Origin of the sequence: Pectobacterium carotovorum (assembly GCA_016415585.1) — a bacterium.
GTDB lineage: Bacteria > Pseudomonadota > Gammaproteobacteria > Enterobacterales > Enterobacteriaceae > Pectobacterium > Pectobacterium carotovorum_K.
Genome location: CP066552.1, coordinates 2768225 through 2825895, shown reverse-complemented (window position 1 = coordinate 2825895; position 57671 = coordinate 2768225). Strand labels below are relative to the sequence as shown.

Below are 57671 nucleotides of genomic sequence, written 5' to 3'. Positions count from 1 at the left end.
TGAGCCAATTGAGTTCTCCTTCATGTTTGTTGCGCCGATCCTGTATGTGATCCATGCGATTCTGGCGGGTCTGGCGTTCCCAATCTGTATCCTGTTGGGCATGCGTGATGGTACAAGCTTCTCCCACGGTCTGATCGACTTCGTGGTACTGAGCGGCAACGGTAGCAACCTGTGGCTGTTCCCGATTGTAGGTCTGTGCTATGCGCTGATTTACTACACCATCTTCCGCGTTCTGATTGCCAAACTGAACCTGAAAACACCAGGCCGTGAAGATAGCGCATCTGAGCAAACCTCACAGGACAGCACAGAAATGGCTGCCGCTCTGGTTAGCGCGTTTGGTGGTAAAGAAAACATCACTAACCTGGATGCGTGCATCACCCGTCTGCGCGTTAGCGTAGGCGATGTGGCTAAAGTTGATCAGGCTGGCCTGAAAAAACTGGGCGCAGCTGGTGTGGTTGTGGCAGGTTCCGGTGTTCAGGCAATTTTCGGTACCAAATCCGACAACCTGAAAACCGATATGGACGACTACATCCGTAACCACTGATGTGTTGTTGGGGAGTGGTAAAAAGGGGCGAAAGCCCCTTTTTTTATGGTCAGCGCGACCTCATTCCTTTCCCTGAGATTGCCGGGCGTAAACCACCAGACGCAGATGGCGATCTTCATCGATGATCAGCGACGTATGCTCGAAGGCTTCAGCCTTGCCGTCGATCATTAGTTGCCGCACGCCGCTGCACGGGGCGTGTACCTCATGCTGCCGCCACCACGTTTTGAAGTCTGGCGATACCTGTTCCAATTCGTCCACCAGTTCATGAATATCGGCCTCCTGCGTCGCGCGTGCGAAATCGCGGCGAAAGCTCGATAGCATCTGTGGAGCCTGTTGGTCCCAGCCGATGAATCGCTCATGCAGTAACGGATCGGTGAACAGCAGCCAGAGCAGATTACGTCTTTCTGGAGGATGCGCGTCAAAGCCGAAAAGCTGGTTTGCTGGTTCATTGAAGGCCAGCACGTCCCAGCGCAGGTTGAGTATATAGGCAGGATGCGGAGCCAGATCGTGCATCAGACGCCGTACCAGCGGCGGCACCACGCACCACGTCTTACCCGGTTCGGCTGGTGGTCGCTCATGCGCCAGCAGGAACAGGTGGCGACGTTCTGCTGCATCGAGCTTGAGCACCCGTGCCAGACTGTCCAGAAATGCCGCCGACACGCCGATATCACGTCCCTGTTCGAGCCAGGTGTACCACGTCAGACCCACGCCAGCCAACGCAGCCACTTCCTCACGTCGCAATCCCGGCGTGCGCCGTCTTCCTCCGCTGGGCAAGCCCACGTCGGCGGGGGATACCCGTTCACGCCGCGCGCGCAAAAAAGCGGCCAGATCGTGGCGAGTTCTTTCCAATGTTCGCATCGTTTTACCGCATTGCTTTTAGTAATAGCATAAGTGGTTAAATTGTAATTGTTTAAAAAGGATTTGAGAATGACGGCGTCATCATTTTCGATACGCAACTTCTCGATATGCAAGGATACATAAGATGAACTCAAATTATCGCGCGTCGGCACTGCCTACGGCGGCTGTCAATAGTCCGCCGTGGCTCGGCCTCTCTGTGCTGTTGATGGCCGGTTTTGTCACGATCTTCGATCTGTTCGTGGTCAATGTCGCTATTCCCAGCATGCAGGCCGATCTGGGCGCTAGCTTCGCGCAGATCGGCTTTATTGTTGCGGGTTACGAACTGGCCTTCGGCGTATTGCTGATTACGGGGGGGCGACTGGGGGATGTATTTGGCCGACGTCGCCTGTTTGTGGTGGGTATGGCCGGATTTACGCTTGCCTCTGCGCTGTGTGGCTTAGCACCCAACGCGGGGTTTCTGATTGGTGCGCGTATCTTGCAGGGGCTTGCGGCCGCTTTACTGTTTCCACAGGTTTACGCCTCTATCCGCGTCAATTTCGACGGTGACGATAGCCGCCGTGCCTTCGGTTTGCTGGGCATGACGCTGGGGCTCGCCGCTATCGCGGGTCAGGTACTGGGGGGATGGCTGGTACATGCCAATCTGTTCGGGCTGGGCTGGCGGAGTATTTTTCTTATCAATGTACCCATTGGCCTGCTGGCTATCGCATCTGCACGATTTATTCCTGAGTCCCGCACACCGCAGCGCCCTTCGCTGGACTGGGCGGGTGTGGCGTTGGTCAGCGTTGGGCTGACGCTGCTCTTGGTGCCGCTGATCGAAGGCCCGGAGCAAGGCTGGCCAGCATGGAGCCTGTGGATGTTGGCCACAGCCACTATCTTGTTGACAGTTTTTCATCGCCAGCAGGAACGGCGACAGCTGATGGGGCATCTTCCGCTGGTGGATATGCGCCTGCTCGCACAGCGCCGCTTCCTACTGGGCGTGTTGCTGGTGTTGCTGGTGTATTCCACATCCAGCTCATTTTTCCTGTGTTTTGCTCTACTGGTGCAAACAGGGCTGGGGCTTGATCCTTTCCTCGCGGGCAGTATTTTCGCGCCGTGCAGCGTGGGCTTCGTTCTGGCATCGCTGGCTGCACCACGTCTGGTTGCCCGTTGGGGCACGCCTGCCATCGTCGCGGGGGCGTTGGTTTACGCTGTCTCGATCGGCCTGTTGATCATACAGGTGCAGATAGTGAGGGCGGATCTGGTGGCCGTTCGGCTGATCCCTGTGCTGGTGGTGGTCGGAGCGGGTCAAGGTTTCATCATGACGCCACTGTTGAATCTGGTGCTGGGTTTTGTCGATGAGGTTCAGGCTGGTATGGCATCGGGCGTGATCTCGACGGTTCAGCAGGTTGGGGCGGCGCTGGGTGTGGCCGTGGTGGGCATCCTGTTTGGTGCTGCGCTGGCGACAGGCGATGGTGCGGTGGCACAAGCAGGCCAATACGTTGCAGCCTTTGTGACGGGAATGCTCTACAACCTGATCGCGGCTCTGCTAGTCTGCATTCTGTTGCTGATGCTGGTAAGAACGCAGCGGTCATTCCGTTGATAGGACGGCGCACACACAAATTTTCGATGGACGGTGCGAAATCCTTACTACAGCAGTGATAGCATCACTGTTTTCGGGAGAAGGCAGGCATATTTCTGGTTTTTACTGGGAGTCGTATTTTGACCACCCGCACCAGAAATAGACGAAGAAGGTTGAAAGAAATGGAATATGTCACTCATACTGCCTACATGACGTCGTTCAACGCCAGCTTTAACAAGGAAATCAATCATGGCTGAAGAAACCATCTTTAGTAAAATCATCCGCCGGGAAATTCCTGCCGATATCGTGTATCAGGATGAACTGGTCACCGCCTTTCGTGACATCGCGCCTCGCACGCCAACCCATATCCTGATCATACCGAACGTACTGATCCCTACCGTTAACGACACGGCCCCCGAGCATGAAGCGGCGCTGGGACGTATGGTGACGGTCGCGGGTAAAATTGCGCAGCAGGAAGGGATTGCAGAGGACGGCTATCGCCTGATCATTAACTGCAACCGACACGGCGGGCAGGAGGTTTATCACATCCACATGCATCTGCTGGGTGGCCGCGCATTAGGGCCTTTGCTGGCGAACTAAGCTCGATGGTCATGGCTAGATTATTGTGTGAGAACATCATGCGTAACCCGATGCTTTTTCTGTCCGCATGTCTGATGGTTGGGCTGCTGGCGGGCTGTAGTGCGCCAAAGGTGCTGACCATCAATGAGCGGCAAACGCTGGTATTGGACGCTCCCGTGCTGTCGGCCAGTATTACTGCGGGGAACCCGTCACTGGATTCAGAGGATGGGCGATTGCGTGCTTCTTCTGTCGTCAGTAATGATGCTTCACATGCAGTGACCGTGCACTACCGTTTCTATTGGTATGATGAGAACGGACTGGACGTATTGCCTTTTGAGCAGGTGCAATCCCTTGAAATTCCTCCACAGACGGAAATGACGGTTTTTTCAACGCGCAGCAGTCCTAATGCGCGTCAGGTCCGTCTTCATCTGTTTTTGTAATGCTGTGCAGAGAGAGAAAATATGAAAAAGTATCTAGGGGTGATACTGGCGGCATTGGTCCTGACAGGCTGCCCCAGCCGTCCGCCGGAACCGACCGAACCACCTGCGACTATTGAGCCCGTTGAGCCTCAAGTGCCGACCACGCCAACGCCGCCGCCGGGAGAATCCGTACCACAACCGCCAAAAATCCAGACGTTGAACTGGGAAGCCAGCATTAATCCGCTGGTGGCGCAAATGCTGAAAGCCGATGGCGTCACGCCGGGCAGCATCCTGCTGGTGGATAGTGTGAAAAACAACACCAATGGCTCACTGACGATCGCGAAAGCGACGGGCGCATTGTACAGCGCGTTATCTTCCGGTAAGGCGTTTACGCTGGTGCCGCGTGAGCAACTGGCCGCTGCAAAACAAACGCTGGGTCTGTCGGTTGATGACAGCTTAGGATCGCGCAGCAAGGCGATTGGTCTGGCACGTTATGTCAGCGCGCAGTATGTGCTGTACAGCGATGTCAGTGGTGATGTGAAATCGCCGCAGCTCGACATGCAACTGATGCTGGTGCAGACCGGTGAAATTGTGTGGTCAGGCAATGGCGCCGTTCAGCATTAAGCAGGCAGGCATCCACCAGCAGCTGACTGCGACGATCCTGAAACATTTCCCGGCCGTGGAAATGGCGGATATTCGCTTTGAGCTGGTTGGTGGCTTGAGTAGTAAAAGCTGGCGTATCCGTGGTCCGGGCATCGAATGGCTTGCGCGTCGGCAATCGCCAACCGAGCGGAGAATGGGTGTCGATCGCCAGCGCGAGTTCGCTCTGCTGCGGCAGATGTCGGCGATAGGTCTCGCGCCACGGCCGCTGCTGTGGCGTGATGGCTGGCTGATTGTCGAGTGGGTGCCGGGGCGCATTGCCACCTCTGATGAGTTCCTGATGATGCTGGCTAATGGCGAAGTGGCGCGAATATTGTCTCAGCTTCATCGCCAGCCGCGTAGCGGCCATCCTCTCGATCTTAAAGTGCTATTCGCGCAGCACTGGCAGTTGATGGATCCGCGCCGCCGTTCGCCCGCGTTATTGCGCGCCCACCATTATTTTCAGCATGCAGCGCTACCCACGCCTTTGGCGTTGGCACCTCTCCACCTCGATGTGCATGCTGAAAACCTGCTGATTACTCCACAAGAAACGATGCTGATTGATTGGGAATATGCCTCAGATGGCGATATTGCCTTTGAACTGGCATTTATTGTGCGAGCCATCCAGATGGAAAGCCAGGCGCAAACGCATTTTCTACAGAGCTACCAGAGACATCGGCGAGGGCTTTCCGTGAGCCGCCTCCAGCAACAGATGATGCAGTGGTTCCCCTGGGTCGATTATCTGGTATTGATGTGGTTTGAGGTTCGCTGGCAGCAAACGAAGAACCCCGAGTTTTTAGCGGACATTCCCGCGCTATATCATCGGCTACAGTGAGGTCATCGGCTATAGTCAGGCTGACGGTGTGGCTTTTGTGGTAAAGATCATTTCATTAAGCAGTACACTCTAAAGAATGAGGTTTTTGTGGGTCCGGTAATGTTAGACGTTGCCAGCTATGAGCTGGATGCAGAAGATCGTGAAGTGCTGGAACATCCGCTGGTTGGTGGCGTGATTCTGTTTACCCGTAATTTTCATGACGCGGCGCAGTTGCGCGAACTGGTGCGTCAAATCCGCGCGGCGTCGCGCGAGCGCCTTGTAGTATCCGTGGATCAAGAAGGTGGGCGCGTTCAGCGTTTTCGTGACGGATTTACTCGTTTGCCTGCCGCGCAGGCGTTTGCGGCATTAAATAGCGAATCAGAAGCCCTGCGTTTGGCGGAAGAAGGCGGTTGGCTGATGGCGGCAGAAATGATCGCGATGGATATCGATATTAGCTTTGCGCCGGTGCTGGATATCGGCCACCAGAGCGCGGCGATTGGTGAGCGTTCATTTCATGCCAATCCAGAGACAGCGTTGGCGGTGGCGCAGCGCTTTATCCGCGGTATGCACAGCGCAGGCATGAAGGTCACGGGTAAGCACTTCCCCGGCCACGGAGTGGTCAGCGCCGACTCACATAAAGAAACGCCGCGCGATCCACGTCCGCTTGCGGAGATTCGTGCGCACGACATGCTGATTTTTAAAGAACTGATCCAGCGCCAGCAGTTGGATGCGATCATGCCTGCTCATGTGATCTACACAGAGGCCGATCCGCGTCCTGCCAGTGGTTCGTCCTATTGGCTCAAAACGGTGCTGCGTGAAGAGCTGGGTTTTGATGGCATCATTTTCTCTGACGATCTCTCGATGGAAGGTGCCGCTGTGATGGGTAGCTATCCCGAGCGGGCGCAGGCGGCATTGCAGGCTGGATGTGACATGATCCTGGTCTGTAACCATCGTGAAGGGGCGGTCAGCGTGCTGGATAACCTGTCCCCGGTCAAAGCGGAGCAACTGACGCGCTTATATCATCAGGGTTCGTTTTCTCGTCGGGAACTGCTGGATTCGCCACGCTGGAAGCAGGCTAATCAGGCGCTCACATTACTCAGCGAGCGCTGGCAGGCGCATAAAAATGGCGAGAAATAGGCAACCCAGTCTGCGGTGAGGATGAAAGATGATTATCTATTTACACGGTTTTGACTCGACCAGCCCCGGCAACCATGAAAAGGTCCTACAGCTTCAGTTTATTGATGAAGATGTTCGGCTGATTAGCTACAGCACGTTGCATCCGCGTCATGATATGCAACATCTGCTCAAGCAGGTGGATAAGACGATTCAGCAGTCTGATGACGATCGTCCGCTGATCTGTGGCGTGGGATTGGGGGGATTTTGGGCCGAACGTGTCGGTTTCCTGTGTGATATACGGCAAGTCATCGTTAATCCTAACCTTTTCCCGCAGGAAAACATGAGCGGGAAAATCGATCGCCCAGAAGAGTATCTGGATATCGCCACGAAGTGCGTGGCGAACTTTCGTGAAAAGAACCGCGATCGCTGCATGGTGATGCTCTCTCGTCAGGATGAAATGCTCGACAGCCAGCGTAGCGCGCAGACGTTGGGAACGTATTACGAGATCGTCTGGGACGATATTCAGACGCATAAATTCAAAAGCATCTCCCCCCATTTGCAGAGAATAAAAGCCTTCAAAACGCTCGGTTAACCCTGCGTTAGCGATGACTTGTTAACGGCTGCTGTCGTTCCTTCTGGTATCCTTTTTTGAGGGAGATCAGGAGGAATGACGCAATTTATTTACTTTCCTTAGTTCATCCAGCGGCGCAGACGCGCACGATTCAGCATTTTCTCTTCGCGCAGATTTCCTCTAATTCACTGAAATAAAGATGGAATTTTCTCGCTAAAAACCTGCTCGACAAAATAAATTGATATATATCAATTTTGGTATGACCAAATAACCTAGCGTGCTATTCTTGCAGCAGATATGAGGCTTAACTTACGCGAACCCTATGTTATATAAGGATATTATTTTTTACTCTTTATTAACGATTGGTTCACATTTTAGGGGGTCATTTTGACATCACCAACCAAAAAAATTGTCATTGTCGGCGGGGGAGCTGGCGGACTTGAACTCGCAACGAGTTTGGGCCACAAGTTAGGACGCAAGAAAAAAGCGGAGATCACGCTGGTGGATCGCAACCACAGCCACCTGTGGAAACCGCTGCTACATGAAGTGGCAACCGGCTCACTGGACGACGATATGGATGCGCTGAGCTATCTGGCGCACGCCCGCAATCACTATTTCCAGTTCCAACTGGGCATGTTGACGGATATCGATCGTGAACAGCAGCAGATTCAACTGGCTGAAGTGTGTGACGAGCAAGGCGATGTGCTGGTCGCGGCACGCCGTATTCCTTATGACATTTTGGTGGTGGCATTAGGCAGCGCCTCAAATGACTTCGGCACGCCGGGCGTGAAAGATCACTGTATTTTCCTGGATAACCCGAAACAAGCCCGTCGTTTCCATAATGAAATGCTGAATTTGTTCCTGAAATTCACGGCAAATCAGGAAGAAAAAGAGCGAGTGAACATCGCGATTGTGGGCGGTGGTGCGACAGGAGTCGAGTTGTCTGCGGAATTGCATAACGCGGTGAAACAGCTGCACAGCTACGGCTTTGACGGGCTGGATAACCAAACGCTGAATGTGACGCTGGTGGAAGCGGGCGAACGTATTCTGCCTGCGCTGCCGCCGCGTATTTCAGCGGCTGCACATCAGGAATTGAACAATATTGGCGTTCGCGTGTTGACAAAAACCATGGTGACCAGCGCAGAACGTGGCGGTCTGAATACCAAAGACGGTGAATTTATCGAAGCCGACCTGATGGTTTGGGCGGCGGGCATCAAAGCACCGGATGCGATGAAAGAGATTGCAGGTCTGGAAACGAACCGGATTAATCAGCTGGTAGTTGAACCGACGTTGCAGACGACGCGCGATCCCAACATTTTCGCCATTGGCGACTGTGCCTCCTGCCCGCAGGAAGGTGGCGGGTTTGTGCCACCGCGCGCACAGGCGGCTCACCAGATGGCATCACGTTGCCACAGCAATATCATCGCGTTGCTGAACGGGCAAACGCTGAAACCTTATGTCTATAAAGATCACGGTTCGCTGGTTTCGCTGTCTAAATTTAGTACGGTTGGCAGCCTGATGGGGAACCTGATGCGGGGCTCCGTCATGGTAGAAGGGCGGATTGCACGTTTCGTGTATATCTCTCTCTATCGTATGCATCAGGTTGCTCTGCATGGCTATGTTAAAACTGGCCTAATGATGTTGGTCGGTGGGATCAACCGGGTGATTCGCCCACGTCTGAAACTGCATTAATTCATCGCAGTTGACAGCTTTCTGATACGGGCGTGAACGCAATGTCATGCCCGTATTCTTTTCTGTCAGCGGCCATCTTTTTACTTACTCAGTAACCCTCTCTTTTCCGTCAATCTACTCCCCCTTGTTTCTGAGCTGTCGCACGATGGGCTACTTCTCTGATGTGGCAGTATAAAATGTCGTCCTATTACCAATTCCAGTTAAGATAATTCCCAAATGACGGTTTTATGTTACGAATCTGACAGTTTTGGTTAATTAGTCTTATTGCGAGAGTGTGAAACATTGTGCAGACTTTCCACTGTTTACAGATGGCGTAGCACGCACGCCGAAAATTCTGAATGCTGATATTCAGAAGGAACCATCGGATTCATCGCGTTAAACGCGAGCTGACGTAAAACAATGTTTCGTCAGGATTGCAGGTGGGGAATGCGTGAGAATAGATTCGGGAGGTATCCTGTGAACAAATCAATGTTAGCGGGTGTAGGTATTGGTGTGGCTGCTGCATTGGGTGTGGCGGCGGTGGCGAGTATGGATGTCTTTTCCTCTAAACCTCAGTTTGCACAGGTGCTAACAGCAACACCGATTAAAGAAACGGTCAAAACGCCTCGTCAGGAATGCCGCAATGTGAGCGTGACGCATCGTCGCCCAGTGCAGGATGAAAACCAGATCGCCGGGTCGGTACTGGGTGCCGTGGCTGGGGGCGTGTTGGGGCACCAGATTGGTGGCGGACGCGGTAAAGATATCGCGACGGTAGCGGGCGCGTTGGCCGGTGGTTATGCAGGTAACCGCGTACAAAGCGGCATGCAGGAAAATGATACGTATACGACGCAGCAACAGCGCTGTCAGACCGTGTACGACAAATCACAAAAAGTTCTGGGTTATGATGTCACCTATAAAATCGGCGACCAGCAGGGTAAAATCCGCATGGATCGCGATCCTGGTACACAAATTCCAGTAGATCGAAACGGGCAATTAGTCCTGAACCAACAGAGTTAATTGACTCCAACGTCTACGGTTTTGCGCTGACACCATCTCTAAAAACCGCGAGACACCTGAAGAAGGTGCTCGCGGTTTTTTCATTGTACGATCTTCCTGCTCTCAGCCAGTTTCATGCTCAACGATAACAATACGGCGACAGCTGCAAATCCAGCAGCCAGCCAAAGCGTCGTAATCAGGCCAGAGCTATCGACTATCTGGCCGCCTACCCATGACCCAAGCGCGATGCCAACATTAAAAACGCCAACATACAGCGCGGAGGCCATCTCCACGGCGCGCGGCGCGGCCTTCATCATCCAGGTCATCAAACCGACAGACACGCCGCCGTAGGCTAATCCCCAGACGAGCAGCGCTATACTGCCGCCGAAATGTGAACCACCGACGGTCAGGAACAAGATTGGGGTCAACAACAGTCCCAACGCGATTGCCATCAAGGTTAACGTCGTGCGCCGCGCTGCGATGATGCCCGCCAGAAAATTGCCGATGATGCCTGCCAGACCATAGGCGAACAGCAATGCGCCGATCCATCGCGCATCGAACCCTGACACCGATAGCAGCAGTGGTCGCACGAAGGTAAAAGCCATGAAGTGTCCGGCTACCAGTAACAGCGTCAGAATTAACCCGACTTGCAGTTTACGGTTGATCAACTGCTCGCCGAACTGGCGTAAGGTGACGGAATGGGCGACGGGCAAGGCAGGAATAACCGCGAGGTGAAGCACTAGCACCAGCCCGCTAAAGACAGCCATGCAGCCGAAGGCCCAGCGCCATCCGGCGAGATCGCCGATCAGTGCGCCGAACGGCACACCCAGCACCGATGCCGCCGCGACACCGCCAAAAATGATAGATGTCGCCAGACCGATGGCGTGATCGGGAACGAGTCGGGCCGCCAGACCACCGGCAATTGCCCAGATACCGCCCATGCAGAAACCAACCAGCACGCGTGCCGCCAGCATCCAACCGATGTCCGGTGCCAGTGCCGAGGCAATGTTGGCGATAACCAGCAGCGTCAGCAGTCCGCATAGGATCCTGCGTCTATCCATACCACCGGATGCGATGACCACGAGTGGGGCGAATAACGCGGCTAACAGTGCAGGCAGTGAAATCATCAGGCCAGCGGTTCCGGTAGAAGTCTGTAACGTATCGGCAATCGGCGTTAGCAAGCCGACCGGAAGCATTTCCGTCGTGACGACAGAGAAGGTCGCAAGACCGACGGCGACGACGGCCAGCCAGAGATGCTGTGAAGCTGCACCTATAGGGATAGAGGAAGACGTATTCATGGTTCAGTCCTTAATAGGGGGAACAAGCGGTTTAACCGTCAAGCGACATGGGGAAGAGAGGAGGCATGTGCCCGCAGGCGCTGGTACCCCCACAGCGCGACCAGCAGCACCAGTACGCCAGCGCACAGCGCCACGGCGAATCCGGCTCGAGCACCGTCATCATCGACAACGTGGCCTGATACCGCAGCGCCCAGCGCCACGCCGACATTCAACCCTGCCAGCAGCCAGGTCATGCCTTCGGTCAGGCGATGTTCGGGAACCAGACGTTCGATCAGCGACATTGCCACGATCATGGTGGGGGCGAAGAACAGCCCGGCGATCAGCACGGCCGCAGCCAGTGCCGGAATGCTGCCAACCAGCAGTAGAGGCAACGTGGTTGCTGCCGTTGCCAAGCCGCCCAGCAACAGCAACTGGTGCAATGCGGTTCGCAGCTTGAGAGCGCCAAACACCAGTCCGGCCAGACAGGAACCTACCGCATAAGCCGACAGCACCAGACTGGCCGCAGCAGGCTGACCATGCTGTTCGGCGAAGGCGACGCTGACGATATCCACGGTGCCCACGATGACGCCCATCGCGACCATCAACAGCGCCAGCAAACGCACGTTCGGCTGCTTGATCACCGACCCTGAACGATCCGTGCAGACATCCTGTGCTTCTACCGGCGGTTCGGTGCCGCGCTGTGTCACCAGAGCAAACACGCCAATAATCAGCAAGAGCGCCGCTGCCAGCGGGCCAGCCTGAGGAAACACCGCGACGGACAGCCCGACAGCCAGCGGTGGTCCGGCGATAAAAGTGACTTCATCGAGCACCGTCTCCAGCGAGTAAGCCGTCTGCAAGCGAGGCTGGCCGCGATAGATTGCTGTCCAGCGTGCTCTTACCATCGCGGACATGCTGGGCATGAAACCCGCCAGCAAGGCTCCAATGAATAAGCTCCAGTCAGGTGCTTGCCACCAGGTGCTGACGAGCAGAAGCAGTATGCCGATCACGCTGACGGTGGTTGCAAGCGGTAGCACGCGGCCTTGCCCGTGGCGATCGACCAGACGGGAGATCTGCGGTGACAGCAGCGCGTAGGTCAGCACAAAGGTGGCGGACACGGCACCCGCCAGCGCATAGCTGCCGCGCAGTTGCGACAACATAGTGATCATGCCAATGCCCGTCATGGGCAGCGGAATGCGCGCCAGCAGGCCAGCCAGTGCAAAGCCCTTGGTGCCGGGTGCGGTGAAAAGTTCTCGATAAGGATTGACCATCTCATTCTCCAAAGTGAATCCACTTGCCACCGCGCTGTGGCACAGCGACAATACATACATAGCGTATGAATAAAAGCATATATTCATACGGAATGAATGTAAATAATCATACGATCTGTATGTAAGGATGTATCGATGGTTCGTCGTACCCGTGCTGAAATGGAAGAAACCCGCGCTACGCTGCTGGCTACTGCCCGTAAGGTCTTTAGCGAACGCGGCTATGCTGACACCTCAATGGACGATCTCACTGCGCAGGCGAGCCTGACCCGTGGGGCGCTTTATCACCACTTCGGTGACAAGAAAGGACTATTGGCAGCCGTGGTGGAACAGATCGATGCCGAGATGGATGAACGACTGCAAGCCATCTCCGATACCGCTGAAGATGCCTGGGAAGGCTTTCGGCGCCGCTGCTGCGCCTATCTGGAAATGGCGCGGGAGCCGGAGATTCAGCGCATTGTGCTGCGCGATGCCCGGGCAGTTTTGGGCGGCGCGTCGCCGGATTCACAGCGCCATTGTGTTGAGTCGATGCAGCGGCTGATCGATAACCTTATCCGACAGGGCGCGGTAGCGGATGTCGATCCACAGGCGCTTGCATCGTTAATCTACGGCAGTCTGGCCGAAGCGGCGTTCTGGATTGCGGAGGGAGAGGAGGGTAATGCGCGGCTGACACAAGGCGTTGCCGCGCTGGAATTGCTGCTGCGTGGGCTGTTAATCAAGCCACGGTAGCGATCAAAAGAATAGCCTGACGAGACGCGTGGTTGGCGTCCCGTCTTTGGCTTAACGGCGGAAGATAATCTCTGCCCAGCGCGCCAATCCGGCGGTAACGGAGCCAAAATCGTTGCCGCTGGCGATAGGAATATCAGGAAGCAATTGCTGAATGGCCTGACGCAGTAGGGGAGAACGGGCGCTACCGCCGGTCAGGTAGATCACCTCCGGCCGGGTCTGACTGGTTTCTAGCGCCAACGTCACCTGCTGCTGAATACGCATGAGCGGATTCTCGATGGCGGCGTTGAGTTCATCAGCATGAATGCGCGTTGCCAGACCTGATTCGATAAAGTGCAAATCGGCCGCTGTTTCCGACTGGTTGGACAGTGCAATCTTGCTCTCTTCCGCCAGTTGAATCAGACGGTAGCTCAGGCGCTGTTGCCAGACGGTCAGCAGTCTTTTTACCAGCTCGGGCTGACGGGCATCGCGGATCATCTCGTTGATTAACGCGCGGCTGGCGGTGCTATGAAACTCTTTTTGCGCTGGGATATCGTTAATTGCGACCGCATTCCACCAGGTCATGATCGGCAGAGCGATGCCTTTTTCCGTCTCGCTATTCATGCCAAGCAGCGGCATCAGCTGTTTGAACGCCAGCATGATGTCCAGATCGTTACCGCCAACGCGGCAGCCGCTGTGTCCTAACAGACTTTGCGAACGTTCTTGCTGTTTGTGCCATTCTGGGCCCATCAGCAGCATGGAGCAGTCGGTGGTTCCGCCGCCGATATCCACAACCAGCACTCGCGTTTCTTTTGTCAGCGTAGATTCGAAATCCAGCCCGGCGGCCACAGGTTCAAACTGGAAGACGACGTCTTCAAATCCGGCACGGTGTGCCGCACGATCTAAAATTCCTTGCGCCTGCTGGTTGGCTTCTTCGCCGCCGATACTCTGAAAGTTAATCGGACGACCGATGACGGCCTGACGAATAGTCTGGTCAAGCTGGCTTTCTGCTTGCGTGCGGATATGCAGCATCATGGAGCAGACCAAATCTTCAAACAGCGCAATCTGCTGGGCTTTCAGCCCGACGGCACCGAGGAAGGACTTTGGCGATTTAACGAACCACGTTTCTTCCGGGTCATCCATATAGTGGCGTAACGCATCACGTCCGAATTTCACGCTATCCGACTGCACGCGAATATCTTCCTCGCGGTTGTAGCTGATGGCGCGCTTCAGCAGCAGTGCGTTCTCACCCTCAGCATTGACCTGATGGTGTCGCCATAACCACTCGCTAACCGCTTCACGCACGGGCGCGCACAGCAGAGAAGAAAGATAAGGCGAGCCATTTTCCAGCGACAGGAGCCGTGGTGTTCCCGCATCCATAACTGCCACCGAACAGTTGGCCGTACCGTAGTCAAAACCGATAAACATAGTGAGACCCCATGCCAAGAAAATTACCAGGAGAACTTTTTAACGTCGCACCCGCGATGACCCGGAAGGGGAGCCGACAAGGATGGCGAACCATAAAAAAAGGGAGCGACTTTACTGTGTTCCGGCAGGGCTTGTAAAGCCTGATGTGTTGGTGGCCGAATGTTTACTAATGACGAATCTAAGGGAACCCGAAGGTTCCCGTTTTTATCCTGAAAGCGGGCTATGTTGCCAGTGTATGCTGCGCCATGTTCCCCAGCAGTGAACCGATAAACTCGATGCGCTGCGGACGGTCGCTCAAATCCTTCATGAATTTCAGGCGGGTTGGGCCATCAAGGCGATAGGTGCCCGGATCGCGCTGTAACAGGCCGATGAGGTGGGAGGGATCGACGCGGTTTTGCTCGCTGAATTCGATAAAACCGCCTTTCTCGTTCCCTTCAATACGGCGAATGCCCAGTGCCTGTGCCTGCTGGCGCAAGGCGGCAACCTGCAACAGATAGCGGCTTGCATCGGGAAGAAGACCGAAGCGATCGATCAGTTCGACCTTCAACTCATCCAGCTCGGCGGGGGTTTTCGCACTGGCAATACGTTTGTATAACGACAGGCGCGTATTGACGTCAGGGATGAAATCATCGGGCAGCAGGGCAGGCAAACGCAGTTCGACGTCGGTCTGGCTGTTGATCAGATCTTCCAGCGACGGCTCCCGGCCCGCTTTTAAGGCATCGACAGCGCTTTCCAGCAGTTCCATATACAGCGAGAAACCGATGCTGGTCATCTGTCCGCTCTGATCGTCACCGAGCAGTTCGCCCGCGCCGCGGATTTCCAGATCGTGTGTTGCCAGCGCAAAACCGGCACCGAGGTCTTCCAGTGAGGCGATCGCTTCCAGACGCTTCTGCGCATCGGTGCTCATCGCTTTAGGATTTGGCGTCAGCAGGTAGGCGTAAGCCTGATGGTGTGAACGCCCGACGCGGCCGCGCAACTGGTGCAACTGGGCCAGGCCGAAGTGATCGGCACGCTCGATGATAATCGTGTTGGCGCTCGGTATATCGATCCCCGTTTCGATGATCGTGGTACACACCAGCACGTTAAAACGCTGATGGTGGAAGTCGTTCATGACCCGTTCCAGTTCGCGTTCGCGCATCTGGCCGTGACCGATCGCGATGCGTGCTTCCGGCACCAGCTCCGCCAGCCGCTGGGTGGCTTTCTCGATATTTTCGACGTCGTTATAGAGGTAGTACACCTGTCCGCCGCGCAGAATCTCACGCAAAATCGCTTCGCGCACCACCAGGTTGTCATATTCGCGCACGAACGTTTTGACGGCCAAACGGCGGGCGGGCGGTGTGGCGATGATCGACAGATCGCGCATCCCGCTCATGGCCATGTTGAGCGTCCGCGGAATCGGCGTGGCGGTCAGTGTCAGGATATCGACATCTGCTCGCATCGCTTTGATGCGTTCTTTATGGCGCACACCGAAGCGGTGCTCTTCATCTACAATCAGCAGCCCTAAATCGCGCCAGCGCACGTCGCTCTGTAACAGTTTATGGGTACCGATCAGAATATCGACTTTACCTTCCTGCGTTTCTTCCAGCACCTGAGTTTGTTCACGCGCGCTGCGGAAACGAGAAATCATCTCAATTTTCACTGGCCAGTTGGCAAAGCGATCGCGGAAGTTGTCAAAATGCTGCTGAGCCAACAGCGTCGTCGGCACCAACACGGCAACCTGCTTATGATTTTCAACGGCCAGAAACGCGGCACGCATCGCCACTTCGGTTTTACCAAAGCCGACATCGCCGCACACCAGACGATCCATTGCCAGCGGTTGGCACATGTCGCTCAGCACGGCGTTGATGGCCTGTGCCTGATCGGGCGTCGTCTCGAAGGGGAAACTTTCGCAGAAAAGCTGGTACTGCGTTTTGTCATGCTTAAACGCAAAGCCGCTTTTCGCCGCACGCTGGGCATAAATGTCCAGCAGTTCGGCGGCGACATCACGTACTCTTTCCGCCGCTTTTTGCCGCGCGCGCGACCAGGCATCGCCACCCAGTTTGTGCAACGGCGCATTCTCATCGGCCCCACCTGCATAGCGGCTGATCAAATGCAGTGAGGAGACGGGAACGTATAGTTTGTCTTCACCCGCATAGGTCAAAATCAGGTATTCGGCCTTGATGCCACCTGCCTCTAGCGTGGTTAACCCAACATAGCGGCCAACGCCGTGTTCGAGATGCACGACGGGTTGCCCCGGTCGCAGTTCTGCCAGATTGCGGATCAGCGTATCGGTGTTAATCGTACGGCGATTATCTTGACGACGACGGCTGACGCGTTCACCCAGCAGATCGCTTTCGCAGATTAGGGCACGCTGGCGCAACGTATCAATAAAACCGTGTTCGCTGGCTCCGATGATCAGGTAAGTGCCACGTCCTTGAGCCTGCTCCAGCGTACTGATAGGCGTAGGGTTCAGCTTGATGCGTGCCAGCAGCTCTTGTAGCGTTTCACGACGGCCTTCGCTCTCGACGGAGAAAATGATTTGGCCTTCAAACTGTTCGACAAAGCGGCGTAGCGTATCCAGCGGTGATTTCTGTTGATGCTGAACCGCCAGATCTGGCAGCGACAGATAGGCAAGATTCACGTTGGCGGCTTTTTCCGGCAGCGTATCGGTTCTCAACTGCACGCGTGGCCATCCTTTCAGCTCGGCGAACAGGCTATCGACACGCAGCCATAGTGAATCTGATGACAACAGGGGTCGCATGGGGTCGATACGGCGGCTTTCAAAGCGCTGCTGAATATCCTGCCAAAAGCGCTCGGCGCTCTGTTCGATATTGCCCGTGTTAACGATCAGCGTGTTGTTCGGGAAGTAGCTGAACAGCGACGGTAGCGGTTCGCTGAAGAATAACGGCTGCCAGTATTCGATCCCCGCAGGCCAGACGCCTTTGCTGACCTGTTGATAAATATGTTCAGCATCGCGCCGTACCTCGAACTGCTCGCGCCACAGGCTGCGGAAAAGTTCGATGGCGGTTTTATCGGTTGGGAACTCGTGCGCAGGCAGCAGATTAATGTGCTGCACTTCATTCAGTGTGCGCTGTGTATCCACATCGAACAGACGCAGGCTGTCGATCTCATCGTCAAAGAAATCGATACGATAGGGTTCTTCGCTCCCCATCGGGAACAGATCCAACAGCGCGCCGCGTGTCGCATACTCGCCATGTTCCATGACTTGATCGACGCTACGGTAGCCCGCTTGTTCCAGCTGCGTACGCAGTTTGTCGCGCGAAAGACGCTGGCCTTTTTTCAGCACCAGCGCGTGACCATGCAGGAAACTGTGCGGGCAAACGCGTTGCATCAGCGTGTTGACCGGCAGAATCAGGACGCCGCGCGTCATGTTGGGCAACTGATAAAGTGTGGAAAGGCGGGTCGAAATAATTTCCTGATGCGGAGAGAAACTATCGTAGGGCAGGGTTTCCCAGTCAGGTAACGTGGTGACGTTCTGTTCGGTAAATTGCTGAATTTCATCGCGTAATCGCAGGGCATTTTGCATATCAGGCGTGATAAGCACCACCAGCCCGGCGTGACGTTCAACGATCTCTGCACATTCAACGGCGCAGGCAGCGCCGGTTAACTGGCCCAGCAGGCGCTGCTCACCCGCTTTGGGCGGCAGCGAATAACGGTAATTTTCAGGCATCATCTGATTATCGGGTCTCGCCTCCCTGCATCCGGCTCGGAATAAGAAAAAGCCGTAGAGTGAGGGTGTTAGGGTTCCATAAAACAGTACTACCCTTTATTATCCTTGATCACTTTGCTTTGGCAACCTTATCCAGACGGATTTCATGTATCAACCTGTCGCTTTATTTATTGGCCTGCGCTATATGCGCGGACGCGCATCAGACCGCTTTGGCCGGTTTGTCTCCTGGTTATCCGCGATTGGCATCACGCTGGGCGTGATGGCGCTGGTCACCGTGCTTTCTGTCATGAATGGCTTCGAGCGCGAACTGGAAGGCAATATTCTGGGCGTGATGCCTCAGGTGGTGATCTCGACGCCGCAAGGTTCGCTGAACCCGGCGTTGATTCCTGCTTCCTCCTTAGACTCGCTGGAGAGTGTGACGCGCGTTGCACCGCTGACGACGGGTGATGTCGTGCTGCAAAGCGCTCGCAGCGTCGCCGTTGGCGTCATGTTAGGGATTGACCCTGATGAGAAGGAGCCGCTGTCACGCTATCTGGTCAACGTCAAACAGCAGCAGCTTCAATCTGGCCAGTATCAGGCCATTCTGGGCGAAAAACTGGCTGAACAGTTAGGTGTTAAAGCAGGCGATCAGGTTCGTATGATGGTAACGAGCGCCAGTCAACTCACGCCGATGGGACGTATTCCCAGCCAGCGTATTTTTACCGTTGCCGGAACCTTTGCCGCCAACAGCGAGGTCGATGGCTACCAACTGTTGGTTAATCAGCAGGATGCGTCTCGTTTGATGCGCTATCCGGCGAACCATATTACCGGCTGGCGTTTATGGCTGGAAAAACCGCTGTCAGTTGATACGCTGAGCACGCAAACGTTGCCGGAAGGCACGGTCTGGAAAGACTGGCGCGAACGTAAAGGCGAGCTATTTCAGGCCGTACGCATGGAGAAAAATATGATGGGGCTGTTGCTCAGCCTGATCGTGGCCGTGGCGGCGTTCAATATTATTACCTCGCTGGGTTTACTGGTGATGGAAAAACAGGGTGAGGTTGCCATTCTGCAAACGCAGGGGCTGACTCAACGTCAGATTATGGCGGTGTTTATGGTGCAAGGGGGGAGTGCTGGCGTGATTGGCGCGTTGTTAGGAGCATTGCTGGGGGCGCTGTTAGCCAGCCAACTGAATACGCTGATGCCAATACTGGGCGTATTGCTGGATGGCGCTGCGTTACCAGTAGCAATCGACCCCGTTCAGGTGGTGACGATTGCCGTTGCCGCAATGGTGATTGCCCTCTTATCGACACTTTACCCGTCATGGCGCGCTGCCGCCGTTCAACCCGCTGAGGCTTTACGTTATGAGTGATTTACCGTTATTGCAGTGTAATAACCTGTCCAAGCGCTATCAGGACGGCAACCTGTCTACCGACGTGTTGCGCGATGTCTCTTTTGAGATGAGCTGCGGGGAGATGATGGCGATAGTCGGGAGTTCGGGCTCGGGCAAAAGTACGCTGTTGCATATGCTGGGTGGGCTGGATACGCCAACGTCAGGCGAAGTGATTTTCAAAGGCCAGCCGCTCAATACGCTCTCGGCGGCGGCAAAAGCCGATTTACGCAATCGTGAGTTGGGTTTTATTTATCAATTTCACCACCTGCTGCCGGATTTTACCGCGCTGGAAAATGTGGCAATGCCACTGCTGATTGGCAAAGTGCCAACCGCGCAGGCACAGGATAAAGCACGAGAAATGCTGGCAGCGGTTGGGCTGGAAGCACGCAGCCACCACCGTTCATCGGAACTGTCCGGCGGTGAACGGCAGCGTGTCGCGATTGCCAGAGCGCTGGTTAACAGCCCCTCGTTAGTGCTGGCGGACGAACCGACTGGTAATCTCGATCAGCGCACGGCGGATACCATTTTTGAACTGTTGGGGGAACTGAACGTCCGGCAGGGCACCGCCTTTCTGGTGGTGACGCACGATTTGCAACTCGCCAGCCGGCTGAACCGCCAATTGGAAATGCGCGACGGTCAGTTGCAGCAGGAACTGACCCTGATGGGAGCGCGGCAATGATATTTCCTCCGCTCTCGTTGCAGATTGGCCTGCGCTTTAGCCGTGGCCGTCGGCGTGGCGGCATGGTTTCGCTGATTTCGGTCATTTCAACGCTCGGGATTGCCCTCGGTGTGGCAGTGTTGATTCTCGGCCTGAGCGCGATGAATGGCTTTGAACGCGAACTGAACAACCGCATTCTGGCCGTGGTGCCGCATGGTGAGATCGCACCGGTCAATCAGCCTTTTGACGGCTGGCAGGATATCTTGCCGAAAATCGAACAGGTTCCCGGCGTTGCCGCCGCTGCGCCTTATATCAATTTCACCGGGCTGCTGGAAAACGGTGCCAAGCTTCAGGCGATTCAGGTAAAAGGCGTCGATCCGCAGCAGGAAACACGCCTTAGTGCGCTGCCCAATTATGTGATAAACGGTGCCTGGCAGCGGTTTCGTGCAGGCGAGCAGCAGGTCATTATCGGTCAGGGCGTGGCGAAAGCGCTGAATGTGGCTGAAGGTGACTGGGTTACGGTGATGATCCCGAACAGCGACCCGGAAATGAAGCTGATGCAGCCTAAACGTATCCGGCTGCACGTTAGCGGTATTTTACAGCTGAGTGGCCAGCTCGATCACAGCCTGGCGCTGATTCCGCTTGCTGATGCCCAGCAGTATCTGGATATGGGACAGAGCGTAACGGGGATCGCTATCAAGGCTAAAGATGTCTTTTCCGCCAATAAACTGGTGCGTGATGCGGGGATGGCCACGAAATCTTATGTCACTATTCGCAGTTGGATTGGCACCTATGGTTATATGTACCGGGACATCCAGATGGTGAGAACTATCATGTATCTGGCGATGGTTCTGGTGATTGGCGTGGCCTGTTTTAATATTGTTTCGACGCTGGTGATGGCGGTGAAAGACAAAAGCAGCGATATCGCGGTCTTGCGTACGCTGGGTGCACCAGACGGGCTGATTCGGGCTATCTTTATTTGGTACGGTTTATTAGCCGGGCTGCTGGGTAGCCTAATAGGCGCTGTGATTGGTGTGATCGCGACCCTGCAACTGACGCCGATTATTCGCGGCATTGAGTCCATCATCGGCCATAAGCTGCTGTCCGGCGACATCTATTTTATCGATTTCCTGCCGTCGGAACTGCATATGATGGATGTCTTTGTTGTATTAGGGACGTCGCTGGTGCTGAGCCTGATTGCCAGCTGGTATCCGGCGCGGCGCGCCAGCCGGATTGACCCCGCCCGCGTGTTGAGCGGACAGTAAGTGATTGGCGAGTAAGAGAAGCCAACGTACATGCGGATTGAGAGATGACGGGGATATTCCCTATCGTGTGGAAAAGCTCTCACACCCTAAGGAGCGGTCATGTACTACGGTTTTGACATGGGCGGCACGAAAATTGAGCTGGGCGTGTTCGACGCGCAGTTGAACAAGGTGTGGCAAAAACGGGTGCCGACCCCGCGCAATAGTTATGATGGTCTGCTCGCGACGCTGGTCGATCTGGTGCATGAAGCCGACGCACAAGCAGGGGTTCAGGGAAATGTCGGTATCGGTGTACCGGGCGTGCAGACAGGGGACGATGGGGGGCTATTTACCGCTAACCTGCCTGCGACGATGGGAAAACCGCTACGTGTAGATTTGTCACAGCGTTTACAACGGGATGTTCGCATCAGCAACGACGCCAACTGCTTTGTGCTGTCGGAAGCCTGGGACGCAGAGTTTCGCTCGTATCCTGTTGTACTGGGTATGATTTTAGGTACAGGGCTGGGCGGTGGTCTGGTGATTAACGGACGTCCGGTCGACGGACGCAACGGCATCGCGGGGGAGTTTGGTCATCTCCGCCTGCCGTCCGACGCGCTGGATATCATCGGCGTGGATATTCCCCGCGTGAAGTGCGGCTGCGGTCAATCCGGCTGTATCGAGAATTATATTTCCGGCCGTGGTTTTGAATGGCTGTACGAGCATCTGTATGGTGAAGCGCTGCCTGCCGTGACGATTATCCGGCACTATCGTGGCGGAGAAGAAAAAGCGCAGGAGTTTGTCGATCGCTTTATGGATTTGTTGGCGGCCTGTTTGGGCAATCTACTGACCCTGTTCGATCCACACCTGCTGGTGTTGGGCGGCGGCCTGTCGAATTTTGATGAAATTTATCAAATTCTGCCGACGCGCCTTCCGTCACGACTTTTACCGATTGCGAAACTGCCACGTATAGAGAAAGCGCGTCATGGCGATGCGGGCGGCGTACGTGGTGCGGCGTTGCTACACTTAATGGATAACTAGCTGGAGAAAGTATGTATACGCGTCAACGATTAGGGCGATTTCATAAGGGAAAGCGGATGCGGCAACAGCGTCTTCGTGCGCGTATTTTCCATCGTGATTATCTGGCTGCAAGCGAAGTGAAAAAACCGCGCGTGGTGGTACTGACGGGCGCAGGTATTTCAGCAGAGTCGGGTATCCGTACCTTTCGCGCGGCCGATGGCCTGTGGGAAGAGCACCGCGTTGAGGATGTTGCGACGCCCGAAGGCTTTCAGCGTAACCCCGAGCTGGTGCAGGAATTTTATAACGCCCGCCGTCGTCAGCTACAGCAGCCGGAAATTGTACCCAACGCCGCACATCTGGCGTTGGCGAATCTGGAAGCGATGTTGGAAGACAATTTCCTGCTGATTACACAAAACATCGATAACCTGCATGAACGTGCTGGCAGCAAGCGCGTCATTCATATGCACGGCGAGCTACTGAAAATCCGCTGTAGCCAAAGTGGGCAGATTTTTGAGTGGCCTGACGATCTCGCTGTCGGTGAACGCTGCCACTGCTGTCAATTTCCCGCGCCGCTACGCCCACATGTGGTGTGGTTTGGTGAAATGCCGCTGTACATGGACAAGATTTACCATGCGCTGTCGCAGGCCGATTACTTTATTGCGATTGGCACGTCGGGGCATGTCTATCCCGCCGCTGGTTTTGTCCATGAGGCTCATTCGCACGGTGCCTACACGCTGGAACTGAATCTGGAGCCGAGTCAGGTAGAAAGCCAGTTTGATGAAAAAATGTATGGCCCCGCCAGCACCGTCGTACCCGAGTTTGTCGCGGCCTGGCTGACGCGCGGTCAAAGCATTAAGTTTTAAGTGCCCACAAAAAATTTTAAGCATCCGCAAAAAGAGAAAGCGTCATGAATCGTGTGAGGATGGCGTTTTCTCTTGCCGATCGTTGCCGCAGCAACATTCATCAAGCTGATCGAAGGGCAACATCGCGGCGTGGTTAAAGAAACAATATTCACTCTCGCTACAGTGAGTATGCGAAACGGTTTCTGTCGGCGAGTCCGCTTGCGGATGCGGTGGCCGTGCTCCATGAAATGATAAGGTTCGTCGGAAAAAGCCCAGCATAGCGTTACCCTCACGATGTCTTATGAAAGACAAATGTGTTAATGAGAGTTATTCTCACTAATGTCAGCTAAGCGTAGTTGATAATCCGACTATGCGGGAATGACAATTGTCAAAAAATATATACTCGTCATACTTCAAGTTGCATGTGCGTTGGCCGCGTTCACTCACCCGAATCACTTACTTGAGTAAGCTCATCGGGATTCTTTCCCTTGCCGCCTTCCTGAAACTTGAATTATTTAGAGTATAATAACTACCGTTTTTCTATCCGCTTGCCATGCCTGAATCGACAAAGGCTTAGATCGATCAGAATGTCCGCCGGGCTTCGGCAGCCAGTTCTTTTAGATAATTCAGATCGCACAATTCCACTTGATGACCCCGATAGGTAATGTGACCTTGCCGCTTCCAGTCTGACATTAGTCTGCTTAGCGTTTCACTGCGCATTCCTAATGACGTCGCAAGCTGGCCTCGGCTCACTGGTAATGTCAGATGCTGAGTTTGCTGAATGTGGTGCTGCCGCAGCAGATAATCTGCCAGACGCTGTGGCGCGGAGCTGGAGGTCAGCCAGTCGATTTGGTTGATCGTCGAGTAGAGTTTCTTGCCCAGATAGTTGAGCAAACGCAGTGCCAGCTCTGGGCGCTGCAAGCAAAACTGGTGAATATCCTGCCGTGGGATCATCAGCGTGTGGCCATCGCTCTGCGCGCGAATATTCATCGGGAAGCGACCGTGATCCATAAATACAGCGGCAATAGCGACAAATTCTCCGCGCTCAAACTGCCCGAAAATCTTCTCATCGCCGCCATAGGTATGGCGAAAGGCCTGCAATTTTCCTGTTTCAACCAGCAAACAGTGCTGCATTTTGTCGCCTTCGCGAAACAGAATGTCATCCTGCCGGAAAAATAGACGCTCGCTTTTTGCCAGTAGCTCACACACCACGTCGCTGGGTTCACCGTGCATCCAATCATGCTGAAACAGCACCTCGCCGTATTCATCGGGCGATAGCACTTTTTTGACAAATGTCATTTGCCCTCCCAGAGGCTGGTATTACCATCAAGTTAGTAAATGAAAATAATAATCACTTGCATGAATTCGGCAAGCAAAATCACGGCGCGCTGAATTGGAGGGGACAGGGTATGAGCGATCATGAAGCTGGACATAAATTTTTAGCCCGATTGGGGAAAACGCGTCTGCGTCCCGGCGGCAGAAAGGCAACCGAGTGGCTGCTCAGTCAGGCTGGGTTCCGACAGGACAGCGTAGTATTAGAAGTCGCCTGCAATATGGGCACCACGGCGATGGAGATTGCGCGTCGATTTGGCTGTCAGGTTATCGGCGCGGATATGGATAAAGTCGCGCTACAGAAGGCGCAAGAAAATGTGGCAGCGAACGGTTTAGCCTCGCAGGTCACGATTATGCAGGCAAATGCGCTGGAACTGCCGTTCCCCGATAATCACTTTGACGTAGTGATTAATGAAGCCATGCTGACGATGTATGCCGACAAAGCCAAGAGCCGCATTATTGCCGAATACTATCGCGTGCTGAAACCCGGTGGTCGCCTGATTACGCACGATATCATGCTACTTTCCGAGAAAGATACTGGGGCATTGCAGGCGGTGGAACAGATGCATAAAGCGATCAACGTGCATGCCCAGCCGATGCTGCGTGAGCGCTGGGTGACGTTGTTTCAGGAGTGTGGTTTTAGCAAGGTCAGCTACGATAACGGCGCAATGACGCTGCTGACGCCACAGGGGCTGATTTATGATGAAGGGCTAGTGGGTGCGGCGCGTATCGTAAAAAATGCGCTGAAGAAAGAAAACCGCGGCATGTTCTTCAACATGTTTCATACCTTCCGCCGCAATCGGAACCAGCTTAACTATATTGCGGTATGCAGTACCAAATAAGAGCGGTATGCGGCACTACGGCGTTTTGACCGTGCTGCGGTAATAAGGAAAATGCGTGTAAGGTAAGCGAAATCGTTTAACATACATGACAATACTTAATTACCGCTGGGCGATATCCCGCTGAAGCACGCTATGCCGTTACTCCATTACAGCCAGCTAAAACAACAGCAGTGCAGACGCGATCGTCGGAGTCTGGCACTGCTGTTGGCGTTTCTCGCACTCACGCTGGTCGTAAGCCTGTGCGCCGGGGATCTCTGGATTTGGCCGACGGCCTGGCTGGATGACGCTCAGCAACTCTTTGTCTGGCAACTGCGTTTGCCCAGAACGCTGGCCGTGATGCTGGTGGGGGCCAGTCTGGCGATGTCGGGCACTGTGATGCAGGCTGTCTTTGATAATCCGCTGGCGGAGCCGGGGCTGCTGGGCGTGGCGAACGGCGCAGGTGTGGCCTTAGTGCTGACGGTTCTGCTGGGGCAGGGATTACTGCCCGTCTGGATGTTAAGCCTGAGCGCGATTGCTGGCGCGCTGCTTATTACCTTTCTGTTACTCCATTTTGCCCGTCGGCATATCTCCAATACCCGTTTATTACTCATCGGTATTGCGCTCGGGATTATCTGTAGCGCGGTGATGACCTGGGCCGTCTATTTCAGTACCAGCCTCGATTTACGCCAACTGATGTATTGGATGATGGGCGGCTTCAGCGGTATTGACTGGCGACACGGCTGGTTGATGTTGGCACTCTTGCCGCTGTTGCTGTGGTTGAGTCGTCAGGGGGCGGTGTTAAATGGGCTGACGCTGGGTGAGATTCAGGCGCGCCAGTTAGGTATCCCAGTCTATCGCTGGCGCACCATTCTCGTGTTGGTGATGGGCGTGCAGGTCGGCCTGAGCGTGGCGCTGGCCGGTATCATCGCGTTTATTGGCCTGGTGATCCCACACATGTTACGGCTGTGCGGGCTGACGGATCAGCGTTATTTATTGACCGGATGTGCATTGGCTGGCGGCAGCGTGCTGCTACTGGCGGATACGGTCGCGCGTGTTGCGCTAAGTTCAGCCGAGTTGCCGATAGGCGTGGTTACCGCTACGCTGGGATCGCCGTGGTTTATCTGGCTACTATTACGCAATCGACTGTAGCGAGATGTCTTGTTCTATCCACTCTTGTTGATCACTGAAGGGAGCAAAACGATGAGCACTGAAATCTATACTATTCCGCTGACCACCATCGACGGGAAAGCGACAACGTTTGAAGCGTTTAAAGGGCAGGTGGCTTTAGTCGTCAATGTCGCCTCTCAATGCGGCCTGACTAAACAATACGACGCGTTGGAAAAACTCTACGAAACCTATCGCGACAAAGGTCTGGTCGTGCTGGGATTCCCCTCCAATGAATTTGCAGGGCAGGAACCGGGCTCGGAAGAAGAAATTCAGGAATTCTGCTGTGGGACGTTTGGTGTTCAGTTCCCGATGTTCAGCAAAATTGAAGTAAATGGCGAGAACCGTCACCCGCTGTACCAGTTATTGATTCGCCAGCAACCAGAAGCCAATGGAACCTGGAAAAGTGACTTTTTTGCGCGTTTAGTCAATAAAGGCCGTAAACCCAAGAATCCAGAAGACATCCTGTGGAATTTCGAAAAATTCCTGGTGGATCGCGAAGGGCAGGTGATTGATCGCTTTGCGCCAGATATGGCACCTGACCATGACACCATCGTGAAAGCGATCGAAGAGGCATTGGCAAAATAATTGACGCAGCAGACTTCCCCAGTATTACAGCTGTTGCAGGCTAGCGCCTTGCCGCGTTTGTCGCCGACGAATGCGGAGTGTCATCGTGGTGAATTGCTGCACATTATCGGCCCGAACGGCGCAGGAAAGAGTACCCTGCTGGCAAGAGCGGCTGGCTTACTGGCGGGGGAAGGTGATGTCTGTCTGGCCGGCATGCCGCTGTCGCAGTATACGGCAGCGGATCTGGCCATGCGGCGCGCCTATCTGGCACAGCAGCAACCACCGCTGGCGCTGATGCCGGTATTCCAGTATTGGCAACGGCATCAACCGCCGCTGGCTCAGGAAGACGCGGTCGAAAAGGTGGTGCATTTTCTGGCAGAACGCCTGATGTTAACCGACAAACTGGCGCGCCCGCTCACGCAGCTGTCGGGAGGCGAGTGGCAGCGTGTTCGGCTGGTGGCGGTGCTGTTGCAGATTTGGCCGACGATCAATCCGCACGCGCGTTTGCTGCTGCTGGATGAACCAACTAACAGTCTGGATGTGGCGCAGCAGGTGGCGCTGGATGCGTTGCTGAGTGAACTCTGTCGTTTGGGGATTGCTGTCGTGGTTTGCGCACACGATCTGAACCACAGCGCCCACCATGCGGATCGCGTGTGGCTGCTGTCGGCAGGGACTCTGGTGGCGCAGGGCGAAACGGCGGATGTCATGCTGCCGGACGTGCTGTCTCCTGTGTTCGGGGTCGCGTTTCAGCGGCATGTGGTGGATGGCAGAAATTGGATCATCACGCGCAGCGCCTGACTGCTGTCGCGAGGAGATGGCGTCGTTAGAAAATAGGAAAAATCGCCTTTACTTGCCAGAGGCCCCGATTAAACGCTAAATTAATCAATACCTAGCATTTTCAAACGCTAGAGGACTATGGCCTCGGCGGTTTTATGGTAATCGCGATGATACGTTTACGACATGCTTTGATCCTCGCCAGCCTGATTTTGGTCGGCTGTAGCAGTAGTCGACATAATAATCCGCCGCCGAATGCGCGTCTGAGCGATTCGATCATGGTGATGGTGCAGCTAAACGATCAACTCGGGCAATGGTACAGAACGCCTTATCGCTATGGCGGGTTGGATCGTAATGGCGTCGATTGTTCTGGCTTTGTTTACCTGACATTTCGCGATAGGTTTGGCATGCAACTGCCGCGCACCACGGAAGAACAAACCGAACTGGGCGAGCGCGTTGACCGCGATAACTTGTTACCGGGTGATTTGGTCTTTTTCAAAACGGGCAGCGGTAGCAGTGGGCTGCACGTCGGCATTTATGACAAAGACGACCAGTTTATTCATGCCTCCACCAGTCAGGGCGTCATCCGCTCGTCGCTGGATAACGTGTACTGGAAACGGGCGTACTGGCAGGCCCGCCGCATCTGATTCCTTCCTTATTTTGTTTTGTTGACAGCATGGAGCTATCCACTCATGTCCTCTCTGCGTTTATTAATCTCCGACTCTTACGATCCCTGGTTTAATCTGGCCGTTGAGGAGTGCATCTTTCGTCAGATGCCTACCACGCAGCGGGTACTGTTTTTATGGCGCAATGCGGAAACTGTAGTCATTGGGCGCGCCCAGAATCCGTGGAAAGAGTGCAATACGCGGCGGATGGAAGAAGATGGCATCAAGCTGGCGCGGCGCAGCAGCGGTGGTGGAGCGGTCTTCCACGATCTCGGCAATACCTGCTTTACCTTCATGGCGGGCAAACCGGAATACGATAAAAGCGTCTCAACGCAGATTGTTCTGGATGCACTCAGTTCGCTTGGGTTAAAGGCTAGCGCCTCGGGGCGTAACGATCTGGTGGTGGAAACCGCGGACGGCGTGCGCAAGGTGTCCGGTTCTGCCTACCGCGAAACCAAAGATCGCGGGTTCCATCACGGTACGCTACTGCTGAACGCAGATCTCAGCCGCTTAGCCGATTATTTGAACCCGGATGTTAAGAAACTACAGGCAAAAGGGATTACGTCCGTGCGTTCCCGCGTTGCCAATCTGATGGAATTACTGCCTTCTGTCGATCATCAGGTGATTTGTCAGGCGGTGACGCAGTCTTTCTTTGATTATTTTGGCGAACAGTGCGAGCCGGAAATGATCTCGCCATCTGCCCACCCAGATCTACCCGGATTCAGCGAACAGTTTGCGCGCCAAAGTAGCTGGGAATGGAACTTCGGTCAGGCGCCGGATTTCTCGCATTTACTGGATAACCGCTTTATCTGGGGCGGCGTTGAATTACATTTCGATGTGGAACGCGGCGTGATCGTTCGTGCCCAGATTTATACCGATAGCCTGAATCCCGCGCCGTTAGAAGCACTCGCCTCCGCATTACAGGGAACGGCGTATCGTCCAGAAGCGTTGGCGGCTGCGTGTCAGGCACTGATTACCGCTTTCCCCGAACAGCAAAACGAATTGCAGGAACTGGCCCATTGGCTGGAGCAGAGTTTGCGTTAATGCAGTAAATGGTGTTTTTAGAATAAATAATATGACTGTTAGAACAAGGGGAACACCGAGGTTTTTATCTGTTTGTTGGGTGTGGGGCAGGAAAAAGTGAACTTAATGGAAGAGAGACGAGGTTTCACAAACAAAAAAGTCCGCCGAAGCGAACTTTTTATGTCTTACTTTATGTAGGCAAAACCAAATGCAATTCTTATTTTATTGATTTTACTTAATATATGGCGGTGAGGAAGGGATTCGAACCCTTGATACGTTTTCACGTATACACACTTTCCAGGCGTGCTCCTTCAGCCTCTCGGACACCTCACCGTGGTCTCGCCGTCTTGTATATCAGCGGACGGCGCTAATGTAGGTAAATTGCTGAACAGCGTCAACAAACTTCTGCATTCACTGCGCGCAATTAGCTAAAGTTAACGCAATTTGTTGCTTTGCTCACCGTTTTTGCGCTCGCCTTCATCCATTCCCCGCCGTTACGCAAAATGCTGATGTTTCATTTGTGTTAATCATGCGTTGTAATTTCGCTCACTGGCTGCGGAATACCCCTGAAAATGGTATGCTGACTTGCAAACGTTGACCCAGGAGAACCTATGTATCCCGTCGATTTACATATGCACACCGTTGCTAGCACGCACGCTTACAGCACCCTGCATGATTACATCGCTGAAGCACAGCAGAAGAATATCCGTCTGTTCGCCATTACCGATCATGGCCCGGATATGGCGGATGCGCCGCATTACTGGCACTTCATGAATATGCGCGTGTGGCCGCGTTTGGTTGATGGCGTCGGTATCCTGCGCGGTATCGAAGCGAATATTAAAAACATTGAAGGCGATATCGACTGCACCGGCCCCATGTTGGATCAGGTGGATGTGATAATCGCGGGCTTCCATGAGCCAGTTTTTCCACCACAGGATAAAGATACGCATACTACGGCGATGATCGCGACCATGGCACGTGGCGACGCGCATATCATTAGCCACCCTGGCAACCCGAAATTTCCCGTCGATATCCGCGCGATTGCGGAAGCCGCGGCGAAATACAACGTGGCATTGGAGCTGAATAACTCTTCTTTTATGCATTCACGCCAAGGCAGTGAACCAAACTGTCGGGCGATCGCGGAAGCCGTGCGTGACGCGGGTGGGTTACTTTCTTTAGGTTCCGATTCCCATATTGCCTTTTCTCTGGGAGACTTTACCCACTGCGAACGCATTTTGCAGGAAGTGAATTTCCCGCAGGATCGGATATTAAACGTAAGCCCTCGGCGCGTGTTGGATTTCCTCGAACAGCGTGGAATGCCGGCTATCGCTGAACTTGCTGATTTGTGACGTTGTCACTTAAAGCAATGTCACTTAAAAATAAACAGGATTATGAATGAACGAGTTTTCTATTGTGTGCCGCCTATTGGGCACACTGTTTTATCGCCAGCCGCAGGATCCTTTACTGACGCCTCTATTCACGCTGATTAAGGAAGGGAAACTGGCGCAACACTGGCCGTTAGAGCAGGATGCGTTGTTGGAGCGTTTGCAAAAGGGTCTAGATTTGCCCGCAATGGCGGCAGATTATCAGGCGCTGTTCGATAGTGACAATGGCTCAGTGTCACCGCTGCGTTCGTCCTATGAAAGTGATGCTGATGACGCGGAAATTCGTACCTTTTTGCAACAGCGCGGCATGCCGTTAAATGACGGTGGTGTGGTTGGGCATTTTGGTAGCTTGTTGCTTGCCGCATCATGGCTGGAAGATCAGGCACAAGAAGACGAAACGGCGGCACAGATTACCCTGTTTGATGAATATCTCTTACCCTGGAGCGATCGTTTCCTCGGGAAGGTGGAAAGCCACGCCACCACCGCATTTTATCGCACACTGGCGATAGTGTGCCGCGAAGCGCTGGAAGCCATGCGGGATGAGCTGGGCGAAAGCGAAGAAGACGACGAGTCTGAAGTCGAAGAGTGATACGGTAGACCGACGATGCCGATAGCAAACATTGAGTATGCTATCGGCGAGTCAGCGTTAGTCAGTAAACAGGATAACGATCTGGCCGGGTTTGATTTCGATGCCTTTTGCCATCTTCTTCGCCATCGACTCCGTTGTGCTCTTATCCGCATTCAGCACGTAAGCTGGCTTTTGGTCAAAATAGCTTTTTAGCGATTGATTAAGATACGGGCTTAGCGTTTTCATTACCGTCTGCATTTTTTCCGGCTGTACGGTGTAATCAACCAATTCCATGTCTTTCAGGTAAATCGCGCCCTGCGCTTTATCAAATACCGGCTGTGCTTTCAGCGTAAGCTTCATGTCGGCAGCCTGATTGCCCAACAGGGACGAAATATCGACCTTCGCATTGCCCGTCAGGGTCACTTTCCCCGGTTCTGCCCGACCAATCTGGCTGGATAGCTCGGTCAACACGATATGGGCATCCACCACGCCAGGCACACCCAGCTGTTTCTGATAATCGTTGTGTTTTTGCAGGTACTCATTCACTTCCTGCTCACTGAGCGTGTATTGCGTGAGTTTATTACAGCCGCTGAGTGTAAAAGCAAGCAGCACTGCGGCCGCTGCCATCCATCCTGATTTTTTCATTATTCTGACCTCTTGGTGCTATTTACGCGCACAATTCATTCCTACGGTAGTCTATTCACATGAACGATCTCTGTATGTGAACAAGCAACACGATTCTGCACGGGCAGCGTGCGCCTGATGCGCAGGGTAAACAATAGGATAGCACTGAAATGGCCGATGATGCCGCTTCAGAATGAAGCGGCGGAGTAAAACGAAACGGTTAGATTGCCAGACTGCTGAGTAGTGTTACCTGAGTCTGTTTCGCCATGTTGTCCCGATAATCCGCAACGCGGGAAGGAGGGGTAACACCCGCAACGATGGACAACGAGCGGAGCAACGGGAAGAGGTTGATATCGTCCGTTGATAGCACGCCGTTACAGGCATTTGGTTGAACAATCAGCGGATCCAGATCCTGTAAGTCGTTGTTCAATTTCTTAATCAGCCCCTGTGAATGACTCCGGTGGTCTGCAAAGCTACCTAGCTGGGCTTCCTTTTTATTAACAAAGTATTGCCGGGCGGAAGCAGAGGCAAATTCTTCAAAGGCTGCCTGAGCAAAGCGGGGAATAATCAGGCGTGGCGTATACTCGGTGACTTTACGCAGCCAGGCGGCGATGGCCGGATTGGTTGAGCCAGTCAGCAGCGGTTTGCGGTCGTAATGATCGATGTAATGAACGATGTCCATGCTTTCTGGCATGTAGCTGCCATCGTCTTTTTGCAGAATGGGCACCATTTTCTGGCCGATCAATCTCTCTGGCGTTGCAGCATCATCGTTCGCCAGTATTTGCAGTTCGACAGGGAGATTTTTCAGGCCAAAGATCATGCGCGCTTTAACGCAGTAGGGACAGTGATCGTAAATGTAGAGCTTCATACGTCGTCTCCTAAATCACAGGTTGTAGACAAAGGCCGCAGGGCAGCCCAGCGTGTAACCCATCATCAAACAAAATAAGCCGAGTGTGCGAGAAGGCACGCGACGATAACAATTGTTTGAATGTATTAGGAAAGTATAGGAGGGCTTTACCGACGAGATCAAACTCGTCGGTAAAATTCAGACTAATGACCACCCAGCATCGCGGGCTCAATGCGGCGTTGGTTGAACTGCCAATAGAGTGCGGCTAACGTCAGGAACCCGATAGTGCCTAGCATGAACCACGGCAGTTCCGGTTGATTCAGTGCGTGTCCGGTATCGAATAGCCAGCCGCCGCCGCTGTAACCAATCGCGCCACCGAGCGCCAATCCAAGTCGACTGAAACCCATATAGCTGCCTCTGGCTCTGGAGTCTGCCAGCGAAGCGCTCAAGGTTTCACGCGCAGGTTCTGCAATAATCGAACCTACGTAAAACAGGCTGATCAGCAGCAGCAGGGTTTGCAGTTCTGTTGTCATCCCGATCGGGAACATACTGACGGACATAATGAAAAGCCCCGCCATCAGACGTTGTTCCAATCGGAAGCGCTTCTCGCTCCAGCGGGCGATAGGGTACAGCAGCGTTAGCGACAGCCCCGCTTCAATGGCGTACATCCATTTCACCGCAGACGGCGTTCCGGAGATTTCGTTGACCATAATGGGCAACATCAACAGAACCTGCACGGCCAGCATGTAGTAACCCGTCAGCGTTAACACATACATCAGGAAACGGCGGTCGCGAATGACACGCGTCAGACCTTCCAGTATTGGCGTCTTGACCGTCGAGATGCGATAGGCCGGCAACAGCCAGGCATTGAGTGCAGCAGCAAGCACAAAGATGACCGCGCCTGCCCAGCAGACGATCTCGAAATCATACTGGAGCAGCCAGCTACCAATGAGGGCACCGATAACGGCACCAGCACTGTCCTGCATCATTAACAGAGAGTAAAAACGGCCACGTTCCTGCGGACGAACCAGTTTGATGACCAGTGCAGTACGCGGCGGATCGAATAGCGTGCCGCCAAGGCCGGATAGCGCACAAGACAACCAGAGCAGCCAGGGCTCATCGGCAATCGCCATGAACACAAAACCGGAGGCACGCAGCAGCATCCCGGTAATAATCATCGGTTTGGCACCAAAACGGTCAGCAATGGCCCCGCCGAAAATACCGAGCCCTTGCTGAATAAACTGGCGCAATCCCAATGCGATACCGACTAATAATGCGGCCCAGCCGAGATCGTCGACAAAACGAATGGAAATAAGGGGAAAGACAACGAAGAATCCCAAAACCACCAGCATATTATCGAGTAATAGAAAATATTTACCCAAGCTCCGAGCTTGCGACATCAGAGGCATGTTTCACCACAACGAAGAAAGGAGGAAAATAACAGACGTGACTATTTTGTACTCTAATTCGACTTTGGTATAGCCTATTGTTGGATAATATTTTTTTATCGATTTAACGTTATGCGAGTAGCATTTCGGCGAGAAAAAATGATTTTCCCGATTCAACTGCGCAATAACTCGGCGACGAGGATTTTACGTCTATGAATTTATGTGGTTATAGTAAGGATTATCGGAAATACCGATATTTTCTGCTTAGGGAGAATAATCATTTTTTTCAGTGGCGATTAATTTTACTTATCGATAACATGGAGAGGTAGGGGGAAAAATGTTTGGCTATCGTTCAACGCCAGCAAGAGTGCAATTGACAACCGACAGGCTGGTGGTGCGTCTGGCCCATGAACGCGATGCATGGCGTCTGGCTGAATACTATTCTGAAAACCGTGATTTCCTTAAGCCGTGGGAGCCTGTGAGAGATGCCAGCCATTGTTACCCATCAGGCTGGCAGGCGCGGCTGAGCGTGATTAACGAGATGCATAAACAGGGCAGTAACTATTACTTTCTCCTGTTGGATCCGAATGAAAACGAAGTATACGGCGTGGCTAATTTCAGCAACGTGCTGCGGGGATCGTTTCATGCCTGCTATCTGGGTTATTCTCTCGGACAAAAATGGCAGGGGCTAATGTATGAAGCGTTGCAGCCAGCGTTACGTTATATGCAGCGCCAGCAGCATATGCATCGCATCATGGCTAACTATATGCCGCATAACCAGCGTAGTGGGAATTTGCTGACGCGTTTAGGGTTTGAACGTGAAGGTTATGCGAAGGACTATCTGCTCATTGATGGTAAATGGCAGGATCATGTGTTAACCGCGTTGACCTGCGCAGAGTGGAAGTCTCCGCGTTAAGGAAAAATGATGAAATACCAATTGGATGCGCGTGAAGCTCGCGTAATTGGCTGCATACTTGAAAAGCAACTCACTACGCCGGATCAATACCCGATGTCGTTAAATGGCATCACTACGGCCTGTAATCAAAAAACCAACCGAGAGCCCGTGATGGAACTGAGCGAAAGCGAGGTTCAGCAAACGCTGGATTTACTCGTGAAGAAGCATTTCCTGCGCACGCTCAGCGGGTTTGGTAATCGAGTGGTGAAGTATGAACATCGTTTTTGCAATTCTGAGTTTGGTGACCTGAAACTCTCACCTGCGGAAGTGGCGCTGGTGACGACGCTGCTGCTGCGCGGTCCGCAGACGCCGGGCGAGTTGCGTACGCGTGCCGCCCGATTGCATGAATTTTCAGATGTCAGTGAAGCCGAGTCTACCCTTGAACAGTTGCAACAGCGTGAGGATGGGCCATTTGTCGTCCGGCTGGCACGTGAAGCAGGGAAACGAGAAAGCCGCTATCAGCATCTTTTCAGCGGCGAGGTCAGTGAGATTGTTGCTCCCGAAGCGGACAGCGCAAGTGATAATTCACCGCTGGCAGAGCGTGTTGAGGCGTTAGAAAAAGAGGTTGCTGAACTCAAACGTCAGCTTGCCGCGCTGTTAGCGTAATGAACTGGTATCAGGGAGAAAGTTCGTCATGAAGCCTCAGCTTACGCCTGCGGAAAGCATCGCAGAACATCGTATTTCAGAACATAACGTCTCCGCCCGACGTCCCCGTATCGGCGTCGTTGGGCTGGGATCCATCGCGCAGAAAGCCTATTTGCCGATTCTCAGTCAGGCTGAACGCTGGGAACTGGTTGGCGCGTTTTCTCCCGATTGGCAAAAGACGCAGCGGATTTGTCAGCACTACCGGATGACGAGTTTCTCGGCGCTGGATACGCTGGCAGAGCAGTGCGATGCGGTCTTCGTCCATAGCAGTACTGCCAGCCATTTTTCTGTTGTGAGTCAACTGCTTAACGCGGGTGTCGATGTCTATGTGGATAAACCGCTGGCAGAGCGGCTTACGCAGGCGGAAGCACTGGTCGAATTGGCGGAGCAACAACAAAAAATTCTGATGGTTGGCTTTAATCGCCGTTTCGCACCGTGCTATCAGCAGCTAAAACAGCGGCTGGAGCAGCCGGCATCTTTGCGTATGGATAAACACCGCATTAATGGCGTTGGGCCGCAGGATGTTCGTTTTACTCTGCTCGACGATTATCTGCACGTGGTGGATACCGCACTCTGGCTGGCGGGCGGCGATGCTCAACTGATTGATGGTGTGTTGCATGCGAATGCGGATGGTCAATTGCTGTATGCCGAGCACCATTTCCAGAGCGGCGGCTGTCAGGTGACGACCAGCATGCATCGCCAAGCTGGAAGCCAGCGCGAATGGGTTCAGGCTGTTACCCAAGGTGGGCTCTATCAGGTGGATGAGATGCGTGAATGGCGTGAAGATCGCGAAGGAATAACGATCCGTCCGGCCGTACCCTCCTGGCAAACCACGCTAGAACAACGCGGATTTGTCGGTGCGGTACAGCATTTCATCACAGCCATTGAACAACGGAAACCAGCGGAAACATCAGGTAACCAGGTATTGCTGTCCCAGCGAATGATTGAACAATTGCTGGGAAAAAGCTGAAAAGTTCGGTGGTTATGACAATGTTCGGTAGCTATTACACGCGCAATGCGTAGACTAGTCGCACCTCGCAATCAGGATGACCTTAACGGGTTAATAATCGGTCCTGAACCGTTCAGAAAATAATCGGATGAATTTACTTAAATCACTGGCTGCCGTCAGTTCTATGACCATGCTATCGCGCGTTTTAGGGTTTGTGCGCGATGCAATCGTCGCCCGTATTTTTGGTGCAGGTATGGCGACGGATGCCTTCTTTGTGGCGTTCAAACTGCCTAACCTGCTCCGACGAATTTTCGCGGAAGGCGCGTTTTCACAGGCTTTTGTGCCGATTCTGGCCGAATACAAAAGTCAGCAGGGCGACGAAGCTACGCGGACGTTCCTCGCTTATGTTTCCGGTATGCTGACGCTGATTCTGGCGTTAGTCACCGTGGCGGGGATGGTCGCCGCACCGTGGGTTATCATGGTGACTGCTCCCGGTTTTGCCGCGACGCCAGAGCGCTTTGAACTCACTTCGGATCTATTAAGAGTCACGTTTCCCTACATCCTGCTGATCTCGCTGACCTCTATGGTCGGTTCGGTGCTAAATACCTGGAACCGTTTCTCGGTGCCTGCGTTTGCACCGACATTGCTTAATGTCAGCATGATTGGTTTCTCGCTGTTTGCCGCCCCGTATTTTAATCCACCGGTGATGGCGCTGGCCTGGGCGGTATTGGTTGGCGGTTTACTGCAACTCGGCTATCAGCTACCGCATCTGAAAAAGATTGGCATGCTGGTATTGCCGCGTTTGAAGTGGCGTGACCCGAGCGTCTGGCGAGTCATGAAGCTGATGGGGCCTGCGGTTCTGGGCGTCTCGGTGAGCCAGATTTCGCTCATCATCAACACCATTTTTGCTTCCTTCCTCAGCGAAGGGGCGGTGTCATGGATGTATTACGCCGACCGCCTGATGGAGTTTCCTTCCGGCGTATTGGGCGTGGCGTTAGGGACGATCCTGCTCCCGTCGCTGGCGAAGAGTTTTGCCAGTGGCAATCATGACGAATACTCCCGTCTGATGGATTGGGGGCTCCGCCTGTGTTTCCTGTTGGCGCTGCCGAGCGCCGTGGCATTAGGCATTTTGGCTAAGCCCTTAACCGTGTCGCTGTTCCAGTACGGCAAATTTAGCGCCTTTGATGCGCTGATGACCCAGCGTGCGCTGATTGCCTACTCGGTCGGATTGATGGGACTGATTGTCGTCAAAGTACTCGTGCCCGGTTTTTATTCTCGGCAGGATATCAAGACGCCGGTCAAAATAGCGATAGTCACGCTGATCCTGACGCAAGTTATGAACCTGATCTTTATCGGCCCGCTGCAACATGCTGGTCTGGCGTTGTCTATCGGTCTAGCCTCCTGCCTGAATGCCGGACTGCTGTATTGGCAACTGCGTAAGCAGGATATTTTCCAGCCGCTGCCGGGGTGGCGGAGTTTTCTGGTTCGCCTGCTGGCTGCCGTTATTGTGATGTCGCTGGTTTTACTGGGCATGCTGTGGTGGATGCCCGCGTGGGATGACGGCAATATGACGATGCGCATTCTGCGCTTGTTGCTGGTTGTGGTCGCAGGGGCGGGTTCCTATTTTGCCACGCTGGCGCTGTTGGGATTCCGTCCTCGGGATTTTGCCCGCCGTAGCGTGTGACAACGTTATGCCATTGCGGAATAAAAAAACGTAGGGAACGTTTTTCAACCTTGCACAGCAACGCCCCGCAGGGTGACGGACAAAGATGTTCGTCATAAAAAAACGCCATTGGTTTGTCACCAATGGCGTTTTTGCTTTCAATCGATAGATAAATAAGTTTTCAGTCGATGGAGAATTACATCTTCTCGACGGTTTCGATGCCCAGCGTATCCAGACCTTGCTTCAACGTTTTCGCAGTCAGCAGTGCCAATCTCAGACGGCTTTGACGCACGTCGTCACTTTCGGCATTAAGAATCGGACAGTGCTCGTAGAAACCGGAGAACAGACCCGCCAGATCGTACAGGTAACTACACATCACATGCGGCGTGCCTTCACGGGCGACGGAAGTGATGGTTTCTTCAAATTGCAGCAGACGAGTGGCAAGCGCAAATTCGCGCTCATCGTTCAGCGTAATCGGCTGCGTTAAGCTGTCTTCCTGTATGCCTGCACGCTTGAAAATAGACGCGACGCGCGTATAGGCGTATTGCATGTAAGGCGCGGTATTGCCTTCAAACGCCAGCATGTTGTCCCAGTCGAAAACGTAGTCCGTGGTACGGCTCTTCGACAGGTCGGCATATTTGATCGCGCCGATAGAAACCACTTTCGCCAGCGCGGTTAACTCATCGCTTTCCATCTGTGGATTTTTCTCTGCGATGAGCTTCAGGGCGCGATCGTAGGCTTCATCCAACAGCTCGGACAGTTTGATCGTTCCGCCAGCACGCGTTTTGAATGGTTTCCCGTCTTTGCCCAGCATCATGCCGAACATATGGTGTTCTAGGCTGACAGAATCAGGCACATAGCCGGCTTTACGCACGATGGTCCAGGCCTGCATCAAATGCTGATGCTGACGAGAATCGATGTAGTAAAGCACGCGATCGGCGTTCAGGGTTTCATAACGGTATTTGGCGCAGGCGATATCCGTTGTGGTGTAGAGATAGCCGCCATCCTTTTTCTGGATGATAACGCCCATCGGTTCGCCTTCCTTGTTTTTATATTCATCAAGGAAAACGACCGTTGCGCCTTCGCTCTCAACCGCCAGACCTTTTGCTTTCAGGTCGGCAACGATGCCCGGCAGCATGCTGTTATACAGGCTTTCACCCATAACATCCTGTTTGGTCAGCGTGACGTTGAGGCGTTCATAGTTGATCTGGTTCTGCGTCATGGTGATATCGACGAGCTTGCGCCACATCTGACGGCAATACTCATCACCACCCTGCAATTTCACCACGTAAGCGCGTGCGCGTTCAGCGAAATCGGCATCTTCATCGTAGTGTTTCTTCGCTTCACGATAGAACGCTTCGAGATCGGACAGATCCATCTCGCTGGCGCTTTCGTTTTGCATTTTTTCAAGGTAGGCAATCAGCATGCCGAACTGCGTACCCCAGTCACCGACGTGGTTGGCACGAATAACATTATGACCCAAGAACTCCAGCGTACGGGCTGCGGCATCACCAATAATAGTTGAGCGCAGGTGGCCAACGTGCATTTCCTTCGCAACGTTAGGAGCAGAGTAATCAATCACGACCGTTTGTGGTTCAACTGGCGTTAAACCCAGTTTCGGTGAATTCAGGGTATTTTCAACCTGGCTCGCGACCCACTGCTTATCGAGAAAAATATTAATAAATCCCGGGCCTGCGATTTCTGTTTTTTCCGCAATGCCTTCCAGCGCCAAAAGCTGGACGACTTTTTCGGCCAATTGTCGCGGCGGCATACCCAGTTTTTTGGCCACGGCCATAACGCCATTGGCCTGATAATCACCAAACTGTGCTTTTGCCGACTGGCGAATCTGAGCTTCGCTATCTGCTGGCGCGCCCGCGGCGGTTAACGCCTGGCTGACTTTTTCGGAGAGAAGAGCCTGAATATTCACCGGTTTACCTTAAATAAAAAATTAAGCCTTGCTTATACCATATTTGCCTTTCCTCGTCAGCAGACGGGGAAGGGCAAAGGGATGTTCAGGCGAAAAAACACCCAGACAGCGGGAGATTAAAGAAGAGGGAACGAGATAAAAAAGGATAAGGAGAACACGACAAAAAAGAAAAAGCAGTTTTAGGTAGAATAAAAATAAATCAAATCGCGATCTTAACGTTTTTTTGACCGACTATTTGCACCAATTTTATGCGATTCTCTGGTTTTAAAATGACGAAAAATAGCATATGCCGCAATAGCGATAAGTGCGATGGATATAATGAGTAAAACCATGGTGATATCTCTGCATTATTATTTATTTTCTTAATTTATACGTTTTCTATTAGGCGTACAATGGGGCAAATATTATTTAAGATTCCTCCCAGAATAGATTGCGAGAAGTATCGCAGATTACACCGGGTAAAAAACATTTCCGTTTATTAATCAAACACCATGGTTACCTTTTCTTTGCATTTAATGCGTTTCACGTAATGAAGGTGTAAATAAATGTACGTGGATAAAAATAGAATTTAATTAGGATATGTCACGGGTATGATATTCTCACAGTGCAAATGGTGATTGATAATGTGAGAGGCCGCGAGGAGTGTTACCCGATATGTTACCCGATGATTTGATGACGGATTTAGCGCGATTTGAGCAAGCGCTACAGGAATTGGCCGATGTGCTACAGCTGGATTTAGGCGCATTTCATGCGGACCATATTTCGCTGCGCTGCCATCAGAATACGACGGCTGAATCATGGAAAGCGGCGTTGCTAAAGGCGGGTAGCCTGCTGTCTGAAAACCAAATCAATGGCCGTCCAATCTGCTTGTTTATACTGAATAATGCGCTATCGGTAGGACCCTGGCAGGTTACGTGTATTGAGCTGCCGTGGCCGGGGAAGAAGCGTTATCCCCATGAAGGATGGGAGCATGTGGAGTTGGTGCTGTCTGGCGATGCAGACACGTTGCATCAGCGTGCATTGGCCTGTTTGTCGGATGATGCGCTGCGTACGCCGGGTATCAAACTTAAATTCAGTTCTCCGCAAGGTGAAAAAGAACGCATTCCTAACCCGACACTGGCGGTAACCAATGGGAAAGTGACAATAAAATTTCATCCATTTGATATACGTGATGTTGTCGCGAGTGAAATGTCTTCGTGATGAGAATAGTGGATAGGCCGCGCGTAGAGTAATCAGAAAGATAACATTGGCGGAAAGATAAAATGGTGTGCCACGTTATTGATGCCATTTTCTTTTACAGTGGAAAAGATTAATAAAATTGTGGTTTATGTCATGTTTATTTCGGCACTGTATCGCGTTCATTGTGACTCCTGTCTCCTCATGATATGAATGCGAATGCCATAGTTATTACTTTAATCGGCGTGATGATTCGTCGATTTTTCGATAATTAAGAAAAGTGGTCTGGGAGTTTACATGGAGGAGCAGCGATGACGAAACTGGAAGTATGCTGTTATAGCGTTGATTGCGCGATAACAGCCGCGCAGTCTGGGGCTGACAGGATTGAACTCTGTGCAGGACAGCGAGAAGGCGGGTTAACGCCATCCTATGGTGCGCTGCGTGGCGCGCGTGAAAAGGTCGTGATTCCTGTCCACCCGATTGTGCGCCCGCGGGGAGGCGATTTTTGCTACAGCGCGACGGAATTTGCTGCCATTAAATATGACATTGAGCAGATTCGTGAGATGGGTTTTCCCGGCGTTGTTGTTGGTGCGCTCAACGAGGAAGGGCACATTGATTTGCCCAAAATGCGCGAAATCATGGCGGCGGCTCAAGGCATGGCGGTGACCTTTCATCGCGCGTTTGATATGTGTCTGAACCCATACATTGCACTGGAACAGCTCACTGAACTTGGCGTATCGCGCATATTGACCTCTGGGCAGCAGCAGACGGCGGAAAATGGGTTGCGATTATTACGTGAACTAACACAGGCCAGCCGCGGTCCAATTATTATGGCGGGTTCTGGCGTGCGGCTGACTAACGTGCACAAATTTCAGCAGGCTGGTATCCGGGAACTACACAGTTCCGCAGGCCAGTGGACACCCTCTCCGATGCGCTATCGCAAAATCGGCGTGTCAATGTGCTCTGATACGGAATTAGATGAATTTAGCCAGTATTGCGTGGATGGTGATGTGGTGGAAGCAATGAAGCGTGCAGTCAGCCCGGACCGTGAAATGCAGTACGTGTCATGATGTAAAGAATTTCACGGTGCAGGGGGAGAGCGACAGCGTTGTTCTCAACACCACATCGTCATTCTTCAATTTTGCCGCGCCGCATACCATCAGGTGTGCATGGCAAGTACCAAGCCCCAGCGTGTTGTTGGGGCTTTTTTTGTCTAGCGCAGTAATTTAGGGCTGGTAGATGCCGGGTTTACGGGCAACCAGTACGGCACGTACTGGGGCGGGGTAACCTTCCACCGTTTTCGTTGGATCCTCAGGATCGAGGAATTCAGCCAGCGACTCCGTGATCATCCAGTCAGTCCGACGCTGTTCCTGCGTTGTCGTGGTGCAGATATCGACGACGCGGACATCAACGAACCCGCATTTCTCAAGCCATGTTGTCAAGGCTGCGGCAGAAGGGATGAAATACACATTGCGCATTTGTGCGTAGCGTTCTCCCGGTACCAGCACCTGATTTTCATCGCCTTCAATGACCAGCGTTTCCAGCACCAGTTCGCCACCTTCCACCAGCTGATTCTTCAATTGCCACAGATGATCGAGCGGGGAGCGACGGTGGTACAGCACGCCCATAGAAAACACGGTATCAAACGCAGCAAGTTCGGGGAGTTGCTCAATGCCGAGCGGCAGAACGTGCGCCCGCTGATCGTTGCCGAGTAGCTTACGCACGGCCTCAAATTGGCACAAGAACAGCTGCATGGGATCGATTCCGACTGCCATCGTGGCACCTTCACCCACCATCCGCCACAGGTGATAGCCGCTGCCGCAGCCTACATCCAGAATCAGGCGGTTCTTCAGCGGGCTGATATGCGGGAGAACACGTTGCCATTTCCAGTCAGAACGCCATTCTGTGTTGATATCCACGCCGTAAAGCGAAAAAGGGCCTTTACGCCAGGGCATCAGGTTACGCAGCAGCTTTTCAATGCCTTCACGCTGGCCGACGGAAATATCGGGCTCCATGCGTGCTGTGACGCTGTCGTTCAAATCCAGTGACGTTGGCGTTAACGACGGGAGATGTTCCAGCGAGTTAAACCAGAGTTTGAACTTACCGTGCAAAGATTCCTGCTGCCAACTGCTGAGCTGTGAAGGCAGCGTGTTAAGCCAGTGGCTGAGCGGACCTTTTGCGATTTGCTGGTAAAAATTGCCGAAATCGATCACGCCTTTTCCTCTGCTTTCACGGCTAATAACGAGCCAAAATTAAAACACTGAAACCAAATCTCGCTGTGCTCAAAACCGGCATCTGCCAGTCGAGCCTTATGGGTTTCTACTGAGTCGGTCAGCATGACGTTTTCCAGCATACTACGCTTCTGACTGATTTCTAACTCGCTGTAGCCATTTGCCCGTTTGAAATCGAGATGCATGTTGAACAGCAATTCACCGACGTCTTTGTCCGCAAAATTGAATTTCTCAGAGAGCACCAGCACGCCGCCGGGATTGAGTCCCTGATAAATACGCTTGATGAGTACCTGACGCTGGGAAGGTTCCAGAAACTGAAGGGTAAAGTTCAGCACCACCATAGACGCATTTTCGATATCAATGTTCAGGATATCGGCTTCTATAATCTCGACGGGCGTATCGGAACGGAAAGCGTCAATGTGGCTGCGGCAGCGTTTCACCATTGCCGGAGAATTGTCTACCGCGATAATTTTGCAATCTGGGACATGAATATTACGTCGCATAGACAACGTGGCGGCGCCCAGCGAGCATCCTAGATCGTAAACGTGGCTATCCGGGCGGACGAAGCGTTCTGCCAACATGCCAATCATCGAAATGATGTTGGAATAGCCGGGTACAGAACGTTGGATCATATCGGGAAATACGTCGGCAACGCGTTCGTCGAATGTCCAATCGCCTAAATTGGCAATTGGCACAGAAAAAAGCATATCGCGGTTTGGCATGGCAGAAAGTGCACTGAGAGTAATAAAGAGGCGCGCATTCTAGCAGAATACACAGTGTTCTTCACCTTCCACAGGGTATGGACGCGGTTTTTGATTCCCGGACGTATAAATTCCGCGCGTCCGGGAGGAACAGGTCTCGTTCTTGTTTCACGCCATCAATACAGCGTGAAAACCAGATCCCAGGGGAAATAATAGAGGTTTGCTGCAATCATCAGGATGAGCGAGGCATAAGTTGCCGCCATACCTGAACGCCGCCAGCGGAATTCGCGATGCCGAAGGCCGTAATAGTGAACTAAACGTCCGGTGATCAATAAAATGCCGCAGAAGTGGATCATAATGATAAGGGCGCCGTTCATTTCCATCAGAACCAAGAGGATTGTTGCAATCGGAATGTATTCCACTGCATTGCCATGTACCCGGATCGCCGTTTGCAATTCATAAAACCCGCCGTCGCCGTAGGCCACGCGATACTGCATTCTGAGTTTCACAACATCAATGGACAACTTTATCAACAAGATTGCGCCAAGCACGATATAGAGCGCACTTACCATGTTTTACCCCGTGACCTAACCGAAAACGGCTTGCAGAATAATAGCTTTACCTAACGCAACTGTCGCCTGGAAAGGTCGATTTTTTTAGCGAAAATAGGTTACGCTGCGAAATTGCTTATAACTAAACTAACTAATAAATACGGATATTGGGTGGATCAAAAGAGCGTCGCCTGCTGTGGCCAATCTGGTTGGGGTGGCAAGGTTGGGGCGATTTCGGCGAGTAAGGGCCAAAGCTGTTGTGCCAGCAGCGGGGCATCACCGATATCCGGTGTATGAATAAAGAAGAAGGGATTCGCCTCGTGCCACTGCGGCAGCTTGTTACGCCATGACTCGAACCAGCGAAGATTTTCTTTCAGCGTTTCACTACCGATAAAGCGAATCAGCGGCTGCGTGGCGGTCAGCACGGCGTGTACCGGTACGCGAGGCTTCTTCCGCTGGGCTTCACGCATGGCAGCGCTTTCTGGAGCGGCGTGGTGAACCGGACGGCTGTCAAGAATCACGCGATTAATACCGCGCTGCTGTAGCCCCTGATTCAACGCGCGTTCTTCATCGCCTTTAGCGAAAAATAGCAAGTGACGTACTTCTACACCGTAGCTAAATCCCTGCGGCAAAGCATCAAGAAAGCGCCACAACACGGGCAACTGCGCAGGGCCGAAGGTGGCTGGGAGTTGCAGCCATAATTGTCCGATACGGTGTGCAATCGGTTCAAGGCATTGATAAAAAAGCCCGACATCGCTATCACAGTTCTGCAAGGCGGCTTTATGACTGACCGTTGAGGGGAACTTGAAGCAAAAGCGGAAGTTATCATGCGTCATATCACGCCAGCGTTCGACAACCTCGCGTGAAGGCAACGCATAAAAGGTCGTATTACCTTCAACACAGGTAAAATGGCGGCTGTAGTCGGCAAGATCGTTTAACCCCAACCGACTCCAGGCGGGATGCTGCCATTGTGGTAATCCGATATACATCATGTCGTCGTCATCAATAGAATGCCGACGATTATCGCGTAATTGTCCGGGCAGCGCGAGTGAGTCGAGATAAATCGTTCATAAAATCTCATCCGCCCACTGTGTTGCTTCCATGATCATGCTAAAGAAGTTTTCCTCATCAATACCCAACTGGGTTAACAGTTGCTCAAGCGCTTCCCATTCTTGCTGTTCGTATTTAGATATTAACGTCAAATAAATCGCAAGCTCGCCGGTATTTTCTAATAAGCTCTGGTTAATTTTTTCCGATAGGGCGATTTGCGAAAGCAGCAGCGGCATCGGGGAATCCAATACGGCATCAAGCAGCGATAATAACCCGCAGAGAAACGCCTCGGTGGTATCGCCCTTCGCATTGAAAGAGGCATGCAATAATTCGAAGAATCTGGCGCGAATTAAGCTGGTGCGATAAAGCTCGCTGGGTTTATTCTCATTACTGTTGGTAATGCTAATTAATGACACAAAACGTTTAAGCTCTCGTTGTCCAAGCAGCATCGCCATCGCGCGGAAAGACATGGTGGTCGCAGTAATACCAAAGCGAGTGGTGTATTTTATATTGGTGATGTAGCGCATCAATTTATAATAAAGCGACAGATCGGCACAGACCAATTCTTCGATCGTGGCATAGTTGATCTCAGGTTTATTGACTTCTCTCAGCAGTCTGATGGTGTTGCTGGAGTTATTGACCAATTTTTTTGATTTGATCATTTCAGGACGACTGAAAAAATATCCCTGAAACAGTGAGATGCCCAGTTTCTTACTTTGCAGGTACTGCTCATGTGTCTCTACCTTCTCGGCCAGATAGATTAACTTGCGCTGCGTGGTTCTTTTGATGAAATTTTCAATGTCGCCAAAAGTCGACAGGGTTAAATCGAATTTGATGATATCAACGTAAGGCAAAAACCGATCCCATTCTGAATCCATCGAAAAATCATCAAGTGCAATTTTGAAGCCCTTTCTTTTTAGCTTTTTTACGGCAGAAAAGAGATCATTGTTGGGGATTGAATTTTCAAGGATCTCAATAACGACCTTTTCCTGTGGTAGTACCTCAGCCTGGCCATTGATCAACATCTGATGGGGGAAATTAATGTAGTAAGGCTGTTCAACCACAGATTTTGTCAACGGATTGGTTAAGAACTGATCGGAAATAAGCTGTGCGGTTGCAAATTCAGGACTCACGTCAGGAAATCTATTGGTGATGTCCATGCGGAAAAGGAGTTCGTAAGCAACGGTTTGGAGGTGTTGATTTAAAATAGGTTGACGGGCAACAAATGAATACATACTTGTTCTCCATGTAAACCATACGCATTAGCCAATAATGGAAAAGCGCTTTTTATTAAAATTTTTATAAAAATAAGCAGTTACTCAGTAATTTTAGCAGGTTTTATTAAAAGAGAAGGTTGGCTTCCGCAAATCCTCACGCGATGTGTGTCGGTGAGTTCTGCCTCTTTGGGCTGATGAGTGGGGTTTCCTCAGGCGTTCAGTTTTGCAACAACTCTATGCGGATTAGTGAACATTCCGTTAACCGGAACGGAAATTTCGTAAAAAGAGTAGGCGGCAGCGTCGCAGAGCGTTACCTTCATGCTTATCGTTCGGGCGAATATCCTTTATAATAGCCGCCTTTTTTCATCGGACAGTAACCCAGAAAAAACCATGCCGTGCAGCGAAAATGTCACTGTTTTGCACTGTGATTTACCGTGAAAAGTAATCTACCGTGAGAACGTGTGAGCTGGCGGATGAGTAAAAGGACATCGTGATGCGTACTAATTATTGCGGGCAGTTGAATTCGTCCCATGTGGGCCAGGAAGTGACATTGTGCGGTTGGGTTAACCGCCGCCGCGATCTGGGTGGTTTGATTTTTATTGATATGCGTGACCGCGAAGGGCTGATTCAGGTGTTCTTTGACCCGGATCGTCAGGACGCATTTAAACTGGCATCCGAGTTGCGTAACGAATTCTGCATTCAACTTACCGGTGTCGTACGCGCCCGTCCAGAAAGCCAAATCAACAAAGATATGGCGACGGGTGAAGTCGAGATTTTTGCCAACGCACTGACGATCGTTAACCGTTCTGAAGCGCTGCCGTTGGACTCCAACCAAACCAATACTGAAGAAGCGCGTCTCAAATTCCGCTATCTGGATTTGCGCCGTCCCGAAATGGCGCAGCGCCTGAAAACGCGTGCTCGTATCACCAGTTTTGTGCGTCGTTTTATGGACGACCACGGCTTCCTGGACATCGAAACCCCGATGTTGACGAAAGCGACGCCGGAAGGCGCGCGTGACTATCTGGTGCCGAGCCGCGTACATAAAGGCAAATTTTATGCGCTGCCGCAGTCTCCACAGCTATTCAAACAGCTGCTGATGATGTCTGGTTTTGACCGCTACTATCAGATCGTCAAGTGCTTCCGTGACGAAGACCTGCGTGCCGACAGGCAGCCAGAATTTACCCAGATCGATGTGGAAACCTCTTTCATGACCGCGCCACAGGTGCGTGAGGTGATGGAGAAGCTGGTGCGTGAACTGTGGCAGGATGTGAAAGGCGTCGATCTGGGCGATTTCCCGATCATGACGTTCGCAGAAGCTATGCGCCGTTTCGGTTCCGACAAGCCCGATCTGCGTAACCCGCTGGAACTGGTCGATGTTGCCGATCTGGTTAAAGACATTGAATTCAAAGTCTTCTCCGGCCCGGCAAATGATGCTAAAGGCCGCGTTGCCGCTATCCGCGTACCGGGCGGCGCACAGCTGAGCCGTAAGCAGATTGATGAATACGGCAAGTTTATTGAAATCTACGGCGCGAAAGGTCTGGCTTACATTAAGGTCAACGAGCGTGCCAAGGGTCTGGAAGGCGTGCAAAGCCCGGTAGCAAAATTCCTGAGTGAAGATGTTCTGTCTGCCGTGTTGGATCGTACTGCGGCACAAGATGGCGACATCCTGTTCTTTGGTGCAGACAGCGCGAAAGTAGTGACCGATGCGCTGGGTGCGCTGCGTCTCAAGTTGGGTCGTGATCTGAGCCTGACGAAAGACAACAGTTGGGAACCGCTGTGGGTTGTCGATTTCCCGATGTTTGAGGAAGATGGCGAAGGCGGTCTTGCTGCGATGCACCATCCGTTTACTGCGCCGCGCGACATGCTGCCTTCTGAATTGGCAGCTAATCCGGTTTCGGCGATCGCCAACGCGTATGACATGGTCATTAACGGTTATGAAGTGGGCGGCGGTTCCGTGCGTATTCACAGTGGTGAAATGCAGCAAACCGTGTTCAGCATTCTGGGTATTACCGAACAAGAACAGCGTGAGAAGTTTGGCTTCCTGCTGGACGCCTTGAAATATGGTACGCCGCCGCATGCGGGTCTGGCGTTTGGCCTTGATCGTCTGGTGATGTTGCTGACGGGCACCGATAACATTCGTGACGTTATCGCCTTCCCGAAAACGACGGCAGCAGCGTGTCTGATGACGGAAGCGCCAAGCTTCGCCAACCCGGCCTCGCTGGAAGAGCTTGCCATTGCGGTTGTCGTGAAAGGGAAAGCGGCTCAGGATGGAAAATCCGAGAACGAATAAGATGGTATACAAGCGACCCGTTTCGGTTCTGGTGGTGATCTATGCCCGTGACACCGGGCGGGTGCTGATGTTGCAACGGCGCGACGATCCTGAATTCTGGCAGTCGGTAACTGGCAGCATAGAAGAAGGGGAAAGCGCGCCGTATGCCGCACGGCGTGAAGTCAAAGAAGAAGTTAACATCGATATATCCGCGGAAGCGTTATCACTCTTTGACTGTCAGCGCTGTATTGAGTTTGAGCTATTTGCTCATTTGAGACGTCGCTATGCGCCGGGGGTCACGCACAATACCGAACACTGGTTTTGTCTGGCGTTACCTGCTGAGCGCGAGGTGCAATTATCCGAGCATCTTGCTTACCAGTGGCTGGATGTGCCCCACGCGGCGCAGTTGACCAAGTCCTGGAGCAACCGGCAGGCGATTGAGGAATTTGTTATTTATCCGGCCTGAACAGGCTTTTTTCGGAGATTTTTATGGCAGGTCATAGTAAGTGGGCTAACACAAAACATCGTAAAGCAGCACAGGACGCCAAACGCGGTAAAATTTTTACCAAGATTATCCGCGAACTGGTCACCGCAGCCCGTTTGGGCGGTGGCGATCCGGGTTCTAATCCACGTCTGCGCGCTGCGATCGATAAAGCACTGTCCAACAACATGACGCGCGATACGCTGAACCGCGCGATTGCCCGTGGTGTCGGCGGTGATGATGATGCCAACATGGAAACCATCATTTATGAAGGTTACGGCCCAGGCGGTACTGCTGTCATGGTGGAATGCCTGAGTGACAACCGTAACCGTACCGTTTCCGAAGTGCGCCACGCGTTTACGAAAACCGGCGGCAACCTGGGTACCGATGGCTCTGTTTCGTACCTCTTCACCAAGAAAGGCGTCATTTCTTACGCGCCGGGTCTGGATGAAGATGCGGTGATGGATGCAGCACTGGAAGCCGGTGCCGATGACGTTGTGACGTATGACGACGGTGCGATTGACGTCTTCACGCCGTGGGAAACGTTCGGTGATGTGAAAGATGCGTTGGATGCAGCTGGCCTGAAAGCAGAATCTGCGGAAGTGTCGATGATTCCGTCTACCAAAGCGGATATGGATGCGGAAACGGCACCGAAGCTGATGCGTCTGATCGACATGCTGGAAGACTGCGACGATGTGCAGGAGGTTTACCACAACGGTGAGATCTCCGATGAGGTGGCTGAACTGCTGTAATGGCTGGTCGGTAATGCAACGTAGCAATAGCTATCCACATCCACACGGGCGAATCTGCGGAGCGGCACGATGACAGTCGTAGCACCATGGCAATCGTAGCACTATGACAATAATAGTAGGCATTGACCCCGGTTCGCGCGTGACGGGTTATGGCATTATCCGTCAGCAGGGGCGTCATCTGACGTATCTCGGCAGCGGCTGTATCCGTACCGTGGTGGATGATATGCCCACGCGGCTGAAGCTGATTTACGCTGGTGTCAGTGAAATCATTACGCAATTTCGCCCAGACTGTATGGCGATTGAGCAGGTTTTCATGGCGAAAAACCCGGATTCAGCCTTGAAGCTGGGGCAGGCGCGCGGTGTAGCTATCGTTGCCGGTGTGAATCAGGATCTGCCCGTGTTTGAATACGCGGCACGACTGGTGAAACAAACGGTGGTAGGGACGGGGGCGGCGGATAAAAAGCAGGTGCAGCATATGGTTCGCTCACTGCTGAAACTGTCGGCCAGCCCGCAGGCGGATGCTGCCGATGCGCTGGCGATTGCCATTACTCACTGCCACTTTAGCCAAAGCCTGCTGCGAACAGCGGCGGCGAAAGTGAACCCGCTGGCAGGAAGACTGCGCTGAAACAGGAGGCTGGATATTCATCCAGCCTTTTTTATGTTATATACTCGTCATACTTCAAGCCATTCTTTCCCTACGTAAAAGGAAGCGCAACGTGATAGGTCGTCTCAGAGGCATTATTCTGGAAAAACAGCCGCCGCAGGTGCTGATAGAAGCTAACGGCGTGGGTTACGAAGTCCATATGCCGATGACGTGCTTTTACGAACTCCCTGAACTCAATCAGGAAGCGGTCATCTTTACCCATTTTGTCGTCCGCGAAGATGCACAGCTGCTGTTCGGCTTTAATGATAAGCAAGAGAGGGCGCTGTTCCGTGAGCTGATCAAAGTAAATGGCGTCGGACCGAAGCTGGCGCTGGCGATTCTCTCTGGGATGTCCGCGACGCAGTTTGTCAGCGCCGTTGAGCGTGAAGAAATCGGTGCGTTGATTAAACTTCCGGGCGTTGGTAAGAAAACGGCGGAAAGATTGGTTGTTGAAATGAAAGATCGCTTCAAGGGCTTGAGCGGCGATCTGTTTAATCCAGTCAGCGATATTCCGCTGGCATCGCCCGCTACCGCAGACAGTCGCGTTGGCGAACCTGAAGCGGAAGCTGCAGCAGCACTGGTTGCGCTAGGTTACAAACCACAGGAAGCCAGCCGCATGATTTCCAAGATTGCGCGTCCCGATGCTGACTGTGAAACCCTAATCAGGGATGCACTGCGCGCGGCGCTGTGAGGTATTCATGATAGAAGCCGATCGTTTGATCTCCGCTGATGCCGTTCCCGAAGAAGAATTTATCGACCGTGCGATCCGCCCTAAATTGCTCACCGAGTATGTGGGGCAGCCGCAGGTGCGTGAGCAGATGGAAATTTTTATCCAGGCAGCTCGCAAACGTGGGGATGCGCTGGATCATCTGCTCATTTTTGGTCCTCCCGGTCTGGGTAAAACGACGCTGGCGAATATTGTTGCTAACGAAATGGGCGTGAATATGCGCACGACGTCGGGTCCGGTGCTGGAAAAAGCCGGCGATCTCGCCGCGCTGCTGACTAATCTTGAACCGCATGACGTGCTGTTCATCGATGAAATCCACCGTCTGTCGCCCGTTGTGGAAGAAGTGCTGTATCCGGCGATGGAAGATTATCAGTTGGATATCATGATCGGTGAAGGGCCTGCCGCCCGTTCGATCAAACTCGATTTGCCTCCTTTTACGCTGATTGGCGCAACGACGCGTGCAGGTTCGTTAACCTCGCCATTGCGCGATCGTTTCGGCATTGTGCAGCGTCTGGAGTTTTATAAAGTTGAGGATTTGCAGTATATCGTCAGCCGCAGCGCACAGTGTTTAGGGCTGGATCTGACATCGGATGGCGCGCTTGAAGTGGCGCGGCGCGCGCGGGGTACGCCGCGTATTGCTAACCGATTATTGCGACGGGTGCGTGATTTCTCCGAAGTTAAGTCGGAAGGGGCGATTACCGGTGATGTGGCGACGCAGGCGTTGGATATGCTGGCGGTGGATACCGAAGGCTTTGACTACATGGACCGCAAGCTGCTGTTGGCGATCATCGATAAATTCATGGGCGGCCCCGTTGGTCTGGACAATTTAGCGGCAGCGATTGGCGAAGAACGTGAAACGATTGAAGACGTGCTGGAGCCGTTTCTGATTCAGCAAGGGTTCATTCAGCGTACGCCGCGCGGTCGAATGGCGACGCAGCATGCCTATCGGCATTTTGGCTTAACGCGTGAAGATTGAGGTTAACGGGTGGAAAAACGTATCGCCTAAGAAATGCTTTCCATATTCAGGGAGACCACATGGTCTCCCTGAGTTTATGTGATTAGAACCAGGCTTCCCACATTGCCCCAACGTTGAACGAATCGAGCTGTGTGTTGACGCCGGTCGTTGTCCGCGCGGTGTGTTTGTTATCGACTTCCCCGCCAGTGACGTAGAAACGCAGCATCGGTCTGAACTCCGGTCCCATGGCGATCGAGACATTCTGGGAAAGCGTCAGCTTCCACCCTTTGTTATCACCACCCTGACCGTAATCTACATGTTGATAGCCCGCTTCAAGCCAGGTGGAATGCACATCATTCCAGAAATACATCGGTCGCACGATGGCATTGTAGTTACGACGATCGTCTTGACTGGCTGAGTCATTCGAGTAGTCATGGTAGGCCAGCAGATATTCGACCTGCGTTTGCGGCGTGAATTTGTATTTACCCTCAAAGCTGGCATAGAAGGTTTTCAGGTTGTCCGTTTTGTTGTAAACGCTATTATCCGCATTGTCCGAGTAGCGAGTGATAAACTGATTGAGGCTATTTTTTCCCGTATGGCTCAGGACCGCGCCACCTTGCCAGGCTTTCAGGCGCGCATCGTTATCTACCGCTTTCGAGTCAAAACCGTAGTTCGCGTACAGCGAGAGATCCAACGGCCCCAGCTTGATGCCATGCACTTTGGACGTCAGTGCGTAATTACCTTTATCGCCCGTGCCGGAACTGCCGGTACAGCTGATGCGTGAGGGGTTCGCGTTATTCGTGATCACTTCGGGGTTACAGGATTCCACGGCCGCGACGGCCGCCACATCGAATTGAATACCACCGAGATCAAAATTCTTTATCCCTGCGCCCTGACCGTCGTGGTTCATCCAGAAGTAGTCGTTAATACCTTGCTGTGGGCGCTGGTGGAAATCGCGTCCGGCCCAGAGATAGGCGTTTGGCTGAGAAGCAAACAGGTTGGTAACGCCTGCATAGGCTTTTTTCAGGTTAACTTCGTCGCCCCAGTGGTCGATCATCACGACGACATCCCAGATTGCGCCGTTGTTACTTTTGAAAGCCTTGGAAAGCTGGAATTCGCCGCCATTGCCTTCGTTGCCCAGACGGCCCAGTGCGGAGGCACCGTTATAGGAGCCGTCAACTGCAACATATTTCTGGTCACCGCTCTGGAATTGCGCACCGTAACGCGCATAGCCAGTGAAGTTGATGCCATAAGGTATCGCCATGTCAGGCGTTTTGGGGGTGTCGGGTGTCGTCAGCGGATCGACCTGTTTACTGGCAATTGCGTCTAATTTAGCCTGACGTTCTGCCAGCGCTTTTTCTACGGCCTGAGCAACGATACGATCTAATTGCTCTTGAGTAATCGTTTCTTGTGCGAATGCGGAACCGGAGCAAAGGGAAGCCAGTACCGCCAGTGTAACGGGCAGTTTTTTGGAATTTGTCATAGTCATCTCAATTCGGTAAGTTATTTTCAGACAATAACCATCCCGCTCTGATTGGCGTGAATAATGGCACGGCACTCAGAACAAGGTGATTGTTATTTTTTTAAACGGGTACAGCGTAATTAAATAACTGACGTAATCGATCCTCCCTATAAGGGGATTAAAATGAACTATTGCCGCTGATAGAGATGAATAATCTCTTCTGATAATTCGCGTGCAAGCAGTGATGTCATTAAATGGTCTTGAGCATGAACCATAATTAATGTCATTGGCTGTCTGGCTTCTCCCGCATCCTGTTCGATCAGCTTGGTCTGCATATGGTGGGCTTTGCGCGCGTAACCATCGGCTTCCTTCAACAGATTTTTGGCCTCATCAATGTTACCTTTACGCGCAGCGTGTAGCGCTTCAAAACACAGACTACGCGACTGTCCCGCATTGACGATAATTTCCATTACTGCATCTTCTAATGTAATCATCATATGACCTATTTTTATGTGAGCGAATATTCGCAGCACGTATTTTCTATGCCGCGTTCTTGAATGTCGTCCGAATCGATGAAAGCGAATAATAAAAATATCTCGACCCTAAACGCTTTATTTTCTTTCTTCTATTTAATATCTATCGTTGTTTTTATTAATCCCATTAATTACTGCTCACTGTTTTCGTCAGCGAAATATCGTCCTGTATTTTTTGCTCCTCGGTTTTCATTAATGTGCGTTCATAAGCTCGCAGGAACGGCAAATACATTAGCGCGGAAAACACCATGCACAGCAGGCACATGATTAGCGGACTGAAGCTCCAGTTTGCGGCCCACGATGCACCAATGGGGGCCGGTGTGGTCCACGGCGTCAACGACACCACCTGCGCCAGCCATCCCATCTTGGTTGCGGTGTAAGCCAGCACGGCGTTAACCATCGGCACGAAGACAAAAGGGAGAAATAGCATCGGGTTCATAATAATGGGGGCACCGAACATGATCGGCTCGTTGATGTTAAAGAAGCTGGGTACGACGCCCATTCTGCCGATGGTCCGCAAGTGCGTGACCTTGCTGCGTAACAGCAGAAATGCCAGCGGTAGCGTCGAGCCGACGCCGCCAATCAACAGATAGTGATCCCAAAAGCCCTGTAAATAGATATGTGGCAAGACTTCACCGGCTGCCAGCGCGGCCTGATTCACGGCCAGATTGGTCATCCAGAATGGATTCATGATGCCCGTGACAATCAGCGAACCGTGGATCCCCGAGAACCAGAAAAGTTGGCACAGCAGCACAGACAGAAGAATGGCAGGCAGCGAGTCTGAGGCGGACACCAGCGGTGCCAGCAGGTGCATAATCGCTTCGGGAATGATCATGCCTGTTTGCGCTTCAATGAAGAGATTGAGCGGATGCAGCGTTGCGACAATCACCAACACGGGAATGAGGATTTCAAACGAGCGAGCGACCCCCGTCGGGACTTCTTTCGGTAAGCGAATAGTAATGTTGTGCTGTTTCAGCGCCGCATAAACTTGGGTGGCGTAGATGGAGGTCAGTAAAGCGGTGAAGATCCCTTGTCCTGACAGATATTCGGTGGAAATTTTATCATCGGCGTAAGGCGCGGCGACAAGCAGGAAAGCCATAAACGCCAGCAGGCCGGACATCACGGAATCGAGATTAAGCTGTCTTCCCAAGCTGGCACCCACGCCTACGGAGATGAAAAAGGTCATTAGCCCCATGCTGAGCTCGAAAGGCAGCATCAACTGTTCGCGATAGGTAATAGAAAAATCCAGCCAGATACGGGCAAATCCGACGGTCGTATCGGCGGAAAACGGAGGGAAAATAAACACCAGCATAAACGAGCCGATAATCATAAAAGGTAGCGCGGCGGTAAAACCATCGCGGATAGCGATCACATATTTTTGCTGCCCCAAACGCCCAGCCAGCGGGGTAATCGATTGTTCGATAGCGGCAATCATTGATTGATATAAGGAACTCATGTGAACACCTTTTCATGTGTCGCCGTAACAGCGACAGCTCGTCACCCAGTATGTTATCGCCACGTTGTACGCCGTAACTCATTGTATCTAAAACCCTTACGGGAATGTCGCGTGTGGCAGCCTTTTATAAATGTGAGCCTATACCTGTTATCTTTCTTCCGCTGCGGACCGCATTTTCCGCCAAGCACAATGTAAAAAGTTATTGCTAGGATGATTGGATATCATATGGAAACCGTTTTCCATGCAAAGAAAAGAGAAGTGTGATGACCGTCAAGATGTGATGATTTCTGGCGGTATTAATTAGATTTACATCACATCTTATTGGCAGAAATACGCATTGGATGTTAAACGGATAATCGGTTTCCATGCTGGATGGAAACGGTTATACTGCGAAGCAACGCAATGCGCGGTTGGTGTTTAGGGTTTTGAGTCGGATTTAGCGTTTTCCAGGGGCAAATGATGTCTACAATCAACGATGTATCGCGTTTAGCTGGGGTGTCCAAAGCCACAGTCTCCCGGGTGTTGAGTGGTTCACGCGGCGTAAAGGAAGCTAGCCGTCTTGCGGTGTTAAAAGCAGTTGATGAGCTTAAATACCGACCGAACGTCATCGCCCAGTCTCTGCTGAGTCAGTCAACCGGATGTATTGGCGTCATTTGCGCTCAGGACAACATCAACCAGACGACCGGCTATCTTTATGCGCTGGAAAAACACTTTAGCCGACATCAAAAGCACCTCTTGTTGCGGTTCGCCAGCAGCAGGGCTGAAGTGATGAATGTGCTTGATGAGCTGACCAGCGGCCTGTGTGATGACATTTTAATCATCGGCGCGCGCTTTGCGCTGAATCTGGCCGATAAGAACATCATTCTGATCGATTGTATGGAAACGGATACCACGAACAGCCTGCAATTCGATCACGCTTTCGCTACGGAAACC

The 57671-nt window shown here is 52.7% G+C and carries 55 protein-coding genes and 1 tRNA gene (2 of these 56 running past the window's edge); 37 read left to right on the top strand and 19 right to left on the bottom strand.

What is annotated here, in order from left to right; all coding sequences use genetic code 11:
- Positions 1 to 544 carry the 3' end of a PTS glucose transporter subunit IIBC gene (ptsG, locus tag JFY74_12430; protein QQG26940.1) on the top strand. It extends 890 nt beyond the left edge of the window, so 544 of the gene's 1434 nt are visible here — the last part of the coding sequence; its start codon lies beyond the left edge, outside the window; its stop codon occupies positions 542 to 544.
- Positions 545 to 604: 60 nt separating this feature from the next.
- On the opposite strand, the gene JFY74_12425 is transcribed toward ptsG, so the two are convergent.
- A complete protein-coding gene (locus tag JFY74_12425; GenBank protein ID QQG26939.1) occupies positions 605 to 1402 on the bottom strand; it encodes a helix-turn-helix domain-containing protein in 798 nt (265 codons plus the stop codon).
- Between the two features lie 124 nt (positions 1403 to 1526).
- Between JFY74_12425 and JFY74_12420 the strand changes: the two genes are divergently transcribed.
- The 9 genes from JFY74_12420 to JFY74_12380 all read left to right on the top strand — a co-directional run bounded on the left by JFY74_12420 (position 1527) and on the right by JFY74_12380 (position 9786).
- Positions 1527 to 2981, top strand: coding sequence for an MFS transporter (locus JFY74_12420; GenBank protein ID QQG26938.1), 1455 nt, complete (start codon positions 1527 to 1529; stop codon positions 2979 to 2981).
- A 228-nt stretch (positions 2982 to 3209) separates the two neighbouring features.
- On the top strand, positions 3210 to 3560 hold the full coding sequence (gene hinT / locus JFY74_12415; GenBank protein QQG26937.1) for a purine nucleoside phosphoramidase: 351 nt from the start codon (positions 3210 to 3212) through the stop codon (positions 3558 to 3560).
- 38 nt (positions 3561 to 3598) lie between these two features.
- Complete coding sequence (locus JFY74_12410) at positions 3599 to 3979, top strand: DUF1425 domain-containing protein (protein QQG30534.1); 381 nt, start codon at positions 3599 to 3601, stop codon at positions 3977 to 3979.
- Positions 3980 to 4000: 21 nt separating this feature from the next.
- A complete protein-coding gene (gene lpoB, locus JFY74_12405; GenBank protein QQG26936.1) occupies positions 4001 to 4582 on the top strand; it encodes a penicillin-binding protein activator LpoB in 582 nt (193 codons plus the stop codon).
- A complete protein-coding gene (gene thiK / locus JFY74_12400) occupies positions 4563 to 5432 on the top strand; it encodes a thiamine kinase (GenBank protein QQG26935.1) in 870 nt (289 codons plus the stop codon). Before lpoB ends, thiK begins: the two co-directional genes overlap by 20 nt.
- Before the next feature lie 87 nt (positions 5433 to 5519).
- Positions 5520 to 6548, top strand: a complete 1029-nt coding sequence (gene nagZ, locus JFY74_12395; protein QQG26934.1) for a beta-N-acetylhexosaminidase — start codon at positions 5520 to 5522, stop codon at positions 6546 to 6548.
- 28 nt (positions 6549 to 6576) lie between these two features.
- Positions 6577 to 7119 (top strand): alpha/beta hydrolase, encoded by a 543-nt coding sequence (locus tag JFY74_12390; GenBank protein QQG26933.1) that lies wholly within the window; start codon positions 6577 to 6579, stop codon positions 7117 to 7119.
- Positions 7120 to 7485: 366 nt separating this feature from the next.
- Positions 7486 to 8790, top strand: a complete 1305-nt coding sequence (locus JFY74_12385) for an NAD(P)/FAD-dependent oxidoreductase (GenBank protein QQG26932.1) — start codon at positions 7486 to 7488, stop codon at positions 8788 to 8790.
- A gap of 456 nt (positions 8791 to 9246) precedes the next feature.
- Positions 9247 to 9786: a glycine zipper 2TM domain-containing protein gene (locus JFY74_12380; protein ID QQG26931.1), complete on the top strand. Its 540-nt coding sequence runs from the start codon at positions 9247 to 9249 to the stop codon at positions 9784 to 9786.
- Positions 9787 to 9866: 80 nt separating this feature from the next.
- Here the strand turns inward: JFY74_12380 and JFY74_12375 are convergent, their stop codons facing one another.
- Both JFY74_12375 and JFY74_12370 read right to left on the bottom strand, forming a co-directional pair.
- Positions 9867 to 11063: an MFS transporter gene (locus tag JFY74_12375; protein QQG26930.1), complete on the bottom strand. Its 1197-nt coding sequence runs from the start codon at positions 11061 to 11063 to the stop codon at positions 9867 to 9869.
- Positions 11064 to 11101: 38 nt separating this feature from the next.
- The gene (locus tag JFY74_12370; GenBank protein QQG26929.1) at positions 11102 to 12310 is read right to left on the bottom strand and encodes an MFS transporter; all 1209 of its coding nucleotides are present in this window, start codon (positions 12308 to 12310) and stop codon (positions 11102 to 11104) included.
- A gap of 135 nt (positions 12311 to 12445) precedes the next feature.
- On the opposite strand from JFY74_12370, the gene JFY74_12365 reads away from it, so the two are divergent.
- Entirely contained in the window at positions 12446 to 13036 is a 591-nt protein-coding gene (locus tag JFY74_12365) for a TetR family transcriptional regulator (GenBank protein ID QQG26928.1), read from the top strand.
- A 51-nt stretch (positions 13037 to 13087) separates the two neighbouring features.
- Here JFY74_12365 and yegD read toward each other — a convergent pair whose 3' ends face one another.
- Entirely contained in the window at positions 13088 to 14440 is a 1353-nt protein-coding gene (gene yegD, locus JFY74_12360; protein ID QQG26927.1) for a molecular chaperone, read from the bottom strand.
- A gap of 220 nt (positions 14441 to 14660) precedes the next feature.
- Positions 14661 to 18113 (bottom strand): transcription-repair coupling factor, encoded by a 3453-nt coding sequence (mfd, locus tag JFY74_12355; protein QQG26926.1) that lies wholly within the window; start codon positions 18111 to 18113, stop codon positions 14661 to 14663.
- Between the two features lie 142 nt (positions 18114 to 18255).
- Here mfd and lolC point away from each other — a divergent pair, with 142 nt between their 5' ends.
- From lolC to cobB, 5 genes are all read left to right on the top strand, one after another.
- Entirely contained in the window at positions 18256 to 19458 is a 1203-nt protein-coding gene (gene lolC, locus JFY74_12350; protein ID QQG26925.1) for a lipoprotein-releasing ABC transporter permease subunit LolC, read from the top strand.
- The gene (gene lolD, locus JFY74_12345; protein ID QQG26924.1) at positions 19451 to 20158 is read left to right on the top strand and encodes a lipoprotein-releasing ABC transporter ATP-binding protein LolD; all 708 of its coding nucleotides are present in this window, start codon (positions 19451 to 19453) and stop codon (positions 20156 to 20158) included. Before lolC ends, lolD begins: the two co-directional genes overlap by 8 nt.
- Positions 20158 to 21402, top strand: coding sequence for a lipoprotein-releasing ABC transporter permease subunit LolE (gene lolE, locus JFY74_12340; GenBank protein ID QQG30533.1), 1245 nt, complete (start codon positions 20158 to 20160; stop codon positions 21400 to 21402). Before lolD ends, lolE begins: the two co-directional genes overlap by 1 nt.
- 99 nt (positions 21403 to 21501) lie before the next feature.
- Positions 21502 to 22416 carry an N-acetylglucosamine kinase gene (nagK, locus tag JFY74_12335; GenBank protein QQG26923.1) on the top strand — a complete coding sequence of 305 codons (915 nt, stop codon included), beginning with the start codon at positions 21502 to 21504 and terminating at the stop codon, positions 22414 to 22416.
- Between the two features lie 11 nt (positions 22417 to 22427).
- On the top strand, positions 22428 to 23258 hold the full coding sequence (gene cobB / locus JFY74_12330; GenBank protein ID QQG26922.1) for an NAD-dependent protein deacylase: 831 nt from the start codon (positions 22428 to 22430) through the stop codon (positions 23256 to 23258).
- Between the two features lie 561 nt (positions 23259 to 23819).
- Here cobB and JFY74_12325 read toward each other — a convergent pair.
- On the bottom strand, positions 23820 to 24536 hold the full coding sequence (locus JFY74_12325) for a Crp/Fnr family transcriptional regulator (GenBank protein ID QQG26921.1): 717 nt from the start codon (positions 24534 to 24536) through the stop codon (positions 23820 to 23822).
- Positions 24537 to 24646: 110 nt separating this feature from the next.
- On the opposite strand from JFY74_12325, the gene JFY74_12320 reads away from it, so the two are divergent.
- From JFY74_12320 to JFY74_12295, 6 genes are all read left to right on the top strand, one after another.
- Positions 24647 to 25411: a methyltransferase domain-containing protein gene (locus JFY74_12320; protein QQG26920.1), complete on the top strand. Its 765-nt coding sequence runs from the start codon at positions 24647 to 24649 to the stop codon at positions 25409 to 25411.
- 132 nt (positions 25412 to 25543) lie between these two features.
- The gene (btuC, locus tag JFY74_12315; GenBank protein ID QQG26919.1) at positions 25544 to 26539 is read left to right on the top strand and encodes a vitamin B12 ABC transporter permease BtuC; all 996 of its coding nucleotides are present in this window, start codon (positions 25544 to 25546) and stop codon (positions 26537 to 26539) included.
- Between the two features lie 51 nt (positions 26540 to 26590).
- The gene (locus JFY74_12310; protein ID QQG26918.1) at positions 26591 to 27142 is read left to right on the top strand and encodes a glutathione peroxidase; all 552 of its coding nucleotides are present in this window, start codon (positions 26591 to 26593) and stop codon (positions 27140 to 27142) included.
- Positions 27143 to 27919, top strand: a complete 777-nt coding sequence (gene btuD, locus JFY74_12305; protein ID QQG26917.1) for a vitamin B12 ABC transporter ATP-binding protein BtuD — start codon at positions 27143 to 27145, stop codon at positions 27917 to 27919.
- A 149-nt stretch (positions 27920 to 28068) separates the two neighbouring features.
- Positions 28069 to 28542: a C40 family peptidase gene (locus tag JFY74_12300; GenBank protein QQG30532.1), complete on the top strand. Its 474-nt coding sequence runs from the start codon at positions 28069 to 28071 to the stop codon at positions 28540 to 28542.
- Between the two features lie 45 nt (positions 28543 to 28587).
- Positions 28588 to 29604, top strand: a complete 1017-nt coding sequence (locus JFY74_12295) for a lipoate--protein ligase A (protein QQG26916.1) — start codon at positions 28588 to 28590, stop codon at positions 29602 to 29604.
- Between the two features lie 222 nt (positions 29605 to 29826).
- On the opposite strand, the gene JFY74_12290 is transcribed toward JFY74_12295, so the two are convergent.
- Positions 29827 to 29916, bottom strand: a tRNA-Ser gene (locus JFY74_12290).
- 278 nt (positions 29917 to 30194) lie between these two features.
- Between JFY74_12290 and JFY74_12285 the strand changes: the two genes are divergently transcribed.
- On the top strand, positions 30195 to 30932 hold the full coding sequence (locus JFY74_12285; GenBank protein QQG26915.1) for a phosphatase: 738 nt from the start codon (positions 30195 to 30197) through the stop codon (positions 30930 to 30932).
- A gap of 46 nt (positions 30933 to 30978) precedes the next feature.
- A complete protein-coding gene (locus JFY74_12280) occupies positions 30979 to 31557 on the top strand; it encodes a molecular chaperone (GenBank protein QQG26914.1) in 579 nt (192 codons plus the stop codon).
- Between the two features lie 57 nt (positions 31558 to 31614).
- On the opposite strand, the gene JFY74_12275 is transcribed toward JFY74_12280, so the two are convergent.
- The 3 genes from JFY74_12275 to mdtH form a co-directional block, all read right to left on the bottom strand.
- On the bottom strand, positions 31615 to 32181 hold the full coding sequence (locus JFY74_12275; GenBank protein ID QQG26913.1) for a lipoprotein: 567 nt from the start codon (positions 32179 to 32181) through the stop codon (positions 31615 to 31617).
- Positions 32182 to 32380: 199 nt separating this feature from the next.
- On the bottom strand, positions 32381 to 33028 hold the full coding sequence (gene grxB / locus JFY74_12270) for a glutaredoxin 2 (GenBank protein ID QQG26912.1): 648 nt from the start codon (positions 33026 to 33028) through the stop codon (positions 32381 to 32383).
- A 182-nt stretch (positions 33029 to 33210) separates the two neighbouring features.
- On the bottom strand, positions 33211 to 34416 hold the full coding sequence (mdtH, locus tag JFY74_12265; GenBank protein QQG26911.1) for a multidrug efflux MFS transporter MdtH: 1206 nt from the start codon (positions 34414 to 34416) through the stop codon (positions 33211 to 33213).
- A 316-nt stretch (positions 34417 to 34732) separates the two neighbouring features.
- Between mdtH and rimJ the strand changes: the two genes are divergently transcribed.
- From rimJ to murJ, 4 genes are all read left to right on the top strand, one after another.
- Complete coding sequence (gene rimJ, locus JFY74_12260) at positions 34733 to 35311, top strand: ribosomal protein S5-alanine N-acetyltransferase (GenBank protein ID QQG26910.1); 579 nt, start codon at positions 34733 to 34735, stop codon at positions 35309 to 35311.
- A gap of 9 nt (positions 35312 to 35320) precedes the next feature.
- Positions 35321 to 35956, top strand: a complete 636-nt coding sequence (locus JFY74_12255; protein QQG26909.1) for a YceH family protein — start codon at positions 35321 to 35323, stop codon at positions 35954 to 35956.
- A 28-nt stretch (positions 35957 to 35984) separates the two neighbouring features.
- Positions 35985 to 36965, top strand: a complete 981-nt coding sequence (locus JFY74_12250) for a Gfo/Idh/MocA family oxidoreductase (GenBank protein QQG26908.1) — start codon at positions 35985 to 35987, stop codon at positions 36963 to 36965.
- A 127-nt stretch (positions 36966 to 37092) separates the two neighbouring features.
- The gene (gene murJ / locus JFY74_12245) at positions 37093 to 38628 is read left to right on the top strand and encodes a murein biosynthesis integral membrane protein MurJ (protein QQG26907.1); all 1536 of its coding nucleotides are present in this window, start codon (positions 37093 to 37095) and stop codon (positions 38626 to 38628) included.
- A 175-nt stretch (positions 38629 to 38803) separates the two neighbouring features.
- On the opposite strand, the gene argS is transcribed toward murJ, so the two are convergent.
- On the bottom strand, positions 38804 to 40534 hold the full coding sequence (gene argS, locus JFY74_12240; protein QQG26906.1) for an arginine--tRNA ligase: 1731 nt from the start codon (positions 40532 to 40534) through the stop codon (positions 38804 to 38806).
- 654 nt (positions 40535 to 41188) lie between these two features.
- Between argS and JFY74_12235 the strand changes: the two genes are divergently transcribed.
- Positions 41189 to 41734 carry a VOC family protein gene (locus JFY74_12235; protein QQG26905.1) on the top strand — a complete coding sequence of 182 codons (546 nt, stop codon included), beginning with the start codon at positions 41189 to 41191 and terminating at the stop codon, positions 41732 to 41734.
- Between the two features lie 287 nt (positions 41735 to 42021).
- On the top strand, positions 42022 to 42780 hold the full coding sequence (gene cutC / locus JFY74_12230) for a copper homeostasis protein CutC (GenBank protein QQG26904.1): 759 nt from the start codon (positions 42022 to 42024) through the stop codon (positions 42778 to 42780).
- Positions 42781 to 42936: 156 nt separating this feature from the next.
- Here the strand turns inward: cutC and cmoB are convergent, their stop codons facing one another.
- From cmoB to JFY74_12205, 5 genes are all read right to left on the bottom strand, one after another.
- Positions 42937 to 43923, bottom strand: coding sequence for a tRNA 5-methoxyuridine(34)/uridine 5-oxyacetic acid(34) synthase CmoB (gene cmoB, locus JFY74_12225; GenBank protein ID QQG26903.1), 987 nt, complete (start codon positions 43921 to 43923; stop codon positions 42937 to 42939).
- Positions 43920 to 44663 (bottom strand): carboxy-S-adenosyl-L-methionine synthase CmoA, encoded by a 744-nt coding sequence (gene cmoA / locus JFY74_12220; GenBank protein QQG26902.1) that lies wholly within the window; start codon positions 44661 to 44663, stop codon positions 43920 to 43922. The genes cmoB and cmoA overlap by 4 nt, the downstream gene beginning before the upstream one ends.
- 155 nt (positions 44664 to 44818) lie before the next feature.
- On the bottom strand, positions 44819 to 45214 hold the full coding sequence (locus tag JFY74_12215; protein ID QQG26901.1) for an MAPEG family protein: 396 nt from the start codon (positions 45212 to 45214) through the stop codon (positions 44819 to 44821).
- Positions 45215 to 45369: 155 nt separating this feature from the next.
- Positions 45370 to 46182: a DUF72 domain-containing protein gene (locus JFY74_12210; protein QQG30531.1), complete on the bottom strand. Its 813-nt coding sequence runs from the start codon at positions 46180 to 46182 to the stop codon at positions 45370 to 45372.
- 78 nt (positions 46183 to 46260) lie between these two features.
- Positions 46261 to 47478 (bottom strand): EAL domain-containing protein, encoded by a 1218-nt coding sequence (locus tag JFY74_12205; protein ID QQG26900.1) that lies wholly within the window; start codon positions 47476 to 47478, stop codon positions 46261 to 46263.
- Positions 47479 to 47953: 475 nt separating this feature from the next.
- On the opposite strand from JFY74_12205, the gene aspS reads away from it, so the two are divergent.
- The 6 genes from aspS (at position 47954) to ruvB (ending at position 53308) form a co-directional block, all read left to right on the top strand.
- Entirely contained in the window at positions 47954 to 49750 is a 1797-nt protein-coding gene (aspS, locus tag JFY74_12200; GenBank protein QQG26899.1) for an aspartate--tRNA ligase, read from the top strand.
- Between the two features lies 1 nt (position 49751).
- Positions 49752 to 50195, top strand: a complete 444-nt coding sequence (gene nudB / locus JFY74_12195) for a dihydroneopterin triphosphate diphosphatase (GenBank protein QQG26898.1) — start codon at positions 49752 to 49754, stop codon at positions 50193 to 50195.
- A gap of 23 nt (positions 50196 to 50218) precedes the next feature.
- Positions 50219 to 50962 (top strand): YebC/PmpR family DNA-binding transcriptional regulator, encoded by a 744-nt coding sequence (locus tag JFY74_12190; protein QQG26897.1) that lies wholly within the window; start codon positions 50219 to 50221, stop codon positions 50960 to 50962.
- A 103-nt stretch (positions 50963 to 51065) separates the two neighbouring features.
- Positions 51066 to 51587, top strand: a complete 522-nt coding sequence (gene ruvC / locus JFY74_12185; GenBank protein QQG26896.1) for a crossover junction endodeoxyribonuclease RuvC — start codon at positions 51066 to 51068, stop codon at positions 51585 to 51587.
- 91 nt (positions 51588 to 51678) lie between these two features.
- On the top strand, positions 51679 to 52296 hold the full coding sequence (gene ruvA, locus JFY74_12180) for a Holliday junction branch migration protein RuvA (GenBank protein QQG26895.1): 618 nt from the start codon (positions 51679 to 51681) through the stop codon (positions 52294 to 52296).
- A gap of 7 nt (positions 52297 to 52303) precedes the next feature.
- Positions 52304 to 53308: a Holliday junction branch migration DNA helicase RuvB gene (gene ruvB / locus JFY74_12175; protein ID QQG26894.1), complete on the top strand. Its 1005-nt coding sequence runs from the start codon at positions 52304 to 52306 to the stop codon at positions 53306 to 53308.
- Between the two features lie 82 nt (positions 53309 to 53390).
- Here ruvB and JFY74_12170 read toward each other — a convergent pair whose 3' ends face one another.
- The 3 genes from JFY74_12170 to JFY74_12160 all read right to left on the bottom strand — a co-directional run bounded on the left by JFY74_12170 (position 53391) and on the right by JFY74_12160 (position 56738).
- Positions 53391 to 54770, bottom strand: a complete 1380-nt coding sequence (locus JFY74_12170) for a carbohydrate porin (GenBank protein QQG26893.1) — start codon at positions 54768 to 54770, stop codon at positions 53391 to 53393.
- Between the two features lie 167 nt (positions 54771 to 54937).
- On the bottom strand, positions 54938 to 55243 hold the full coding sequence (locus tag JFY74_12165) for a PTS lactose/cellobiose transporter subunit IIA (GenBank protein QQG26892.1): 306 nt from the start codon (positions 55241 to 55243) through the stop codon (positions 54938 to 54940).
- A gap of 166 nt (positions 55244 to 55409) precedes the next feature.
- Positions 55410 to 56738: a PTS sugar transporter subunit IIC gene (locus JFY74_12160; protein ID QQG26891.1), complete on the bottom strand. Its 1329-nt coding sequence runs from the start codon at positions 56736 to 56738 to the stop codon at positions 55410 to 55412.
- A gap of 459 nt (positions 56739 to 57197) precedes the next feature.
- On the opposite strand from JFY74_12160, the gene JFY74_12155 reads away from it, so the two are divergent.
- Positions 57198 to 57671, top strand: the 5' end (the start) of a protein-coding gene (locus JFY74_12155; GenBank protein QQG26890.1) for a LacI family DNA-binding transcriptional regulator. It continues 486 nt past the right edge of the window; 474 of the gene's 960 nt are visible here — the first part of the coding sequence; it begins with the start codon at positions 57198 to 57200; the stop codon falls past the right edge of the window.

Bases quoted from the DNA above. Each gene is read 5' to 3' on its own strand.
- JFY74_12160 (QQG26891.1), bottom strand. From the start codon at position 56,738: ATGAGTTCCTTATATCAATCAATGATTGCCGCTATCGAACAATCGATT.
- JFY74_12210 (QQG30531.1), bottom strand. From the start codon at position 46,182: ATGTATATCGGATTACCACAATGGCAGCATCCCGCCTGGAGTCGGTTG.
- rimJ (QQG26910.1), top strand. From the start codon at position 34,733: ATGTTTGGCTATCGTTCAACGCCAGCAAGAGTGCAATTGACAACCGAC.
- JFY74_12370 (QQG26929.1), bottom strand. From the start codon at position 12,310: ATGGTCAATCCTTATCGAGAACTTTTCACCGCACCCGGCACCAAGGGC.
- JFY74_12255 (QQG26909.1), top strand. From the start codon at position 35,321: ATGAAATACCAATTGGATGCGCGTGAAGCTCGCGTAATTGGCTGCATA.
- JFY74_12280 (QQG26914.1), top strand. From the start codon at position 30,979: ATGAACGAGTTTTCTATTGTGTGCCGCCTATTGGGCACACTGTTTTAT.
- JFY74_12390 (QQG26933.1), top strand. From the start codon at position 6,577: ATGATTATCTATTTACACGGTTTTGACTCGACCAGCCCCGGCAACCAT.
- JFY74_12275 (QQG26913.1), bottom strand. From the start codon at position 32,181: ATGAAAAAATCAGGATGGATGGCAGCGGCCGCAGTGCTGCTTGCTTTT.
- JFY74_12205 (QQG26900.1), bottom strand. From the start codon at position 47,478: ATGTATTCATTTGTTGCCCGTCAACCTATTTTAAATCAACACCTCCAA.
- nagK (QQG26923.1), top strand. From the start codon at position 21,502: ATGTACTACGGTTTTGACATGGGCGGCACGAAAATTGAGCTGGGCGTG.
- lolD (QQG26924.1), top strand. From the start codon at position 19,451: ATGAGTGATTTACCGTTATTGCAGTGTAATAACCTGTCCAAGCGCTAT.
- btuC (QQG26919.1), top strand. From the start codon at position 25,544: ATGCCGTTACTCCATTACAGCCAGCTAAAACAACAGCAGTGCAGACGC.
- JFY74_12215 (QQG26901.1), bottom strand. From the start codon at position 45,214: ATGGTAAGTGCGCTCTATATCGTGCTTGGCGCAATCTTGTTGATAAAG.
- murJ (QQG26907.1), top strand. From the start codon at position 37,093: ATGAATTTACTTAAATCACTGGCTGCCGTCAGTTCTATGACCATGCTA.
- nudB (QQG26898.1), top strand. From the start codon at position 49,752: ATGGTATACAAGCGACCCGTTTCGGTTCTGGTGGTGATCTATGCCCGT.
- ruvB (QQG26894.1), top strand. From the start codon at position 52,304: ATGATAGAAGCCGATCGTTTGATCTCCGCTGATGCCGTTCCCGAAGAA.
- JFY74_12235 (QQG26905.1), top strand. From the start codon at position 41,189: ATGTTACCCGATGATTTGATGACGGATTTAGCGCGATTTGAGCAAGCG.
- JFY74_12170 (QQG26893.1), bottom strand. From the start codon at position 54,770: ATGACAAATTCCAAAAAACTGCCCGTTACACTGGCGGTACTGGCTTCC.
- JFY74_12425 (QQG26939.1), bottom strand. From the start codon at position 1,402: ATGCGAACATTGGAAAGAACTCGCCACGATCTGGCCGCTTTTTTGCGC.
- lolC (QQG26925.1), top strand. From the start codon at position 18,256: ATGTATCAACCTGTCGCTTTATTTATTGGCCTGCGCTATATGCGCGGA.
- JFY74_12190 (QQG26897.1), top strand. From the start codon at position 50,219: ATGGCAGGTCATAGTAAGTGGGCTAACACAAAACATCGTAAAGCAGCA.
- JFY74_12365 (QQG26928.1), top strand. From the start codon at position 12,446: ATGGTTCGTCGTACCCGTGCTGAAATGGAAGAAACCCGCGCTACGCTG.
- JFY74_12320 (QQG26920.1), top strand. From the start codon at position 24,647: ATGAGCGATCATGAAGCTGGACATAAATTTTTAGCCCGATTGGGGAAA.
- hinT (QQG26937.1), top strand. From the start codon at position 3,210: ATGGCTGAAGAAACCATCTTTAGTAAAATCATCCGCCGGGAAATTCCT.
- JFY74_12250 (QQG26908.1), top strand. From the start codon at position 35,985: ATGAAGCCTCAGCTTACGCCTGCGGAAAGCATCGCAGAACATCGTATT.
- JFY74_12165 (QQG26892.1), bottom strand. From the start codon at position 55,243: ATGATTACATTAGAAGATGCAGTAATGGAAATTATCGTCAATGCGGGA.
- JFY74_12375 (QQG26930.1), bottom strand. From the start codon at position 11,063: ATGAATACGTCTTCCTCTATCCCTATAGGTGCAGCTTCACAGCATCTC.
- JFY74_12295 (QQG26916.1), top strand. From the start codon at position 28,588: ATGTCCTCTCTGCGTTTATTAATCTCCGACTCTTACGATCCCTGGTTT.
- thiK (QQG26935.1), top strand. From the start codon at position 4,563: ATGGCGCCGTTCAGCATTAAGCAGGCAGGCATCCACCAGCAGCTGACT.
- aspS (QQG26899.1), top strand. From the start codon at position 47,954: ATGCGTACTAATTATTGCGGGCAGTTGAATTCGTCCCATGTGGGCCAG.
- JFY74_12420 (QQG26938.1), top strand. From the start codon at position 1,527: ATGAACTCAAATTATCGCGCGTCGGCACTGCCTACGGCGGCTGTCAAT.
- lpoB (QQG26936.1), top strand. From the start codon at position 4,001: ATGAAAAAGTATCTAGGGGTGATACTGGCGGCATTGGTCCTGACAGGC.
- JFY74_12325 (QQG26921.1), bottom strand. From the start codon at position 24,536: ATGACATTTGTCAAAAAAGTGCTATCGCCCGATGAATACGGCGAGGTG.
- mfd (QQG26926.1), bottom strand. From the start codon at position 18,113: ATGATGCCTGAAAATTACCGTTATTCGCTGCCGCCCAAAGCGGGTGAG.
- mdtH (QQG26911.1), bottom strand. From the start codon at position 34,416: ATGCCTCTGATGTCGCAAGCTCGGAGCTTGGGTAAATATTTTCTATTA.
- grxB (QQG26912.1), bottom strand. From the start codon at position 33,028: ATGAAGCTCTACATTTACGATCACTGTCCCTACTGCGTTAAAGCGCGC.
- ruvC (QQG26896.1), top strand. From the start codon at position 51,066: ATGACAATAATAGTAGGCATTGACCCCGGTTCGCGCGTGACGGGTTAT.
- JFY74_12285 (QQG26915.1), top strand. From the start codon at position 30,195: ATGTATCCCGTCGATTTACATATGCACACCGTTGCTAGCACGCACGCT.
- yegD (QQG26927.1), bottom strand. From the start codon at position 14,440: ATGTTTATCGGTTTTGACTACGGTACGGCCAACTGTTCGGTGGCAGTT.
- cobB (QQG26922.1), top strand. From the start codon at position 22,428: ATGTATACGCGTCAACGATTAGGGCGATTTCATAAGGGAAAGCGGATG.
- JFY74_12410 (QQG30534.1), top strand. From the start codon at position 3,599: ATGCGTAACCCGATGCTTTTTCTGTCCGCATGTCTGATGGTTGGGCTG.
- JFY74_12310 (QQG26918.1), top strand. From the start codon at position 26,591: ATGAGCACTGAAATCTATACTATTCCGCTGACCACCATCGACGGGAAA.
- cutC (QQG26904.1), top strand. From the start codon at position 42,022: ATGACGAAACTGGAAGTATGCTGTTATAGCGTTGATTGCGCGATAACA.
- cmoA (QQG26902.1), bottom strand. From the start codon at position 44,663: ATGCCAAACCGCGATATGCTTTTTTCTGTGCCAATTGCCAATTTAGGC.